Source organism: Paraburkholderia sp. 2C (assembly GCF_054589215.1).
Window position 1 is genome coordinate 57,118 of sequence record NZ_BAAILL010000050.1, and the last position, 57,671, is coordinate 114,788.

The following is a 57,671-nucleotide window of genomic DNA, read 5'->3' on the forward strand; positions in this document are numbered from 1 at the left end:
GCCCGCGCTCGCTTTCAACAGCACGGGGTAGCCGATCGCATCGGCTTCGCGCCTGAGCAGATCCGCGTCCTGATTGTCGCCGTGATAGCCGGGGACAAGCGGCACCGCGGCCGCATGCATCAATGCTTTGGCCGCGGCCTTCGAGCCCATCGCCGCAATCGCTTCGACCGGCGGTCCGATAAAGACCATGCCGGCCGCTTTGCAGGCCTGCGCGAAGTCTTCGTTTTCCGACAGAAAGCCGTAGCCCGGATGCACGGCCTGCGCGCCGCTTGCACGCGCCGCGTCGATAATCCGATCGATGCGCAAATAGCTTTCCGCCGCCGTCGAGCCGCCGATATGCACGGCTTCGTCGCAGGCCGCGACGTGCTTCGCGTTCGCATCCGCATCGGAATAGACCGCCACGCTTGCGATGCCGAGCCGCTTGCACGTAGCGGCGACGCGGCACGCTATTTCGCCGCGGTTCGCAATGACAATCTTGTTGAACATGAATTTGCCCTGGCGCTGTGGATTATTGTGTGCGCCACACCGGCGCGCGCTTCTCGAGAAACGATGCCACCCCCTCGCGCCCTTCGGCGCTGGCGCGCACCTGCGCGATCCGCGCGGCCGTTTCCTCGAGCAATGCACGATCGAGGTCGCGGTCCGCGATGTCCTGCACGAGCTGCTTGCAGGCGCGCACCGCGCGCGGTCCGTTCGAACAGAGAATCGCGGCGAGTTGCTGCACGGTGTCGTCAAGCTTGTCTTCGCCGACCGCTTCGCTGACGAATCCCAGACGCAGCGCGGTCGCGCAATCGAACTGCTCGGCCGTCGCGAAGTAGCGGCGCGAGGCACGTTCGCCGAGCGCGCGGATCACGTATGGGGCGATCGTCGCGGGTATCAGGCCCAACCGCGCTTCGGAGAGGCAGAAGTGCGCGGTGTCCGCGGCAATCACGATATCGCAGGCGGCGATCAGACCCATGCCGCCCGCGTAGGCGTCGCCGTTCACGCGCGCGATCACGGGCTTCGAGCAGCGATAGATCGACCACAGCATGTCGGCAAGACGCAAGGCATCGGCGCGGTTCTCGTCATCCGAATAGCCGGCCATCTTCTTCATCCAGTTCAGGTCGGCGCCCGCGCAGAACGCCTTGCCATTTGCGCGGAGCACAACGGCGCGCACATCGTCGCGCTCGCTCAGATCGCGAAACACCGCGGTGATCTCGCCGATCATCGTTTCGTTGAACGCATTGCGCACGTCCGGACGATTCAGCGTGACCGTCGCCACCTGATGCGTGAATTCGACGATCAGCGTTTCAGGCTTCAGTTCATTCACCATTCGAAACTCCTTGCGCGTGGTTGCCGCACCTTGCGCATCTACATCCGGAACACACCGAAACGCGTGTCCTCGATCGGCGCGTTCATCGCGGCTGACAATCCGAGGCCGAGCACGTCGCGCGTTTGCGCCGGATCGATCACGCCGTCGTCCCAGAGGCGTGCGCTTGCGTAGTACGGGTGGCCCTGGTGCTCGTATTGCGCGCGAATCGGCTGTTTGAACGCCTCTTCTTCGGCTGCGCTCCACGTGCCGCTCTTCGCTTCGATGCCGTCGCGCTTCACGGTGGCGAGCACCGATGCGGCCTGTTCGCCGCCCATTACCGAAATGCGCGCGTTCGGCCACATCCACAGAAAACGCGGCGAAAATGCGCGACCGCACATGCCGTAGTTGCCCGCGCCGAACGAGCCGCCGATGATGACCGTCAACTTCGGCACTTTTGCGGTCGCGACCGCGGTGACCATCTTCGCGCCATTGCGCGCGATGCCTTCGTTTTCGTATTTGCGACCGACCATAAAACCGGTGATGTTCTGCAGAAACACGAGCGGAATCTTGCGCTGGCAGCACAGTTCGATGAAGTGCGTGCCCTTCAATGCCGACTCCGAAAACAGGATGCCGTTGTTCGCAACGATGCCGACCGGATGTCCCCAGATATGCGCAAAACCGGTGACGAGCGTTGTGCCGTAGCGCATCTTGAATTCGTCGAAAGCGGAATCGTCGACGATACGCGCGATTACTTCGCGAATATCGAAAGGCTTGCGCGTATCGACCGGAATCACGCCGTAGATGCTCTTCGCGTCGTAACGCGGCGGCTGCGGTTCCCGCAGCGCGAGCGGCTGCGCCTTGCGCCGGTTCAGATTCGCGACGATGCTGCGCGCGATCGCAAGCGCGTGCGCATCGTTTTGCGCGAGATGATCGACCACGCCCGATAAACGCGTGTGCACGTCGCCGCCGCCGAGGTCTTCGGCGCTCACTTCCTCGCCGGTCGCGGCCTTCACGAGCGGCGGGCCGCCGAGAAAAATCGTGCCCTGGTTCTTCACGATGATCGACTCGTCGCTCATCGCCGGCACATAGGCGCCGCCCGCGGTGCACGACCCCATCACGACCGCAATCTGCGGAATACCGGCCGCGGACAGATTCGCCTGGTTATAGAAGATGCGGCCGAAGTGGTCGCGATCGGGAAACACGTTGTCCTGATTCGGCAGATTGGCGCCGCCGGAATCGACGAGGTACACGCAAGGCAAGCGGTTTTCCGCGGCAATCTCCTGCGCGCGCACGTGCTTCTTGACCGTGATCGGGTAGTACGTGCCGCCCTTGACGGTCGCGTCGTTGCAGACGATTACGCATTCCTGCCCGGCGATGCGCCCGATGCCGGTGATCACGCCGGCGCCCGGCGCGTCGTCGTTGTACATGCCGAATGCAGCGAGTTGCGAGAGTTCGAGAAACGGCGTGCCGGGGTCGAGCAGTTGCGCCACGCGCTCGCGCGGCAACAGTTTGCCGCGCGATACGTGCTTGTCGCGCGCGGCCGTGCCGCCCCCGAGCGCGAGCTTGCCGATCCTGTCGCGCAGGTCCGCGACGAGCGCTTCGAGTGCGGCGGCGTTCGCGCGGAAATCGTCCGAGCGCGGGTTCAACTTCGTTTCGATGACCGGCATTGCGTGCTGCTCCCTACATTGTTTCGGCAAACAGTTCGCGGCCGATCAGCATGCGGCGAATCTCGCTCGTGCCCGCGCCGATCTCGTAGAGTTTCGCGTCGCGCCACAAACGGCCGACTGGATATTCGTTGATGTAACCATTGCCGCCGAGAATCTGAATCGCCTCGCCGGCCATCCACGTTGCCTTTTCCGCGGTATAGAGAATCACGCCCGCGCAATCCTTGCGCACCTGGCGAATATGATCTTTGCCGAGCGTGTCGAGATTGCGGCCCACCGCATACAGATACGCGCGGCAGGCCTGGAACGTCGTATAGAGATCGGCGAGCTTGCCCTGGATCAGCTGGAATTCGCCGATCGGCTGGCCGAACTGCTTGCGGTCATGCACATAGGGCACCACGGCGTCCATCACGGCCGCCATGATGCCGGTCGGGCCACCTGCCAGGACGGCGCGCTCGTAGTCGAGCCCGCTCATCAAAACGTTGACGCCGCCGTTCAGTTCGCCGAGCACATTCTCCTGCGGCACCTCGACGTCCTGAAACACGAGTTCGCCAGTGTGCGAGCCGCGCATACCGAGCTTGTCGAGCTTCTGCGCCGCCGAAAAACCGCGCGCGCCCTTCTCGACGATGAACGCGGTAATGCCGCGCGCGCCAGCTTCGGTGTCCGTCTTCGCATAGACGACCAACGTATCGCAATCGGGACCGTTGGTAATCCACATCTTGGTACCGTTCAGCACGTAATGGTCGCCTTTTTTGTCCGCACGCAATTTCATGCTGACGACATCCGAGCCCGCATTCGGCTCGCTCATCGCGAGCGCGCCGACGTGTTCGCCCGACACGAGCTTCGGCAAAAACCTGCGCTTCTGCGCTTCGGTGCCGTTGCGATGGATCTGGTTCACGCACAGATTCGAATGCGCGCCATAGGACAGCCCGACCGACGCGGATGCGCGCGAGATCTCTTCCATCGCAACCATATGCGCGGTGTAGCCCATGCCCGCACCGCCGTATTCCTCGGCGACGGTCATGCCGAGCACGCCGAGATCGCCGAACTTACGCCAGAGGTCCATTGGGAATTGATCGGTACGGTCGATTTCGCCGGCACGCGGCGCGATCTCTTTCGCCGCGAATCCCGCGATGCTGTCGCGCAGCATTTCGATCTCTTCACCGAGTGGGAATTGCAGGCCGGGCAAGTTGCTCATTCGAATCTCCCAGATAAGCGGCCGAACGTGCGGTCGGATGGGCGGCTCGTTGTGAGCCCTGTCGTAAGCCCTGTCGTGAGGCCCATGGTGAGGCTCTGCTGTGAGGCCTATGGTGAGGCCGGACTGCCCGCCATTCGCCGTGCCGCTGATGCGCAACGCGTATGCCGCACTGCGGCAGCCACGGATTTTCTGAGCATGGCTCAGGATTTTCCTCGACTGCCGAATACGATCCGCCGTAGCGATGTACCATCGCAAACGCCGTTACAGTGCGCATTTCACGCCAGATTTACGTAAGCGTCAATAGGTATTTCTGAGCGAAGCTCATAAATCGGCAAGCGTACTGAAGCCTTACGTGCCATGCTAGTATCGACAGGTGCCGGGCCCATCCGGCACTGAAATCTGAATTGGGCTCATATGATGCGCGTAACAAGGGACGAGACACCGGCTTCCCGCCGGCAGCCGGCGGGACGCAAGTCGCAGCAGCGTGTGAAGGAAATTCTCGAAGCCGGCCGCGACGTGTTCTCCGAAAAGGGATACGAGCGAGCGACCACGGCCGAGATTGCGCATCGTCTCGGTATTTCGGAGGCCACCGTATTCAGCTATTTCCGCGGCAAGCGCGAGTTGTGCGCACGCGTGATCGGCGACTGGTACGACGAAATCATCGAAGCGATCGAAGCGGGCTTGCCGCGTGACGGCGGTGTGCGTCAGCAGTTCGCGTTTATCGTTCGTACACATTTACGGCTCATGCTCGTGAACGGCACCGGGTTGTGCTCGCTCGTGCTCTCGGAAGGACGTACGCAGCAGCACGAATTGAGCGAGGCCCTGACGGGACTGCACCGTCGCTATACCGCGCCGCTGATGCGCGTGCTCGCGCAAGGACAGGCCACGGGGCAAGTGCGCGCCGACATGCCGCTGCGCCTCTTGCGCTCGCTCGTATTCGGGCCGATGGAGCATGTGCTGTGGGAAGCGACGCTCGCCAATCGCCGCTCCGATATCGACGCGACCGCGGACCGGCTCATCGACGTGCTGTGGTCCGCACTGCAGCCACCCGACGTCGCGCGCACCGCGCTTGCGCAATTCCGCCATGACGTGAGCGAAGCAACGCGCCGGCTCGAGCAGGCGGAAGCCGCGCTGCGGGACACGCCGCCCGTGCGCGAGACGCGGCGTTCGCGCAGAGAGAACAACAACGGCGGCGCATAAACGCCATGCTTCCACGCATTTCGTGGCGCGGCCCAGGGCACGCGCGCTCCGCGAAAGCAATTGACACGCTTTCTGGCTCGTATATCCTGAATACGTAAGGTCCGTTTAATTTCAACGCGCCAAATCGAGTGTCATCGTGAAAGTCCGAGGCCCTTTGGTAAGGTGGAACCGCAGCCAGCCCGCGAGGTGTCTTCGCGCCGACTGTACCAACGTCGACGGTATCGATAGCGGCATGCAGGCAATACTTGTATTGCGCCGCTTTCTATCCGTCTTTGCCGTCATTTCCCGCCGTTCGGTCAGACGTCACAATATCGTCTGCGCACGCGCCTTCGTCGCCATTCATTCCGACGGCGTCGCGTCCCTGCTGCCCTAGCGCCTCTTCCGGCGTCTCCCTTTTCGCTATCGCTCCATTTCGCCTTGTTGGCGCACGCATTCACGTTGCGCAACGGCGGGTTTGCGCGTGTTCCGGCATAGCTACTGAAGCGACGCGCGCATGCGTTGTTCGAGGTCCGCTCGGCTTGCGGCCTCGCGATGCACCGCGCGTAGCCCGGCTATTCGTATCGCGCGGCGCGATGCGCTGACCGCGGTCGCGCCACAGAACGCTATTCATATCCGTTTTCGGGTCTTTCCAAAATCTGCCGAGCCAAACCATTAGTCATGCAAACAAAGCCCCTGATCGGCATCACTGCCGATAAAACGGGCGCTACAGATACATCGCTCGCGAATCGGTGAAGCACGAGCGTATTGGCAGGCACACAGAGAGAACAATCATGTACGACATCGATGAATTTCTAAAGAAGCACCATATCACCGAGATCGAAGCCATCATCCCGGATATGGCCGGCATCGCGCGCGGCAAGATCATTCCGCGCAGCAAGTTCGAATCGGGTGAAACGATGCGCCTGCCGCAGGCCGTGATGGTGCAAACCGTCACCGGCGACTACCCGTCGGACGGCAGGCTGACCGGCGTGACCGACCCCGACATGGTATGTGTGCCCGATGCATCGACGATCCGCATGATCCCGTGGGCCGTCGATCCGACCGCGCAGGTGATTCACGATTGCGTGCATTTCGACGGCACGCCGGTCGAGATTTCGCCGCGCCGCGTATTGCGGCGCGTGCTCGATCTTTATCAGGAGAAAGGCTGGAAGCCGATCGTCGCGCCCGAACTCGAGTTCTATCTCGTCGATATGAACAGGGACCCGGACCTGCCGCTGCAGCCGCCGATCGGCCGCACCGGTCGCGCGGAGACAGGACGGCAGGCGTATTCGATCGAAGCGGTCAACGAGTTCGATCCGCTTTTCGAAGACATCTACGAGTATTGCGACATTCAGGAACTCGAAGTCGACACGCTGATTCACGAAGTGGGCGCCGCGCAGATGGAAATCAATTTTCTGCATGGCGACCCGCTCAATCTGGCAGACCGCGTATTTCTGTTCAAGCGCACGGTGCGTGAAGCGGCGCTGCGCCACCAGATGTACGCAACCTTTATGGCGAAGCCGATGGAAGGCGAACCGGGCTCGGCGATGCATGTGCACCAAAGCCTCGTCGATATCCATAGCGGCGAGAATCTGTTCACAGGCCGCGACGGCGAGCCGACCGCCCTTTTCCACGGCTATCTCGCGGGACTGCAGAAATACACGCCTGCGCTGATGCCGATCTTCGCGCCGTATATCAATTCGTATCGGCGGCTCTCGCGTTTCATGGCCGCGCCGATCAATGTTCAATGGGGCTACGACAATCGCACGGTCGGCTTTCGCATTCCGCATTCCGGACCCCACGCGCGGCGCATCGAAAATCGTATTCCAGGCGTGGACTGCAATCCGTACCTTGCGATTGCGGGCACGCTCGCGGCCGGTTACCTCGGCATGACGCAGCATCTGCGCCCCACCGAACCGCTATCGAGCGATGGTTACCAGATGCCGTATCAACTGCCGCGCAATCTCGAAGAAGGCCTCACGCTGATGGCCGCGTGCGCGCCGCTTGCCGAAACGCTCGGCGAGCGATTTGTCAAAGCGTACCTGACATTAAAGGAAACCGAATACGAAGCGTTCTTCCGTGTGATCAGCTCGTGGGAACGCCGGCATTTGCTGCTGCACGTCTAACGACAACGGAGCCAAACCATGAGCCTGACGACAGAAGAAACCGTCTTTGCGACATCGACGCCAGCGTCGACAGCAGCGACGAACGATAAACGGCCACGCGACACATCGCGGCATGCACGCAGCACCGCCGACTATCGCGCGCTCGACGCCGCACATCATATCCATCCGTTCTCCGATATGGGAACGTTGAACCGTAGCGGCAGCCGGGTGATTGTGAAGGCCGAAGGCGTCTACCTGTGGGATTCCGACGGCAACCGGATTATCGATGGAATGGCTGGCCTGTGGTGTGTGAACGTCGGCTATGGCCGCAAGGAACTCGCCGACGCCGCCTACCGCCAGATTCGGGAGCTATCGTTTTACAACACGTTCTTCAAGACTACGCATCCGCCTGTCATCGAGCTGTCGGCATTGCTTGCCGAGTTGACACCCGCGCCGTTCAATCACTTCTTCTATTGCAACAGCGGCTCGGAAGCCAACGACACGATGCTGCGTATCGCGCACCGGTATTGGGCCGTGCAGGGCAAGCCCGGCAAGAAGTATGTGATCTCGCGCAATAACGGTTACCACGGCTCGACGATCGCGGGCGGCACGCTCGGCGGCATGGACTCTATGCACGAGCAGATGCCGTCGCCGGTACCGCATATCGTGCATATCGACCAGCCGTATTTCTTCGGCGAAGCGGCGGCCGACGTCACGCCCGACGCCTTCGGCCTCGAACGTGCGCGGCAACTCGAAGCGAAAATTCTCGAGCTGGGCGCGGAGAACGTCGCGGCGTTTATCGGTGAGCCTTTCCAGGGGGCGGGCGGTGTGATTTTTCCGCCAGCGAGCTATTGGCCTGAAATTCAGCGGATTTGCCGCCAATACGATGTGCTGCTCGTCGCCGATGAAGTGATCGGCGGTTTCGGCCGCACCGGCGAATGGTTCGCGCACCAGCACTTTGGCTTCGAACCCGACCTGATGACGCTCGCGAAAGGAATGACAAGCGGGTATGTGCCGATGGGCGCGGTCGGCTTGCACGATCGCATCGCCCGCGCGCTGATTGAAAACGGCGAGTTCAATCATGGCATGACCTATTCGGGTCATCCGGTCGCGGCCGCGGTTGCCATCGCCAATCTCACGTTATTGCGCGAGCAAGGCATTGTCGAGCGCGTCAAGCACGAAACGGGGCCGTACTTTCAGCGGCTGTTGCGCGAGACCTTCGCGGGACATCCGATTGTCGGCGAGGTCGAGGGTGCGGGCCTGGTTGCCGGCGTCCAGTTCGCCAGCGAAGCCGCCACGCGCCGGCGCTTTGACAATGGCGCCGAGGTCGGCACGATCTGCCGCGATTTCTGCTTCAACGGCAATCTGATCATGCGCGCGACGGGAGACCGCATGTTGCTTTCGCCGCCGCTCGTTATTACGAAGAGCGAAATCGATGAAATCGTCGAGAAGGCAAAGCGTGCGATCGATGCAACCGCGCGACAGATCGAAGACCACTGAAGAAACATAAGACGCGAGCGCGCCGGCGCTTCGCGTCCGCAACATGTGCGCCACGCAATCGCGGTCCAGCCCACGTTACGGTGAATTAACTCAATGTCCACACGCATGGGGCAATCATCCGGTATGAACGACAAACACCGGTAGAATCCGGCCCGTCGCCCGACGACGTCACGCTTCGTCCCGGTACACCATCGGAACCACCCCTCAATGACTACCTCCCTCGATCACCGCGCCGACGCACTGATCCAGAACTCTTACTACGAAGCCAACGTCTCCCGCCCCGCTACCGACGACCCGGTCTTCAAAGGCACGCTCGAAGCCGACGTCTGTGTGATCGGTGCGGGGTTTTCGGGCCTGTCCGTCGCGCTCGAGTGCCGCGCGCGCGGCTTGTCCGTCATCGTGCTCGACGCACACCGGCCCGGTTGGGGAGCATCGGGTCGCAACGGCGGGCAGATGCTGGTCGGCTTTGCCAAAGATGAAGCGATCGAGCAGGCGCTCGGCACGGAAGGCGCCCGCGCCGCGTGGGCTCTGTCCGTCGATGGCGTCGCACTCGTGCGCGAGCGAATCGAGCGTTATCGAATCGACTGCGATTTCACGCAGGGCTATCTGACCGTCGCCACCCAAGAAAAGCGGATCGCGGACCTTCGCGCCTGGATGGATGCGGCCGCGACACGCTGGGGTTATCCGCACCTGCAATGGATCGACCGCGATGCAATGCGCTCGCGCATCGCATCCGGACGCTATCTGGCCGGCGTGTTCGACCCGCTCTCCGGGCATTTGCATCCGCTCAAATATTGCCTCGGCCTCGCCGATGCAGCGCGTAAGGAAGGCGCACGACTTTTCGCTCATTCGCCGGTAGTCGAGGTAATACGCGGCGCCCAACCGGTTGTGCGCACAACGAGCGGCGAAGTGCGCTGCCGTTTTGTTGCCGCATGTGGGAACGCTACGCTTGAAAACGTGCTGCCCCCGGCAATCGCCGCACGCATTGCGCCGATTGCGTCCTATATCGTTGCGACCGAACCGCTCGGCAAAGCGCGCGCGGATGCACTGATTGCCGGACGTGCCGCTGTCTGCGATAACAACTTCTTCCTCGATTACTTTCGCGTATCGGCGGACCACCGCTTGCTGTTCGGCGGCCGCGCAACGTCGACGGGCATGGCACCCGCGCGGCTCAGCGAGGCTATCCGGAAGCGCATGCTGACGGTTTTCCCGCAACTCGCCGATGCGCGCATCGAATATGCATGGGGCGGTTTCGTCGATGTCACGCGCAATCGCGCGCCCGACTTCGGCGCAATCGATCCGAATTATTTCTACGTGCAGGGCTTTTCGGGCCACGGCGTCGCGCTAACCGGCATCGCCGGCCGCGTCGTTGCACAGGCGATCGCGCAAGACCGTGCCGCGCTCGAGCTGTTTGCCGGGATCCGTCACGCGCGCTTTCCGGGAAGCCCCGTACTGCGCGGTCCCACGCTCGAACTTGGCATGCTGTATCACCGGGTTCGCGAGTTGTTTCAGGCGTGAGCGAGCCGAATGCGGAGGTCCACCGGTTAAAGCATTATTCGAACTCACGCCGGGTCGCGGTCACGACCTGCTGTTTGAGAAACGGAACAACGTTGACGACGCGCATCGTCGATCGAACAAAACCGAGCATCGCTCGTCCCGCGACCGGCCGATGAAGCAGGCTTCGCTCATCGTAACGCTCGCGTGATTTCAAAACCGCCGCGAAGCCGTATTGCCGCATCTGAAGTTCGTATGCGGCAACCGCCGTGCCCAGCGTTGCATGACCGCGCAGGACGCTACCCAACTCATGCGACAGCAACGCCGCATCGCGCAGTGCGGTATTGGCGCCCGCGCCACCGCCCGGTGTCATCAGGTGGATCGCATCGCCAAGCACCGTCACGGATCGCGTTGGCCACGGCGCGACAGGGGCGGACGTCCGAATATTGCCGATAAACAGGCTGTCGCGATCGGCGGCGGCATAAAGCGACTTCAGGTGAGCATGCCAATTGCGCGTCGCCTCGAGAACAAGCGCGAGATGATCGGTGTCCGGCACCAGCGGGTTTGCCGACCAGTTCGAAGCCGCGCCCCAAACAGCCCATGTGACGACGTCGCGCCTGTCGACGAACTGCATTCCAGGCCACCGGGCATAGATGTCTCGCGGCTCGTCGAAAGAAAGCGCATGCACGACTCCGCCAAAACCTTTCGGTGCAAGAACCAGTGTGATGCCACCCAATATTTTCGCGGGCAGTAGTGCTCGCGTACTGGCGTCTAACGGCGTTGTTCCCGCGATTCCCAGTATGCCGGTTTCCTCGATCTGCGCGTGGGGCAGCAACTGGCTGCGCACCCTCGAATTGGCGCCGTCGGCGCCGACGATAAGATCGGCTGTTACGCTGCTGCCATCGGCGAAATGTGCGGCGACCGTGCCATCGTCAAGTTCGGTGTAGCGTTCGAATCTTTTACCGAAATGAACCCTGTCTTCGAGGCCGCACATCATGACCTGTCTCAACGTAAGACGCGTCGCGGAACGCCCGACACCTACATCTCCGGCGTCCACGCTGAGCGTTTCTTTAAGCTGCTCGGTCATGTAATTCAGGTACCGCGGCGTACGCGCGCATGCGGCGTTGAAGAAATCGATGACGTCTTCCGGCAGGCATTCCTTCAACGCCCTCATGCCGATGCCGTCGATCCCAATACGATATCCGGGCGGCCCATCGACTCGCGTGCGATCGCGCTCAAATACATTGACTTCGATTCCCTGGCGATGAAGGCCATGTGCGAGGCAAAGGCCCCCGGTTCCTGCGCCTATGATCGCAACACGTAAAGGCTTTCTGTTCATATCGGCGGCTTCCGACGGGTCGGGATTGCGAGGTGTATGCCGGGCGTCTCCCCGATTGGGATCCAAACCCGACGATCGAATCCTTGCGCAAACGACTGAATCCGCCCGGGCTAAATCCGAATCCAGGCCGCATGCGGCGAACGAATCCAGTCGCGGAAATCGACATCGATATTTGAGCATTCAACTATGCGCGAATGCATGCGCGTGCAGGTACGATCCAGGGTGACTTGAATATCCAAGTTTCTTCGAGGTGTCCATGCAATACGTCTGGCCGTTTCTTGTCGGAGCGTTCTTGTGTAATTCGATCCCTCATCTGTGTGCGGGTCTGCAGGGACATCGGTTTCCCACGCCCTTTGCGCGACCACCCGGCGTGGGCGATTCATCGCCGGTCGTCAACATCGTGTGGGGATTCACGAACCTCGTTCTCGCCCTGGTTGTTGCACGGTATCGCTGGAACGTGCCCAGCACAGCACCGGATGGCGTGTCGGCCCTGGCGGGTGGACTCGTTACGGCGCTGTCCCTTGCTTTCCATTTCGGAAAGGTTCAGCGCCGCAAGGGCGCGCGAAGCTAGTCATCACGCGCGTTGCAACCCGTCGTAAAGCCGCTCCTCGAACTGGCCGTACAGATCGACGACGCGTGCGTCGTAAAAGGGTAGCGTCTGCGTAAAGAGCGATCCCGCCACGCGTTTCACGGGATCCAGCCAGAAGTGGGTGTTCAGCAACCCGGCCCAGCTGACGCTGCCCGCACTGCGGCCATGTGGGCCCGGCTGCGCATTGATATCGAACGACAGCCCCCACTTATGCGGCTGTCCAGGAAACAGATCGAAGCTGTTCGACCATGACGGCTGAGCCGACTTCATTTCGACAACCTGAATATCGCCGATGTGATTGCGCAACATCGTGGCTACGGTATCCGCGCGCAAGACGCGTTCGCCGTGGTAAGCACCATCGTTGAGCAGCATTTGCAGAAACGCCATATAGTTGCGCGGCGTGCTAAAGAGTCCGCCGCCGCCCATAAAGAACTCGGGGCGCTGGTTCATCTCGAACGGCTCCGGCGCCAGCGAGCCGTCCGGCTGGCGGCGATGCATCGTTGCAACGCGGCGCTTCTGTTCGCTTCCTATCAGGAAGCCTGTATCGCGCATATCGAGCGGCTCGAAAACGCGCTCGCGAAAATAGACCTCCAGCGACTGGTCGGTGACAGCTTCAACGAGCTTTCCAACCCAATCCATGCTGATACCGTACTGCCAGCGCTCACCCGGCTCGAATTCGAGCGGCGCGGCAAAGGCGCCATTCAGCGAGTAGCCGATGTCGGGCATGCCCGTCGCTTTTTCATACTGGCCTAGCCGCTCGCTCCAGATGCTATACGTATAGCCCGATGTGTGGGTCAGCAGATGGCGCACTGTAATCGCCTTGCGCGCCGGACGCAGTATCGGAGCGCCTGAAGCATCGAATCCTTCAAGAATGGGCGGCGATTTCAGTTGCGGCAGAATGTCGGCCGCCGGCTGATCCAGTTGCAGTTTGCCCTGTTCGACAAGCTGCATGCAGGCCGTAGCCGTGATGGCCTTGGTCATCGACGCGAGCCAGAAAACCGAATCCGGCCCGATCGGCTCGCCGGTGCGAATGTCTACCGTGCCCGCCGACCCTTCGTAGACGAGCCCGCGCTGTGTTGCGCCCATAGCGACGACGCCGGCCACCACGCCGTCGTTGACCGCGTGCTGCAGGCACGCGTCGATCGACGTGAAGCCAGTCCGCCGCACCGTTTCCGTGCGCTTAGGCAAGCGCGTCGTTGCCGCATGCGCATTGCCGTCCATCAGCGCACCCAGTGTCGCGGCGGTCACCATGCCTGCAGCCCCCTTGAGCAGGCGCCGGCGATCTATTCCGTCTGTCATCTGATTTCTCCAGAGCGTTTGTACTGTGTGACTGCATGAGGTATCGATGCGACGGAATTCTGGACAGACGGCAGCACGAACAAAATGGCCGGAACGACACTGGAAAAGTGACATCGCGTCACGAATCGCGCACACGGGCCGGAATAACGTCGATCGCATGGCTGTTCCTGTCTATAGGCCGGCACCGCGCGCGTTTCGCGATGAAGCGTGGCGTGGGGCCTGGCGCTGGTTTCCGACTGTCCGCCTCCTGGAGCCCATGCGATGCAATTCAGCGATTTCTCGAGCCCTGCGTTCTTTAACAACCCTTACCCGCTCTATGACGAAATGCGCGCCGCCGGGCCGCTTGTCAAACTCTCCCCGGGGCTCTATGTGACCGGGCGCTATTCGGTTGTGCAGGATTTGTTGTCAGACCGGCGTTTCGGCAAAGGTATCGAGGCCAGCGTGAAGGCCCGATATGGCGAAAGCGCTATCGACCAGCCCATCTTTCGCATGGCCACCCACATGCTCGCGGGACTGAACCCGCCGACCCATACGCGGCTGCGCGCCTTGCAGATGAAGGCGTTCACGGCTCGTCAAATCGAACGTTTTCGCGTGGCGTCGCAAGACATTTCCCGTCATCTTGCCGACGCGTTAATCGCCAACGATCAGCCGGATGTGATTCGCGACTTTGCATTTCCGCTGCCTGCGCAGATCATTTGCACGATCATGAACGTGCCGCTGGAAGATGCGCCGATGTTAAAGCGGCTAAGCGACGATGTATCCCGCGTGCTCGATGTCAACCTCATGAGCCCGGAGCAGCTTCAGAAAGGCAACGATTCGGTTCTTGAACTCCAGCGGTATTTCACCGCGCTGTTCGAATTGCGCAGACGAAGCCCAGGCGACGACCTCATATCGCAAATGGTTGCGGCCGAGGAAAACGGCGATGTGATGACTAACGAGGAACTTGTCGCGAACGTTCTTCTTCTGTTTGTAGCCGGTCATGAAACCACGACTAATATTATCGGCAACTCACTGGTTTCGTTGCACCGGCATCCGGAGCAGTTGATCCTCGCCCGGTCCAATCCGGCCATGCTGCCGAATGTCATCACGGAATGCATGCGCCACGAAACGTCGGTTCAATCGACCATGCGCGTTGCGCTCGAAGATGCGGAAGTCGAAGGCGTACAGATGACTCGCGGCGACGTGGTGTTCGTTTGGCTCGGCGCGGCACATCGCGATCCCGAGAAGTTCGTCGAGCCCAACAGATTAAAGGTCGACCGATCGTTCAAGGATGTCAAAATACTGAGCTTCGGCGGCGGCCTGCATTTTTGCCTTGGCGCGCGGCTTGCCTCGATGGAGATCGAAGCCGCGCTGGGCACGCTGTTTTCCCGACTGCCGGACATGCGCATTACGAACCTCGACGATCTGCACTGGCACAAGCGTTCGCAACTTCGCGGCGTCGAGTCTTTGCAGATAGCCCGTTCCTGACGACGCTCTTATGACGACCCAGCTCACTGCCGCCATCGCATCGAAATTTGCCAGTCTCGTGCTCAGTCACCTGACGCGCGAGTACCCGAACCAGTTGAGTCATCGGCTCGCCGGGCCGCAAGATGTACAAAGTCCGCGTTCGCTGCATCCGCTCTTTTACGGCAGCTTCGACTGGCATTCGTGCGTGCACGGCTACTGGCTCGTGCTGCGTCTGATCGACCGCTTTCCCGATTTGCCGGAAGCCGCGCGCATCATTCAGGTAGTCGACACACATTTCACCGACGCGAACGTCGCCGGCGAACGCGCCTATCTGGACTTGCCGCATAACCGCGGCTTCGAGCGTCCGTATGGCTGGGCGTGGCTGCTTGCGCTCGCCGCGCAGGTCGATGCGCTGCAGCTTCCGCACGCCGCGCGTTGGGCAACAACGATCGCGCCGCTTGCCGATGCTTTTGTCGAACGCTTCGAGGAATTTCTTCCGAAGTGCACCTACCCGCTTCGTGTCGGCACGCACTTCAATACCGCGTTTGCGCTCACGCTCGCGCTTGATTTCGCGCGTGCGTCTGCTTCGCGCAGATGGCTTGAAACGCTGATCGTCGATTCCGCAAGACGCTGGTATCTGAACGATGCGGGCTGCCAGGCATGGGAGCCGTCGGGCGACGAATTCCTGTCGCCGGCGTTGATGGAAGCGGAATTGATGCGCCGCGTGCTCGCGCCTGCCGAGTTCGACATCTGGTTTGCGCGTTTTCTGCCCGGGCTCGCGTCACGGCAGCCCGCCACGCTATTCGTGCCTGCGGCAGTGTCCGATCGCAGCGACGGCAAGATCGCGCATCTCGACGGGCTCAATCTCAGCCGCGCGTGGTGTCAACGCTCGCTTGCGCGCGCGTTGCCCGACAGCGATGTGCGGCGCGCGCTGCTACTCGATGCCGCCGAACATCATCTGCAAAGTGCGCTTAAGCATGTCGCCGGCGATTATATGGGCGAGCATTGGCTCGCAACATTTGCAATGCTCGCACTCGAAGCGTGATCAACCGGCGTGCGCCCTGTGCGGGTCTTCGAGTTGGCTCTCAGGCTGGACTTCGCCCTCGCCTTTAGCCTTGCCTGAAGCGATGCGGCGAAGCATGGCGTGGAACGCATATTTGATTCGCTCAACGCTTGCCGTCTTATAGGGAAACGACCCGTTGTCGCCGTGCGCAAGCATGCACGCGTTGACCTCGAACACAACGACCGCGCCATTTTCATCGAGCGCGCAATCGATGCCGAAGTAGTCGAGCCCGATGGTCGCGCCGATCGTACGCAGCGCGGCGTACTGCGCTTCACCGAATACGCCCTTCGGATTCTCGAGGAACCGCTGTTCCTCTTCCTGCATCCACGGCGTACGTGCCATCGCGGTCGTCGCGTGGTGCACTTTCCACTGATCGCCGATTGCGAGGTGATACGGCAGGATCTCGCCATCGACATAGAAAAAGCGGTACTTGCGGTAGTGTCCGTCCTGCGATTTGTACTCGACAAACGGCGTCAGATAGTAGTCGCAACTGTCGCCGTGCCGCTCGACGAACGCACGCACTTGCCACATCAGATGCACCAGTTCGAAGTCGTTTCCGCCGTGCGTGCCGGCCCGCCGCAACAGCAACGGAAACGGCCATGGAAACGCCGCTTCGTCGGCAATCAGCGCGCGCAACGCATCGGTCGTGTACAGGCGCGCTTGCGGCACGATACATCCGGGCGTATCGGCAATCAGCTTCGCAATCGATTCGCGTCCGGTGTACGCAATCCGTTTCGGATGATTGACGATCGGCTTGCCGATCTGATCGACGAATTCTTCCGCCAGCGCAAGCATCGGTCCGCACTGATCGACATCGGCGATCAGGTTCACCACCACATCGCCGCTGTTGCGCAAGACTTCGTTGTCGTATTTGAAGTCCTGCAGCAGGTTCAGCACATTGCTGTCGAACGGCGCGCCTTCGACGAGATACGAGAACGGCGTATTGCCGCGCCCGGGCGCAAACACGAACAGCGCGCTAAAGGGCGACGGCTTGACAGCTGACGGCACGTTGACGAACAGCTTATGTTCGAGCGCGCGACGGTAATGTGCGTCGGCCTCCTCGTTCAGATACAGCGACTGCTCGAAGTTCGCAACGAGGTGCAGTGTTTCAGGGTCGTTCGGCTGCTTTTCGAGGATGCTCCTGAAATGCTCGAGCGCGCGCCGAGGGCGCCCGGCGCTCGCGTGCGCAAACCCGATCTCGCGGTGCACAGGCACACATTCGTCGGGATCTTCGGCAAGCATCGGCGTCAGCCAGCCGATCGCCGCGTCATGCCGGTTCGTCCGGTTCAATACCTCGGCCAGTCCGAAACGCGCACTCCAATGCGTGGGGGCGTTCTTGATTACTTCGAGGTACAGATTTTCGGCAAGATCGAGACGACCTTCGCGATGATGGCTAAACGCGCTTTGCAGCAGATTGTTGATGGACATGGCGGATAGCGCGTGAGGAAGTCATGCGGCAGAGGGGTCGCGCCGCGCGCACGAAACATAGCAGAACATCGGTACGTATGGGGGTGTTTGAATGCCATGCGTAAGCTTCTATTTTTTACGCAGCAACAATTGAAAGCTTGAGAGACGGCGCCAAGGCGTCCGAATGCCCTAAAGGAATTTTCACGTGCAGCGATTGTTATATCGATGAAACCCGTCGATGAAACCCGCGCACACGGAACGCTATGCCGAATCGTATATGCGCTAGCGATCGGACAACCCCCAATACGCAACCTGCACGGTACGCTGATCCATCACATGCTCACCGATAAACCTTCGTTTCTGCTTGTTCACGGCGCCTGGCACGGCGCTTCCACGTGGCGTCATCTGGCGCCTCTGCTCGAAGCGCGAGGCCATATCGTGCGCGCGTACGACCTGCCCGGCGCTGGCGCACAGGCGAAGCAACCGGCGTCATATCTTCGCCTGCCACGCGACAACGAAACCTTCGCGGCCGAACCGACATTGAATGCCGGGATTACGCAGGACGACCGCACGCGGGCAGCCATTGGATGGATCGAGGACATGCATCGGCAAACCGGTTTGCCCGTGATTCCGGTCGGCCATTCGCTCGGGGGCGTGACGGTTACCGGCGTTGCGCAAGCGCGTCCCGAGCTCGTGCATGCGGCTGTCTATCTGGCCGCGTATCTGGTGCCGCCCGGCCAGGTGCCAGCAAAGATTCGCGCGCTGCCATCGATGAGCGGCTCGCTGATCGGCTTGCCGAGCAGAGGCGATCCATTGAAGACCGGCGCGTCCCGTATCGATCCGCGCAACCCCGACCCCGCATATCGCGAGTTGCTCAGGCGTGCGTTTTATGGCGACATCGACGAGGCCGCGCTCGACGACGAGCTCTCGCTACTGCATTGCGACGAGCCAGTGGCCGCGCTTACCGCGCCGTCCGAGATGACGCGCGAGCGCTTCGGCAGCGTACCCCGGCACTACATTCGCACGGCTGGCGATGCGTCGATGATGCCCGGCGCACAGGACCATCTGATCTCCGCGGTTGACGCGACAATGGGCAATGCGACGACCCTTCATACGCTACCGTCCGGTCATTCGCCACATGTGACGCAGCCTGCGTCGCTCGCCGAACTGCTTTGCGCGATCGCCGCGAACGTTTAGGCGGCCTTCGTGATCGGCTGTGCGGCGAGGGGCTGTGCGGCAGGGCTGTGCGGCACCGCACCAACACCTACAAAGAAAAAACTTTACATTACGTTTTACTTTCAACTATAAAGGTAACGCATGTCGCGAACCCGCTTTGTCTCGCCGCATGTCCTGGCCCGCCGGCTCTTGTACGGCGGGCTTTTTTTTGGCCTGAGCCTGCCATTTATGCATCACCTTCATTTCCCTTTCGTTCGACGAAATGCCTGGTGAAAACCCCGTCAATCCTTTCTCTTGACTTACTTGATATATCACATACTGTATCGACTTATGACCGGCCCTAAAACTGCCCTTTACCAGGCTTGACCAGGTTTGAGTCAGGTTGGCGACGACCCAGCCCAGTCGTCCCCTTCCCCACAAACATAAATCAAGGCAGTCATACATCGGAGACATCATGAGAGCGGATCGAGAGGAACAGGCGGGACAAGCGTCGTCGTGGATGGCGTCGCCGTGGGTACAGCTTGCATTCGGCGTGATATGCATGGCGATGATCGCCAATATGCAGTACGGCTGGACGTTATTCGTCAACCCGATCAACGAGAAGTACCAGTGGGGACGCGCCGCGATTCAGGTGGCGTTCACGATCTTCGTGGTCACGGAAACGTGGCTCGTGCCCGTTGAAGGATATCTCGTCGACCGCTTCGGACCGAGACCGGTCGTGGTCGGCGGCGGCATTCTGTGCGCGCTCGCGTGGGCATTGAACTCGGTTGCGTCGTCGCTGCCGGTGCTCTACTTCGCTGCGGCGATCGGCGGTATCGGCGCGGGCGCGGTGTACGGCACCTGCGTTGGCAATGCGCTCAAATGGTTTCCCAATCGCCGCGGCCTTGCGGCAGGGATCACCGCGGCTGGCTTCGGCATGGGCTCCGCTGCAACGGTCGTGCCGATCGCCAATATGATCAAGAGCAGCGGCTATGAAGCGACGTTCCTGTGGTTCGGCCTGGGCCAGGGGATTATCGTGTTCTTTCTCGGCCTCGCCTTGCTGGCGCCGCCGAAGAGCCTGCTCGAAAGCGCTAAAACCGCGGCGACGAACACGGCCAACGCGGTCAAGCGGACCATCTACAACGCAACGCCTCGCGAAGTGGTGAGCTCGCCGGTGTTCTGGGTCATGTACCTGATGTTCGTGATGATGGCCGCGGGCGGCCTTATGGCAACGGCTCAGCTCGGTCCGATCGCAAAAGATTTCGGTTTGCAGGACTCGCCGGTTTCCCTGGTTGGCCTTACGTTGCCGGCGCTGACCTTCGCACTGACCATCGACCGCGTGCTCAACGGCCTGACGCGGCCGTTCTTCGGCTGGGTATCGGACCGTATCGGCCGCGAGAACACGATGTTCGTCGCGTTCGCGATCGAAGCGGTTGGTATCGTTGCGCTGTCGCGGTATGGTCATAGCCCGACTGCGTTCGTTATCCTGACGGGTATCGTGTTCTTTGCATGGGGCGAAATCTATAGTCTCTTCCCTGCTACTTGCGGCGACACGTACGGCCCCAAGTTCGCCGCGACGAATGCGGGTTTGCTCTATACCGCGAAGGGCACCGCTGCGCTGCTCGTGCCGTTCACGAGCGTCATTACCGCGGCGACGGGCAGCTGGCATGCGGTGTTTATGCTTGCGGCCGGCATGGCGGCGCTTGCCGCACTGCTCGCGATCTTTGTGTTGAAGCCGATGCGCCGCGCGCATGCAGAACGACACTCATCGCCCGCCATCGATCTTCCGTATGGCGCGGGGTCGCTCGTTAGCGAGTCGGCGCGCATCTCGGGCGTCGAGCGATAAGCACCTGAGCACGCCATGCGCCGGCATGTGCCTTAGCGCTTAAGCAATAAAAACGGGTCGCCTTTGCTGGCGACCCGTTTTTGTCATTTGCCACCGCTTGCGCGTTTTCTTACCAGCGCTGATGCACGTGCGGCGCGATCAGTTGATCGTAGATGCGGTGCGCGTGAGTCATGGTCTCTTCGGTCAAGGCGCCAAGCGCGCTCGCCTCGGCATTCGCCTTAGCCTGCGCCGCGCTTCTGGCGCCCGGAATCACGACCGATACGGCTTTCTCCATCAGAATCCAGCGCAGCGCGAACTGGGCCATCGTCGCGCCTTGCGGCACGTCGGCGCGCAGCGCTTCGACCGCTTCCAACGCGACCTCGTACGGCACGCCCGAAAAAGTCTCGCCCACGTCGAACGCTTCGCCATGACGATTGAAGTTGCGATGGTCGTCCGCCGCAAACGTGGATTGCGCATTGAGCTTGCCCGTCAGCATGCCGCTTGCAAGCGGCACGCGAACGATCACCGCGACGTTCTTCGCCTGCGCCTCGCGGAAGAACAATTGCGCGGGCCGCTGCCGGAAAATGTTGTAGATGATCTGCACCGATACGACGTTCGGATACTCGATCGCCTTCAGCGCTTCTTCGACGCGCTCGACCGACACCCCATAGTGGCGCAGCTTGCCCGCGGCGACGAGTTCGTCAAGCCCCTCGAACAATTGCGGGCGGAAGTAAACGTCAGTGGGCGGGCAATGCAGTTGCACGAGGTCGAGCGTGTCGACGCCGAGGTTCTCGCGGCTGCGATCGATAAACGCTTCGATATTGGCCTTTGTATAACCGTCGGCGACATGCGGGCTCAGTCTGCGCCCCGCTTTGGTCGCGACCACGGGCCGCTTGCCGCCGCGCTCGCGCAGCACGTCGCGAATGATCCGCTCCGAGCGGCCATCGCCGTATACGTCCGCCGTGTCGATAAACGTGACGCCGGCGTCGAGCGCCGCATGCAGTGCCTGGCGCGCATCCGCGTCGGACACGTCGCCCCACGATCCACCGATCGCCCACGCACCGAAGCCGATTTCCGAAACGTCCCAGCCGGTGCGGCCGAAACGGCGATGATGAATCTGCATGAATGTCTCCTGGAAGTTCACGATTTGGGATCGGTTTGCGCCCGCAAGACCGCTAGTGTGCCAGCAAGTTGCCACATCTGCCGATATGCGCGGTTGTATCGGTTTGTCTGTGTCTGCGGCGTTGTTCGCTATGCATCATGCCTTTGCCTACGCAGCGCCGAACATGCCGACCAGTTGCTCGCGCAACCATCGGTGCGCCGGCACCGTTTCGTTACGCTGATGCCAGAACAGGCTGATCATGCGCTCGGGCGCCTCGAGCGGCGCCCGCACGCCGATGAGTTCGCCGCTCATGCCGAAGCGTTCGCACAAATCGCGCGGCATGACTGCAATCAGATCGCTTGCGCGGATCATTTCACACGCGACCGTATAGTGATTGACGGTTGTGACAAGATTGCGTTTGAGGCCGCGTGAAGCGAGAAAAATATCGAACGACGGTTGCGTTTGCCCCGCAAGACTGATGTCGACATGCCGCGCACCCAGAAAGCGTCGCGTGGTCAAACGGCCGGCACTTGCAAGCGGATGATCGCGCCGCATCAGGCAGGCATAGTCGACGCTCCACAACGAGCGCGAACGGATATAGGCAGGCGGCAAGGTTTCGTTCACGTACACGCCGATCAGGCAATCGACGCGATTGTCTTCGAGCAGCGTCGGCGCATCGAGCAGCATGTTCGGCATCGAATGAAAGCGCAGCCCCGGCGAGGTTGCACCAAACCGCGCCACGAGCCGCGGCATCACGATGCTCGCGACGTAGTCGGACATCGAGAGACTAAAGCTCGCTTGGGCGCTCTCCGGCAGAAATGTCTCTTCGTCGAGCGCGGCGCGAATGCGCGACAACGATTCGCCGACCGGCCCCCAAAGCGCAATCGCGCGCTGCGTCGGCGTGACGCCGGCGCCGTTGCGCACGAAAAGCGGATCGTCGAATGCCTCGCGCAAGCGGCTTAGCGCATTGCTTACCGCCGGCTGCGTGAGCGACAGCTTCGACGCCGCGCGTGTGACCGCCCCCTCCGACATCAGCGCTTCGAATACTTTGAGCAGGTTCAGATCGAGCGTCCTGAAGTTCATCGCGTCTCCATTCACCGTCTTTATATGGCGGATCACGATTATAAATATTTATGACGTTAAGCATGGCCCTAAAATCGGCCGTGCAGGTACGACGTCCGCTTCGCTAAGCGCCGCTCAGGACAATGGGAGAGACAACACGTGTCGACGATTTCCGGCCGCATCGAGCGTCTGCCGTTCGGGCGTTTCCACAAGCGCCTGCTGTTGATGGGCGGTCTCGGCTATACGTTCGATGCGATGGACGCCGCTGCCGTCGCGTTCGTGCTGCCGGTGCTGCGTCACGACTGGGCGCTGACCAGCGTGCAGACCGGTGTGCTCGGCAGCGGCAATTTCATCGGCTACTTCTTCGGCGCCTTGTCCGCGGGCACGCTCGGCGATCTGATCGGCCGGCGCAAGGTGATGATGTGGGCGTTGTTGCTGTACAGCGTCGCGACCGTCGTCAGCGCCACCACTCATTCATGGCCCGCCTTTCTCGCATCGCGGATCGTTTCGGGCATCGGCACCGGCGCCGAAAGCGCGATCATCGCGCCGTATCTCGCGGAGTTCGTCGCGCGACGCTATCGCGGGCTCTTTACGGGTTCGCTCGCGGGCTTCTTTTCGTTCGGCTTCGTCGGCGCGGCGCTGCTCGGCTATTTCATCGTGCCGGCGTTTCCCGCAGGCTGGCGCGCGGTGCTGTACATCACCGCGGTGCCGGTGGTGATGCTGCTATGGTGGCGGCGCGCGTTGCCGGAATCGCCGCGCTGGCTCGAAAGCCGCGGCCGCAGCGCGGAAGCGGACCGCGTGCTGACGAAAATCGAAAACGAATTCACCACGGCCGGCGTCGCATTGCCCGAGCCCGAATCGATCGGCACGAGCGGTGCATCGCCCAGCGTTGCCGGCACGCTGCTCAAGAATTTCCGCGCACTGTGGACCGGCAGACAGGGGCGCATCACCGCGATGACCTGGCTGATGTGGCTGTCGATCACCTTCAGCTACTACGCGTTTTTCACGTGGATTCCCGGCCTGCTCGTGCAGCGCGGCATGAGCATTACGCAGAGCTTCGGCTATTCAGTCGCGATCTATCTCGCACAGGTACCCGGCTATTTCAGCGCATCGTGGTTCAACGAACGCATCGGCCGGCAAGCGACGATCGCGTCGTACATGGTACTAGGCGGCGCGTGCGCACTCGGCATGGCATTCGCGTCGACCGGAGGCGAAATCATGCTGTCAGGCATCTGCCTGTCGTTCTTTATGAACGGCACGTATGCCGGCGTTTACGCGTATACCGCCGAAGTGTTTCCGACCGCCGTGCGTACCACCGGCACCGGACTTGCCTCGGCAATCGGACGCATCGGCGCGATTGTGTCGCCGATACTCGTCGGCTATCTGTTTCCGACATTCGGCTTTGGCGGTGTATTCGGCACAACCACCGTCGTGCTGCTGCTCGGCGCCATTTCGGTGCTCGTGATGGGCATCCCGACGCGCGGCCGCTCGCTCGAAGACATCGCCTCAAGCGAAGCGGTATAACGCTGTCAGGCAGCCGCTTTTCCGCTTGTTTTGCCGGTTTTCCGGCTGATTTGCACGGCATCGATCGATCACGATCGAACGAGGAGAAAAACGTGGAATCTACATTGTTCACGAATGCCGCCCTGCTCGACCCGCTGCGCGGCGAATTGCTCGACACACGCGACGTGCTGGTCGAAAACGGTCTGGTGAAGGAAGTGTCCGATCGGCCGTTGCAAAGCGCGGCCGCGCGCGTGATCGACCTCAAGGGCAAGACGCTGATGCCTGGCCTGATCGATCTGCACGTGCATGTGGTGGCGGTGCAATTGAATCTGTCGCAACTCGTGCATATGCCGAATGTGCTCGTCACGTTACGCTCGGTGCCGCTGATGCGCGGCATGCTGCGGCGCGGCTTTACGACAGTGCGCGATGCGGGCGGCGCAAACGCGCCGCATAAACAGGCCGTCGAAAGCGGGCTCGCGGTCGGGCCACGCATGTTCGTCGCGGGCCGCGCACTGAGCCCCACCGCCGGTCACGGCGATATGCGCTCACGCTCCGACTATATCGGCACAAGCGCGCCGTGCGGCTGCTGCGTGCGCGTCGGTGCGTTGTCGCGCGTCGCGGACGGCGTCGACGAAGTGCGCAAGGCCGCACGCGAAGAACTGCAGATGGGCGCCGACCACCTGAAGATCATGGCATCGGGCGGCGTCGCCTCGCCGACCGATCCGGTCGGCGCGTTCGGCTTCGCCGAAGACGAAGTGCGCCCCATCGTCGACGAAGCGCGCGCACGGCACACCTATGTGATGGCGCACGCGTACACGGCCGAGTCGATCGCGCGCGTCGTGCGCTGGGGTGTGCGCACGATCGAACACGGCAACCTGATCGATATGCCAACCGCGAAGCTGATGGCCGAAGCCGGCACCTATGTCGTGCCGACCCTCGTCACCTACGACGCACTCGCCAGCGAAGGCGCGCAATACGGGCTCGCCGAGGAAAGCGTGGCGAAAATCGAAGATGTACGTGAAGCCGGCAAGCGTTCGCTTGAAATCTATCGCGACGCCGGCGTCAAGATGGGTTTCGGTTCGGACCTGCTCGGCCCGTCGCAGCGGCTGCAAAGCAACGAGTTTCTGATTCGTGCCGATGTGCTGGGCGCGGCCGAGGCGATCCGCAGTGCAACGGTGATCGGCGCAGAAGTGCTGGGCTTGCCGGAGAAACTCGGTTGCATCGCACCGGGCGCGTGGGCCGATATGATCGTCGTCGATGGCAATCCGCTTAAGGATATTGCCTGTTTAACGGGGCAAGGCGAGCGTATTCCGATGGTTATGAAAGGCGGCAAGATCGAGTTCGACGAGCTGAAGCAATAGTCTCTTCGCCGCGCTGTTCCCTTCCCTATCGCCGCTCAATGCTCAGACCATTGGGTGACGCCAAAGCTTCACTCTCCTGATTTACCCGAATCCCGCGCAGGTGGCAGTGCATCGCATAACACCGCTTGCGCCTTTCTCCACTTGCGCTCCCGCGCATCGGCGGCGCTCTCCTCCCGCACTGCAAAAGATCAGTCGTTGCTTGACACCTGTCACCCGCGCTGCTGTACTAAATAAAACAAATTGATTTAGTCCCACACGCCAGCGCAGCGCAATCCAACCAGAAGCGAGGCCGGCCCACCGCGCCCCAGCCACAGCGAATTCGAATCGACTGCAGTCCATAACGTCGTTGTCAATCACTTGGAGGAGCGTTTCCATGAATCTGAAATCGAGCGTGCCGAGCGTCACACACCGGAGCGCCGCCCGACGGATCGTCGCGGTTTGCGCGGCGGCGGCGGCTGTGTTGTGCACCGGCACGACCCAGGCAGCGGACCAGCCTGTAGTCGGCCTGATCACCAAGACGGACACGAACCCGTTCTTCGTGAAGATGCGCCAGGGCGCGGAAGGCGCCGCACAGAAAGACGGTGCGAAACTGATGACCGCAGCCGGCAAGTTCGACGGCGACAACGCCAGCCAGGTCACCGCGATCGAAAACATGCTGACGGCCGGCGCGAAAGCGATTCTGATCACGCCGAGCGATACGAAGGCGATCGTGCCGAGCATCAGGAAGGCGCGCGCGGCCGGCGCAATCGTGATCGCGCTCGATACGCCGACCGACCCGCAAGATGCAACCGACGCGCTCTTTGCCACCGACAACTTCAAGGCAGGCGTGCTGATCGGCGAATACGCAAAGGCCGCGCTCGGCGGCAAGCCCGCGAAAATCGCGACGCTCGACCTTGCACCTGGCGTGACGGTCGGCGTGCTGCGGCATAACGGCTTTCTGAAGGGCTTCGGCATCAAGGAAGGCGACCCGTCGATCGTCTGCAGCCAGGATACGCGCGGCGATCAGGCCAAGGGGCAAACGGCGATGGAAAACTGCCTGCAGAAAGCGCCCGACATCAACGTGGTCTATACGATCAACGAACCGGCCGCGGCCGGCGCGTATCGCGCGCTGAAGTCCGCAGGCAAGGACAAGGGCGTGATGATCGTATCGATCGACGGCGGCTGCGAAGGCGTACGCAATGTGAAGGCCGGTGCGATCGCCGCGACCTCGCAGCAATACCCGTTGAAGATGGCTCAACTCGGCGTGGACGCCGGCGTCGATTATGCGAAGACCGGCAAGAAACCGAGCGGCTACCACGACACCGGCGTCACGCTGATTTCCGACAAGCCTCAATCGGGCGTCGCCAGCAAGGACACCGCATTCGGCCTAGAGAACTGCTGGGGCAACAAGTAACGACGCGCATTACCGTATCGACCGGCGCTGCGCACATTGCGCCCGCGCCGGTGGCATCAACGCATCGAGGAAACACATCATGTCCACGCCCACCCCCACCGCCCCCGCTCACCATCACCGTCGCTTTGCCGACCGTTTGCCCACGCTTGCCGAAGCCGGTCCGCTCATCGCATTGGTGCTCGCATGCGCATTTTTCATTTCGCAAAGCGACCGCTTTCTGTCCGCGCAAAACCTTTCGTTGATCCTGCAACAAACGATGGTGGTTGCGGTCATCGCAATCGGCCAGACGCTGATCGTGCTGACCGGCGGCATCGATCTGTCGTGCGGGATGGTGATGGCGTTCGGCTCGATCGTCATGACCAAGTTCGCGGTGGTGCTCGGCGTGCCGCCAGTCCTGGCCATTTTCTGCGGAATCGGCGCGAGCGCATTGTTCGGTCTTCTGAACGGCGCACTGATCACGCGCATCAAACTGCCGTCGTTTATCGTCACGCTGGGCACGCTCAATATCGCCTTCGCGCTCACGCAGATCTATTCGAACGCCGAAAGCGTGTCGAGTCTGCCCGACGCGATCATGTTCTTCGGCAGCACGTTCAGGCTCGGCCCGGCCGAGGTAACGTACGGCACCGTGCTGACGCTCCTGATGTATCTCGCGACATGGTTTGTCCTGCGCGATACCGTGCCCGGCCGCCATCTGTACGCGCTCGGCAATAACCCGGAAGCCGCGCGTTTGATGGGTCTTTCGTCGCAAAAGATCCTGCTCACCGTCTATACGCTTTCCGGCGCGATCTACGGCGTCGCCGCGCTGCTTGCCGTATCGCGTACCGGCGTCGGCGATCCGCAGGCCGGTCAAACCGAAAACCTCGACAGCATTACCGCGGTCGTGCTCGGCGGCACGAGTCTGTTCGGCGGACGCGGTTCGATCGCGGGCACGCTGCTCGGCGCGCTGATCGTGGGTGTATTTCGCAACGGGTTGACGCTGATCGGTGTGTCGTCCGTGTATCAGGTGCTGATTACCGGCATTCTCGTGATTCTCGCGGTCGCCGCCGACAAGCTGTCGCGACGCGGCGTGCGCTAGGCGCCTCGCATTTGCCGCCTTGCGCAGAAGCGCCTTCATCTTTAGCACCGCATTCAAGCATGGAGCCCGTCATGTCGACGACATCCGTTCCTTCTTCCGCCGCCTCTTCCGCTGTTACGCCTGTGCTCGAAGCACGCGGCCTCATCAAACGCTACGGCCAGGTCACCGCGCTCGACGGCTGCGACTTCGAAGTGCTGCCCGGCGAAATCATGGCCGTGATCGGCGACAACGGCGCCGGCAAATCGTCGTTGATCAAGGCGCTGTCCGGCGCCGCCGTGCCCGACGAAGGCGAGATCCGTCTCGACGGCAAACCGGTTCGTTTTCGCAGTCCGCTCGATGCGCGTGACCAGGGTATCGAAACCGTCTATCAGGACCTCGCCGTCGCGCCCGCAATGAGTATCGCGGAAAATCTGTTTCTCGCGCGCGAGCTGCTCAAACCGGGCTGGCGCGGCTCGCTGTTCAAGATGATCGACAAGCGCCGCATGCTCGAAGAAGCGACCGCGCATATGAAAGACCTGCAAATCGGCATCCGTTCGATGCGTCAGGCCGTCGAGACGCTATCGGGCGGCCAGCGCCAGGGCGTGGCCGTCGCGCGCAGCGCGGCGTTTGCGCGGCACGTCGTGATTCTCGACGAACCAACCGCCGCGCTCGGCGTGAAGGAAGGCAACATGGTGCTCGAACTGATTCGCCGCGTGCGCGATCGCGGGCTGCCCGTCATTCTGATCAGCCACAACATGCCGCACGTGTTCGAGATCGCGGATCGCATCCATATCCAGCGTCTCGGCCGGCGCGCCGCGCTCGTGAATCGCAAAGACATCCATATGTCCGAAGCGGTTGCGATCATGACCGGCGCAAAGGAAGCGGATGTGAAGGCGATCGCGTAATGCCGGCGATCACCGCCGTGCACGCAAACGCGAAAAACCTTTGCGCGTAAAGCCAACGCTAAAGCCCACCACAACAATGGATACCGGCACCCGTTCGCCGCTCAAACGCACGGTCGGCTCGAACCAGGTCGGCATGCGCCAGTTCAACGAGCGCATCGTGCTGCAGGCGATCCGCTTGCATGGGCCGCTGCCGAAGGCCGACGTCGGGCGGTTGACGCGGCTTTCGATGCAGACCGTTTCGACGATCATCGACCGGCTGATCGACGACGGCCTGCTCGTCAAGCAGGCGCGCGTGCGCGGCCGCATCGGTCAGCCCTCCGTACCGATCGCGCTGCGGCCTGAAGGCGCATACACGATCGGCGTGAAGGTCGGGCGCCGCAGTCTCGATGTGCTTGCATTGGATTTCGTAGGCCGCGTCTGCTGCCGCGAGCTGCTCGAGTACGCGTATCCGGATCCGCGCACGCTGTTTCCCGCGCTCGAAAACAAGCTCGCGCGCATCAACGACGCACTGGGTGCGGCGAGAAAACGCAACGTGGTCGGCGTCGGCGTGGCGGCTCCGTTGTGGTTAGGCGGCTGGCGCGAGTTTCTTGGCGCACCGCGCGATGCGCTCGATGCATGGAGCGACATCGATATCCGTGCGCGCATCGCGGCGATGACCGGCTTGCCGGTCGAGTTCGCCAAAGACACGACCGCGGCTTGCGCGGCCGAACTCGTGATGGGCCAGGGACGCGGCATCCACCATTTTCTCTATCTGTTCGTCGGCACCTTTATCGGCGGCGGCCTCGTAATCGACGGGCGCCTGCATGGCGGCCCGCACGACAATGCGGGCGCAGTCGGTTCGATTCCGCTTGCCGGCCGCGTGCGCGATCCCGCGAGGCAGTTGCTGCATGCGGCATCGGGCTTCGTGCTCGAACGGCTCTTTACGGAGGCCGGCGTGCCCCCCGCCGCCGCACACGATCATCGCGCGTTATCCGCGGACCTGTGGCGGCTGACCGAACAATGGCTCGACACCGCATGCCCCGCCATCGCAAGCGCATTGACCAACGCGGCGGCATTGCTCGATCTGGAAGCCGTGGTGATAGACGGCGAGCTGGATCGTCAGTTGCTGCGCGAAATCATTCGGCGTACGGAGCGAGTGCTCGACCGCTACGAATGGGAAGGCATCGTGCGCCCGCAATTGCTCGAAGGAACGATCGGCTCCGATGCACGCGCGATGGGCGGAGCGATTCTGCCGCTCTATGCGCATTTCGCGCCCATGCATGAGCTGTTTCTGAAGCCCGCGGCCGAGGTCGGTATCTAGCTATTTCGTTGCCGGCTGCCCGCTTGCCGCCGCGACGCGCCTCGCCGCCCGCTCGGAGGGCGTATCGAGCAGCGGCTGCAGCGCAGCTGCCATCGACTTCAGCAACTGCACCGACAGCGCGCTCGTGAAGTCGAAACGGCCCGCATAGGGCTCGTGCACGACGGCCGTCATGGTGCCGAAGTACCGGTCGCCGATTTCGAACACGAAAGTTGCCGTGCGATTGACCTTGCGCGATTCGATCAGCCGCCCGCCCTTTGCATAGACATTGAAGCGCTGATCGCCGGTGCCGGTTTTGCCCGACACGGGCAGCACCTGACCATTCGGGAACCGGATGCCGTCCGCCAGACGGCGCGCGGTACCACCGGCGACCACGTCGCGCACGAGCGATTGCACGACTCGTGCGATATCGGGCGACAGCACCTGATTCGGCTCCGTTTGCGCGCGTGCGAAGCGTGTTTCATACGGCGTGCCCTTTGCAAATTCGAGGTCCGTAATACTATGCGTCGGCACCTGTTTTCCGCCGTTCGAAATGATGCCGATCAGTTGCGCAAGCGCGGCCGGCCGATCGCCCGACGCGCCGATCGCCGCGCCATACGACGGCGTGAGCTTCGCGAACGGATAGCCGAGCGCGCGCCACGACTTGCCGATCTCCTCATACGCGCGCTGCTCGACCATGCGCTTGATGCGGCGATCCTGCGTCGCGTGATAACGCGTCTTGAAGAGCCATTTATAGGCATCGGTGCGGGCGTCGCGGCTCGCTTCCTGCACCTCGTTCAGGCTCGCGTCGGGATGCGTACGCAGATAGTTGACGGTCCACAGTTCGAGTGGATGCACGCTCGAAATGTAGCCACGGTCGTTCAGGTTGAATTTCTCGATACCGTACTTCGTATAAAGCTTCGCGAGGTCTTCGTTGTCGAGAATGACGGCGGCCGGTGTGCCTTTCAGCGCCGCGCGCATCTGCGCATTGAACCATTCCTGCGAGCCGTCGGGCGCGACGCTGCGCAAGACGGTCGCGACCTTCGGCGGCGATTTGCGCACCGTATGCAGTAATGCAGCAAGCGCCGCGTCGGGCGTCTTGCCGTGATACTTCGTGTAGAAGCGGTTCATATAAACGCGGCTTTCCTGATCCGCGAAGCGCGTCAGATACATCTTGCGCGTCGCCGGGTCGTCGAGCCATTGCGTGCTCGGGCCCGAGGTCTGGATCATTTCGTAGTGGACGATGTCGCGCATCATCCGCACGAAAACCAGATTCACCGAATGCTGGAAGGCGCGATGCACGGTCAGAATGCGGCCGTTATCGCTCGATTCGAAATTGCTGAATACCTGCCCGCCGCCGCCCGTGAAAAACATCTCGCCCGCGCTTGCGGAATACTTGCGCTCGGTCGCCGCATCGAGCATGGCGGGCAGCGAATGATCCTTCGTATGCAGCAGATAATCGATCGCCCAGCGCGTCAACCCGTCGGATGGGTCGGGCTTGACCGCGCGCAATTCGTCGTCGCTCATCGACGCGTAGCGTCCGTGCAGTTCTTCGACGATCTGCAGATACGTGACGATGGTACGCAGTTTCGCGGTCGAACCGAGATTCAAACGCGCGCCCTGATTGATATCGAACGGCTGGTCGACGCTATCAGTCTGCACGCGCATCAGATTCTGGCCGCCGTGTTTTTCGAACAACGTGAAGCTATACGAAATTTTCGACGGGTCGTCTTGCGGGCGCAGCATGTCCTTGCCATACAGACCTGCGGCGCGCGCGCCGTCTTTGGTCGCCGCGGCCGCCAGCCGGTCGCTGACCGCCTGCTGCACTTCGTTGTCGAGCGTCGCGGTCGCGGTCAGATCGAGGCGGTCGAGATCGTACAGGTTGCTTACGCCCAATGCCGTCATCAGATGCGAACGCAGCGACGTCACGGCCTTGCGTGCGACGAACGATTCCGTCGCCGGCGGCAATGACGAACGATGCAATTCGACCGGCGCCGATAGCGCCGCGTCGCGCAGCGCGGTGGAAATCGCGCCGCCGCTTGCGAGCAGCCGCAAATAGCTGTCGGTCAGCGAGGCGAGATCCGCGTTTCTGCGCAGCAGGAAATGCGATGGACCGCGCTGCGCGATCATCAGCGACAACACCTGACGGAATGCGAGGCCTTGCGCAGGCAAATTCTGTTCGGTCTGCGGCGCGGCGAGAATACGGTTCACCTCGTCGAAATCGCGGCCATACCATGCGGCGAGCCCATCGCCGATTCCGTTGATTTCACCGATACCCGGTTGCGCCGCGAGCGGAACCGAATTCAGATAACGCACGACGATCTGCTCGCGCGCCTCCATGGTGCGCGGTCCGTCCAGATAGGCGCGCACCGAGGCCGATGCGATTTGCCGCAGCTTTTCCTGCGGCGTCGCCGTGCGGCCGCCCGGCGAATGGCGGAATTTCTCGATCTGCGTGGCGAGCGTGCTGCCGCCCGGCTGCGGCTGGCTATGGTTGAAAAACCGTAAGCCCTGGTCGGCGAGCGCGCGGCCGAATCGCGTCCAGTCGATCGCCGGATTGCGGTTCGGTTGATCTGCGTCAAGCAAATGACGGTCTTCGATAAAAAGCAGCGCGTTGACGATAAGCGGCGGAATCGCGTCGAAGCCGCCGTAAATCCGCTTTGGATAATCGTCGCCGAACAGTTGAATGCCGGTCGAATCGTAAAGGCGCAAGCCGGCCTGATCTTTCTCTTCGAAGGGAAGGAAAAGGCCGTCGTCGGCAAGCGACAACATGCGGTCCGAATCGCGCGCCTGCGATGCGATCGTGAAACCGCGCTCGCGCAGGCGCCGTTCGATCGACGGCAGCAGCGAGTATCCGAGCCGGATGTCGTAAGGTCCGTCTTTCGGAAAACGAATATTGTCGCTAGGGCCCGTCGCAACGGTAAAGCCGACTTCGCTTGTGAGTTCCGACAGATACCGCGCCTGCAGCCGCGATGTGTCCATTTCGATCTGCACGACGCGCACGCCGGCCGCGACCGCCACCAGAAAAGCTAAAAAGATGCCCCACTTCAGCCACTTCCAGGTGGACGTAGTGCCGGAGGTACGCAGCGGCGGAACGCGAAGCAGCGGCCGATTCATGGTGGCGTCTCCTTGCAGATGCCGAACCACAAAAAATGCGACTCATATCAGTCTAGCGCGTAACCGAGGTTTGCGAATAACCGCGACGCAAAGAGGCGCCTGCAATGAGTACGCCACGCAACACTCGTGCCCCCGGCGCGCGCTGCAATGCCGCGTGGCGCGGGCTTTTCCGGCTTGGCGCGTGCGTGCCAGGCGGTGGCCAGCGCGCCCGTCCCCTATGGAAAGCCCGATAGGAGCGCCGCGGATTTTTCAGTACCATAGCCGCCCAATTCGAGCGGAACCGCTTATGCAAAGTTTCTACGAAGCGACGGTCAGCCGGCCTGAACGTCCGCAATTGACCGGCCGCCAGAGCGCTCGCGTGTGCATTGTGGGCGGCGGGCTGGCCGGCCTGTCGACTGCGCTCGGGCTGGCCGAGCGCGGTGTGCGCGACGTCGTCGTGCTCGAAGCGGAACAGGTGGGCTTCGGCGCATCGGGACGCAACGGCGGCTTCGTGTTCGGCGGCTATAGCCTCGACTGCGCGGACCTGCTGAGCATGCTTGGGCCGTCACGCGCGCGCGAGCTGTACGCGCTGACCACGGATGCGGTCGACCTGATGCGCGAGCGCATCCGTCGTTATCGCATCGATTGCGACGCCACCGATGCGGGCGTCATTCTCGCGAACTGGTTCGACGAGCCCGCACGGCTCGATGCTCAACGCCGATTGATGAAGGAATCGTTCGGCGTGGACTGGGAACCGCTCGATCGGCGCGAACTCGCCGCAAAGCTCAAAACCGCGCGTTATCACGGCGGTCTTTTCGAGCGCCATGCATTCCACTTTCATCCTTTGAAGTACGTCGCCGGCGTCGCTGCCGTAGCGGCCGACACCGGTGTGCGCATTTACGAGCATTCGCCGGTACACGCGCTTCGCGCGCAGCGCGGCGGGTTCGTCGTCGAAACCGCGAGCGGCGTCGTCGATGCCGAGCACGTCGTGATGGCGGGCGGCGGCTATGCACGCAACGTCTATCGGCGCGTCGAACGCGCGGTCCTGCCGATCGCCACCTACGTGATCGCGACCGAGCCGCTCGGCGAGCGGCTTAAAGAGGCGATCGACTGCGCGTCGGCCGTCTACGACACGCGCTTTGCGTTCGACTATTACCGGCCGCTGCCTGACACGCGGATTTTGTGGGGCGGCCGGATTTCGATCGTCGAGCGCACGCCACAGGCGATCACGCGGCTGCTGCGCGGCGATGTGCTGAAGGTCTATCCGCAACTGCACGACGTGCGCATCGACTACGCATGGAGCGGCCTGATGAGCTATGCGCGGCACAAGATGCCGCAGATCGGCAAAAGCGCGGATGGCGTCTGGTACGCGGTCGGCTTCGGCGGTCATGGGATGGCGCCGACTACCGTTTGCGGCGAACTGCTCGCCGCGGCTATCAGCGGTGAAAGGCCGGTGCCCGACGCGTTCGCGCAGTTCGGGCTGACGCACACATTCGGTGCTTTGGGTCTTGCGGCCGCGCAACTGACTTACTCGGTCATGCAAACACGCGATGCGCTTGCTACGAGATCCGCTGCGAGGTCGGCCGCCAGACTCGATGCGAAGCGGCGCACATCATCACGCTAAGCGATCCGAAACAAACCCTTGCGCGTTGCGCGGAACCGCATGTTCTCCCACGCCAGGCAGGTGCGCTGCTCGCGCCATTGGCTGGGCACGTCCCTTGCGCCGATATAATTTCATCCTGTGTCACTACTGTTTGCTGTTTCATACCAAGGAGCGTCATGAGGAACCCGTTCAAAGCATCGTTATACGCCGCCGCCCTGCTCGTGCCTTTCGCGCTTGGCGCGTGCGCGCAGTTCCAGCACAACCCCGATGCGGGCGATCCGGAAAACGACCAGATGACCAATCGCCCGGTGGCGGATGTCGTTCAATGCCTCGAACAGGAAGCGAAAAAGCACGATACGAAGGTCACCACATCACCGATTCCTCAAGGCACGATGCTCGACTTCGGCGATTCGAATATCGTCAAGGTCCGCACCGACAACGGCGGCACCACCTATCGCTATTACGCGGGTAAGCGCCACATGTCGAACATGTGGATCGAAGCGGCCAGCAAGACCTGCGCGCCGTGACGTAAGCGTAAGCAAACGGCAATCGATTCGACATGCGAAGGCGGCATCGCCAAAGCGAACGCGCGAGCGGCGTGCGACGGGCTGTCGCATCTCTGTCTTAAGTATCGTTTAAGTTTGGCTCATCAAGATGCGTTGCACTCGAATCGAACCGTGATCCGTATGAGGTGCCCGATGCACAACAATGACGATAACAACACGCGCGACACTCAGACGAGCCCGTCGGTTTCGCCCGCGCCGACAGCTGCCAGGCGGCCTACGATGCTGCGGCGTCTGCTGAGCCACCACGAGCTCGCGACGCTGCTGTTGCTGCTGCACGCGCCTGTCGATGCGCATGCGAAACCTGAAATTCCCCTGCTTCAGGAAGCCGGTCTCGTGGAAAGCATTGCGTCGGATGCCGGAGCGCCGCGTATTCGTCTGACCGATGAAGGCAACGCCGTTCTGCGCGGCCTGGGCCTCGGCGTCTGATCGCCCCGTTTCTTTCATCAGGCTTGCCACACCGCATAGCCTGCCTCGCGTAGCCCGATTGCAAGTTCCACTTCCATATCGCGCGCGCCGTCATACGGCATCGGATTGTAAAAGTCATACAGTTCAGGCATAAGCCGCAAACCATAATCGCGCACGTAGCGATTCGCCTGAATGTCCGCCTTGTGCCTGTCGAAGCGCAGGTCCGGATCGAGTCCTGTCATCCCCACATACACGCAAGGCTTGGCGAAGCGATAGTCCGGGTTCGCGCGCCTGAAGCGCGCTTCGTTCCATACGGTATCGTCGAGCGCGACGACGTACACGTAGTAGCGCAGCGCGGCGCCTCGCTTCTTCATGTTCCTGTGCGGCGCGCGCTTTTCGGGCAGCGAGTCATGCCGCCATCATGCGGCCGCACGCTGGCGGCCGTTGCCGAGCAGCAGTAACCGGTATTCGGTTGGCGTAACGCCGACGGTCGCCTTGAATTGCCGCGTAAACGCGCTGTGATCGGTATAGCCGCACAACGCGGCGACGTCGGTGACCTTGTCGTGCGAGACAAGCAGCGCGGTCGCCGCATCAAGGCGCGTTTTCAGCAGCACCTGGCGCGGCGTCAGATGGAACACCTTGTGGAAATAGCGTTCGAGCTGCGCAACGGACATGTCCGCCATCGACGCAAGCTGCTTCAGATTCAGCGGCTGCACAAAGTTTTGCTGGATGTACTGGACGACGATCGCGAGACGGCTGTACGCCGGGTGGCTGCTCTCATCGGCCTTCAGATCGCGCGACGTGCCCGCGAGGCCGACGATGCGCCCTGCCGCATCGCGCAGCGGCTGCTTGCAGGTCAGACACCAGCCCGGCTGGCGACCCGGATACAGATGCAGTTCGAGCTGATCGAGCATCTGGTTGCCGACGTGGATGACCGCCTGGTCCTGCGCGGTATAGATGCGGCCGAAACGGCTCGGGAAGACCTCCTCGGCGGTCTTGCCGAGCAGCGCTTCCTTCTCCTTATAGCCGCAGCGCGATACCAGCGTGCGGTTGACGAGCGCGTAGCGCGCTTCGGCATCCTTCACAAAGAACACGGTGTCCGGCATCGCGTCGAAGACCGGCTCGAGCAGGGCGAAATGCGCAAGCATCGCGGTGAGCGGCGCTACCACCGCACCGTGTTCCTGCGTCGCATCGGAGTTTCCTTCAGGCATCCCATAGGGACTTCCTTCGGGCGCTTCCAGCGGATGAGCCAGCGTGGTCATTGTTTGCGGATTCCTGGTTCGCTGTGCGCAGCGGTTGTCGCCGGGCAGGACGTTGCTTAGGGCGTCCCGGTCGCCCCATGAGGACTTCCTGCGGGCGTGCGGACGATTATAGGGCGGCGCGGCGCGGTTCAAAATTCGGGGCGCGCCCGAGTATGTGCGACCTTCTTGCCCGTTACCGCGCCACCGACGCGCTATCCCGCTCTGCTTCGAGCAGCGTGTCGATCTGCATCGGGCTGAACGGCGGCCGCGCCTGCGCGGTGTTCCAGCCGAAATAGACTTCGGCTGCGCATCCGCAGATACGCCCCTGGCAGGGCCCCATTCCGCAGCGCGTTTGCAGCTTCGCATCGCGCCAGGTCGTGTGTTCGCGCACTTGCGCACAAGTGACGTCTTCGCAACGGCAAAATACCGTGCCGTCCGACGGCAGCGCGCGCGCTGCCTCGCCGAGCCCGAACGCCATCTCCACGCGCCGCGCGAAGCGGCGCCAGCGGTCGCGCTGCGTCCGCAGTCGCGCCGCTTCGCGCTGCGCGCCGACCGCCTCGAGCCCCGCGATTTCCCCTTCGACGCTCGCGAGTTCCATCCCGCCAATGCCCGTGCACTCGCCCGCGGCAAACACATGCGCGAGCGAGGTGCGCTGCGCTTCGTCGACGATCAGCGCACTGCCCGCACGATCGCGACGGATTGCGCAGCCGAGCGCCTCGCCGACCGTGACGTTCGGCACAAGCCCATAACCGCACGCAATACGCTCGCAGTCGAGAACGACGTCGCCAGCGGTTCCGGCATCGGCCGCGTCGGCCGGGTCGACATCGCGGCCTCGCCGGATTCTGACCCGCTCGACGCGGTCGTCGCCGATCGCTTCGCGCACGACACTACCGGTCCAGTAGCGCAGCCCTGCAAAACCGCGCGTAAGCTGCGCGGCCTGCCACAGCTTCGATGGCGTCGCGACGAGGCCGGCGCCGAAACGCGCGAGCGCCGTCCACGGCGCCTGCTCGATCACCGCGATCACGTTGGCGCCCGCTTGCCGAGCGGTTGCAAGCGATGCGATCAGCAGCGGACCGCTGCCGGCTATCACCGTCCGCTCGCCGCGCACGGCTACGCCGCCTTTGATCAAAGCCTGCAACCCACCGGCGCCGGTTACGCCGGGCAAGGTCCAGCCGTCGAACGGCAGCAATCGCTCGCGTGCGCCGGTGGCAAGAATCAGCCGCTCATAGCCGAGTGCAAGCGCGCCATGTTCTGCCGATTCGACAAGCAGGCTGCGCTCGTCGAGCGCCGCAACGACGCGCGCCGACGAGAAAAGGTCGACGTTATCGGCGCCGCGCAATGCGTCGAGGCGTTCGTTCAACGCGGCAGCCGGCGGATGCGCCGGGCCGTGACGCCATACCTGGCCGCCTGCGCGCGGGTTGTCGTCCAGTACGGCGATGCGCGCGTGCGCCTGCGTCCGCGCGGCGGCGCGCGCGGCGCTCAGGCCTGCGGGTCCCGCGCCTACGATGACGACGTCATAGTGTTGTCGGTTCATTGCGCCCCGGCCGTCCCGGCGTCCTGGCGTGGGCCTGTCGTTTCGATCGTCTGACCTTCGCGGCACAGCGTCTGGCATGCGAGCACATGCCCGATGCCGTCGACCGTCACGCGGCACTCCTGGCAAACGCCCATTCCGCACAGTGCCGTGCGCGGCATGCCGCTCACCGAGGCTCGAGTGCCTGCGATGCCGGCATGGGCCGCGAGCGCCGCCGCCACGGTCGAGCCCGAGGGTACGGTGACAACATGTCCATTAACGGTTACACGCACGCGTGCATTGGCCGCATTCGCGTCGCTCGTGTCATGCATGGCTGACTCCGCGTGCAAAACGCGCGGGCAAATAAGGCGCGATCGGGATCGCCGTTGCGCCGCCGGCAATTTGCGCGGCAAGCAATTGTGCGGTGGCGAGCGATGTCGTCACGCCGAGCCCTTCATGGCCGACCGCCAGCCAGACTTCCTTGCTTGAGCCCGTCACCGGACCAATCAGCGGCAAACCATCGGGTGTCGCCGCGCGAAACCCGGTCCATGCGCGAATGCCGTTCAGCTTCGGCAACTGCGGCAAATAACGCGCGGCGCGCCGCAGCATCTGCGCGAGCACGGGCATTTCAACGACAGGGTCGGTGGTATCGAACTGGCGCGACGAGCCGAGCAGCAGTTGCCCGGTCGGTCGAGGCTGCGCGTTGAAGGCGACCGATGTGCCCGTCGCGTGATGCGCGCTCTTAATATAGCCGAGTTCCAGCAGCTCATGCCGGATCAGTCCCGGATAGCGATCGGTGATCAGCAGATGGCCTTTCTTTGGTTGCAGAGGCAACGATCGCACGAGCCCGCTCGCGCCGATGCCGTTCGCCACAATCACATGAGCGGCCTCGATGCGCTCGCCATTCGCGAGCGTCACCGAATCCGTGTCGACTGCGACGGCGCGTGCGCCGAGCCGCACGTCGATTCGCGCGGCGGCCGGCGACATCTTCAATAGCCACTGCGTGACCGACGGCGCGTAGACAATGCTGTCCTGTTCGATCAGCAGACCACCGGCCATGCCATGCACCAATGCCGGCTCGCACGCCCGCAACGCGGCCGCATCGAGCATCTGCGATGAAACACCTTGAGCGGCGAACGCATCGTGCATGGCACGCGCCGCCTGCCATTCCTGGTCGTCCTCTGCGACCCAGAGCGTGCCGCAACGCGAGAACGCATCGCGTTCGCGCAGTTGCGGTGCGAGTTCGAGCCACAGGTCGCGCGAATAACGGCTCAGCGCAAATTCGGCCGGCGAATCGTGCATGACCACGATATGCCCCATACCCGCCGCGGTCGCGCCGCCGCCGATACCGTGCTCGTCGAGCACCAGTACGCGCAGACCGCGCGCAGCCAGTTCCGCCGCACATGCCGCGCCCACGATACCGGCACCGACGATCAGGGCATCCGCTTTCATCTACCGCCTCGCGCCCCTGCTGCTCCGCGCATCGCGTGCGCCGTGGTTGCGCACGCAACCGCTACGCGCGCTGCTGGCTCTGCCATCGCTAGCCTCATTGCGTCGGAATGCCCCATGCAAACGGGTCGCGCTCATCGAAGCACAGCCGGCTCTCCGCCATGATGTGCGCGTGGCCGGTGATGGTCGGCACGATCGCCGTCACGCCGTCGACGGGCTCCGCCTGAGCATAGCTCGCTTCGAACACGCTGCCGATGATGCTTTCCTGATGCCAGACCGCGCCCGGCGCGAGCTTGCCGTCGGCCGCAAGACACGCGACCTTTGCACTCGTGCCCGTACCGCACGGCGAGCGGTCGTAAGCATTGCCTGGACACAGCACGAAGCTGCGGCTATCGATACCTGCCCGCGACCCGGGGCCGAACAGCTCGATGTGGTCGATATAGCCGTCCACTGCGCCCGTGATGCCGGATGCGCTCAGCGCATCGCGCATGGCCGACGTGAACGTGGTCAGTTCACCGATATTCGCGGGCACGAGCGTGCGTCCGTGTTCGGCGACAAGGAAAAACCAGTTGCCACCCCACGCGATATCACCCGTGAATGTGCCATGACCCGGCACATCGACCTTCACGTCCTGCCGGTAGCGATACGACGGCACATTACGCACCGATACGCTCAAATCGTCATTGAGCGTCGCTTCGACGATGCCGACCGGCGTCTCGATCCTGTGCCGCCCGGGGCCGATGCGGCCCATATGCGCGAGCGACACAACGAGCCCGATCGTGCCGTGCCCGCACATGCCGAGATAGCCGACGTTATTGAAAAAGATCACACCCGCCGCGCATTCCGCATCGTACGGTTCGCACAGCAGCGCACCGACGACGACATCCGAGCCGCGCGGCTCGGTCACGATGCCGGCTCGCCAGTCGTCGAAATGCGTGCGAAAAATATCAAGCCGCTTGGCGAGCGGGCCGCTGCCGAGTTCGGGGCCGCCGGACACGACGAGCCGCGTGGGCTCGCCGCCGGTGTGCGAATCGATGACATTCAGGGTTTTCATGGCCGACATGTTAGAAACGCGGCACGCGCGAGTCTTGACCCGGCTGCGCGTCGATTGTGACGATTTCAGCATAGCATCTGTTGCGCTGCGCCATGCTAGCGAATGGAGCGCAGCCGCTACCCGCACGGCCTTCCCCGTATGCGTGAGGCGCGTCTCGCGGCTATCCTCATTCGTATCATCGCTTTGCCGTTAAGGCCCTTAGCCGCGCGTCCGGTGACAATCCAAATTATTCCCTCACCCCTTTATTAAAGGTTCAGGATACCTACCCGACACAATCGACGCTATGCTGAAATCGTCATTCAGCACGCGCGTATCGCGCAAGACGGCCGATTTTGACGTGCTTACACTGCGATCGATTCATCAACATCAGGAGAGCAGTCGTGGCGCATATCTGGGAAGGCGTAATGCCCGCCGTCACAACCAAATTCAACGCGGATTTCAGCATAGACCGCGCATGGACGAAGAAAAACATCGAAGCGCAGATCGACGCGGGTGTCGACGGCATCATCGTATGCGGTTCGCTCGGCGAAGCTTCGACGCTTTCTCTCGACGAAAAACTCGAAGTGCTCGATATCGCCGTCGACGCGTCGCAAGGCCGCGTGCCGGTTCTGCTGACGATTGCCGAAAACAGCACGCTCGACGCCTGCCGTCAGGCACAAGCCGGTGCGAAGCACGGTGCGGCCGGCTATATGGTGCTGCCGGGTCTGCGTTATCTGTCCGATCGCCGCGAAACGATCAACCATTTCCGCATGGTTGCGAATGCAAGCAGTTTGCCGCTGATGATCTACAACAATCCGCTCGCCTACGGCGTCGATATGACGCCCGAGATGTTCGCGGAAGTCGCCGACGAAAAGAAGATCGTCGCGATCAAGGAATCGTGCGGCGATGTGCGGCGCGTGACCGATCTGATCAACGCGGTCGGCGACCGTTACGCGATTCTGTGCGGCGTCGACAACCTCGCGCTCGAAGCGATGATGATGGGCGCGCACGGTTGGGTCGCGGGGCTCGTCTGCGCGTTTCCGAAGGAGACAGTGGCGATCTACAAGCTGTTCAAGGCCGGCCGCGTCGAAGAAGCACGCGCGATCTATCGCTGGTTCGCGCCGCTGCTGGCGCTCGATGTGTCGGCGAAGCTCGTGCAAAACATCAAGCTTGCCGAAACGATCGTCGGCCTCGGCACCGAGCCGGTGCGGCCGCCGCGTCTGCCGCTGGCCGGCGACGAGCGCAAGGCGGTCGAAGCGCTGATCCGCCGTTCGATCGAAACGCGCCCGGCGCTGCCGAAGCTGTAACGGCATTCGAACGGCCGCGACCGCGCCATGCGTGCTGCGCATGCGCGCGCACACCGCGCGTCTCGTCTCAAGACATTCGCAACACCACGCTTGTCATCGATGTTGGTCCACGACGCACCGGCTGCGTGCGCTTCATGCCGCGCGTGCGTTCATTCATACACGGGGGATTCATAGTGAAGCTCAAGGTATCGCATATCGTGATCGCGTCGGCGCTCGCGTGGGCAACCGGCGCGCAGGCAGCAGACGCCGACGTCGTGAAGATCGGCTTTGCCGCGCCGTTGACCGGCCAGCAATCGAACTACGGCACCGACATGCAAAAAGGCGCGCAGCTTGCCATCGACGATTTCAATGCGACGCATCCGGTGATCGGCGGCAAGCCGGTGACGTTCTCGCTGACGTCCGAAGACGACCAGGCCGATCCGCGCACCGGCACGACCGTCGCGCAGCGGCTGATCGACGACGGCGTGCATGGCATTGTCGGCCACTTCAACTCGGGCACCAGCATTCCCGCTTCGGACCTGTACAACCGCGCAGGCCTGCCGCAGGTGTCGATGGCGACGTCGCCGGTCTATACGGCGCGCGGCTACAAGACGACGTACCGGCTGCTCACGAGCGATTCGCAAGCCGGCAGCATCATGGGCACGTATGTGGTGAACAAGCTCGAATACAAGCGCATTGCGATTATCGACGACCGCACCGCATACGGCCAGGGTATTGCCGACGAGTTCGCGGCGGCCGTGACGGCGGCGGGCGGCACGGTCGTCAAGCGCGATTACACGAACGACAAGGCGCTCGACTTCTCAGCGATCCTGACCAACATGAAAGGCCTCGATCCGGATGCGATCTTCTATGGCGGCGGCGATGCGCAATCGTCGCCGATGATCCGCAAGATGCGTCAGCTCGGCATCAAGTCGGCGTTCATCACCGGCGAGATGTCGAAGTCGCCGACATTCCTGAAAGTCGGCGGCAGCGCGGCGGAAGGCTCGATTGTCTATATGGGCGGATTGCCGAAAGAAAAGATGCCGGGCTTCTCCGGCTTCGAATCGCGCTACAAAGCGCGCTTTCACGAAGATCCGATCACGTACTCGCCGTACTCGTACGACGGCACGATCGCGCTCCTGACCGCGATGAAGGACGCGAACTCGACCGACCCGAAGGTGTACACGTCGTGGCTCGACAAGGTGAACATCAAGGGCGTGACGTCGAACGACGTTGCATACGACGCGAAAGGCGATCTGAAAGATGCGCCGGTCACGATCTACAAAGTGGAAAAAGGCGGATTCGTGCCGATGGACACGATAGGCGGAAAAAGCTGACCGAGCCGGTCGAATATTCCCGTTGATCGATGCAGCGCGCGGCTCCTGCCGCGCGCTTTGCCTTTTGACGATCAGGCCGCGGCGGCCGCGGTCGCTTCGGCCGCGGCATTTTCCTCGCGCACGCAGAGCAACCGGTAGCCGCTCTTGTACACCGGCTGCAGACGGTAGTCGTTGTGCTCTTCGATCTGCAACAGCAGACGCAAGCGCGACACGTGGCTATCGATCGTGCGCGTGACCTCGCGAAACTCGCGTCCCCACACCATCGCGAAGATATGATCGCGCGACAGCACGCGACCCACATTGGAAAAGAACAGCGCGGCAAGGCGAAACTGCGTGCCCGAAAGCTGCACTGGCGTGCCGCGCAACGTCACGATCTGACGGCGCGTATCGAAATGGTACGGTCCGACATCGAAACTCGATACGCCGAATCGCTCCGGATAGGCGCGCCGCAATAGCGCGGTGACCCGCTCGCGGAATTCCGCCGTGCGCACCGGAAACGTCACATAGTCGTCGGCGCCGGCGAGCAGCGCGCGCACAACGCTTTCTTCGGAATCGTCGGTCGACGCGAAGATGACCGGCACGCGATCGCCGTTCACCGCGCGCATCGACTTCAATACGTCGATACCCGACATTCGGACGCCATGCCAGTCGAGCACGAGCAGATCCGCGGTGGATCGCGCGAGCGCTTTGGACATGGTCAAACCATCGTCGTAGACCATGCAGCTATGGCCGGCCTGGACAAGGATGCGCTCCAGCTGCTTGCTTCGCACCGGGTCGCGTTGAAGGATTGCTATACGCATTGTAAAAATTCTCGACTGTTGCCTCGGTGGCGATTCTCTGGGCACCAAATACCTGTGCCCATAAGATCAGTCTGAATTTGCGGCGTCGCACCGATATTTCGTCAGAGCCCGAAACGTCGCGTCAACGCTTCGCCCTAACATCCGTTGCATGAAAACCCTATCCGTTTCCTCCTCGTCCCAGCCGTCGCCGCCAACCTCGTCGCCACATTTGACGCCCATGCTTGCGCGAATCGTTGCGACCGTCAGCGTCGGCTTTGTCGTCACGCAACTCGATGTCACGATCGTCAATGTGGCGCTCGCGCGCATCGGCGCCGATCTTCACGCGGACGTGACGGCGCTGCAATGGATCGTCGATGCGTACACGCTCGCGTTTGCGGTGCTGATGCTGTCGGCGGGCGCGCTCGGCGATCGTTTCGGAGCACGCAGCATGTTCGCGGCCGGCATCGCACTTTTCGCGTTTGCCTCGCTGCTATGCGGGCTCGCCGCGAACGGCGCATGGCTTGTCGCCGCGCGCGCCTGCCAGGGCATCGGCGCGGCCGCGATGCTGCCGAATTCGCTGGCACTGCTCAATCAGGCATGCGCGCACGATCCGAAGCTGCGCGCGCGGGCGGTCGGTCTCTGGACCGCGACGGGTTCGATTTCGATCGCGGCGGGTCCGGTGATCGGCGGCGTGCTGATAGACGCGTTCGGCTGGCGCAGCATCTTTCTCGTGAACCTGCCGTTGTGCGCGGCGGGCCTCGCGGCCACCTTCGCGTGGCTGCCGAAGGTTGCATCCGCAACGAAAGCAACAAAACCAACGCGCGCGACGACTGCGACGACTGCAATGACCGCCACGAACGTCTCGCCGCAAACAGCGGCGCGTGGCCTCGACCCGCTCGGTCAGCTATTGGCGGTCGTGGCGTTGACCGCCTTCACGGGCGCGGTAATCGAATGGCGGCCGCTCGGCGTCGCGCATCCGCTCGTCGCGGGCGGCCTCGGCCTTGCGCTCGCCGCCGCGCTTGCGTTCGTCGCGACCGAGCGGCGCATCGCCATGCCGATGCTGCCACTATCGCTCTTCGGCAAGCGCACGTTCAGCGCCGCGGTGCTGTTCGGCATCGGTGTGAATCTGACGTACTACGGCGTCGTGTTCGTGTTGAGCCTTTTCCTGCAGCGCGTACGCGGCAATACGCCATTGCAGGCGGGTCTTGCCTTCCTGCCGCTTACCGGCGGATTTCTGGTGTCGAACGTGATGAGCGGCTGGGTGGTCGGCAAATTCGGCGCGCGTGTGCCGATGCTGATCGGTGCGCTGATTGCGGCGCTCGGCTACGGGCTGTTGCATCGGGTCGGCGCGCAGACGCCGCTGTGGGCGCTGCTCGTGCCGTTCCTGCTGATCCCGTCGGGCATGGGGCTCGCGGTTCCCGCCATGACGACCGCCGTGCTCGCATCAGCCGACGCACGGCGCGCAGGCACGGCGTCGGCGGTGCTCAATACGGCGCGCCAGGCCGGCGGCGCGATCGGGGTGGCGGCGTTCGGCGCACTCGCGAGCGGCGCGCAAGCCGCGCATATCGTAGACGGCCTGCACGCGGCAACGGCCATTTCGACGGTCATTCTGCTGATTGCCGCGTTGCTTGCGCGCTATGTCGACCCTTATCCGCGCGCACGCGAATAAGGGTGACAGGCGAAGTTACACGCGGGGTTCCTGGCGCGTTCTACAAGCTCACTTCCTGGATCTGCCCGGAATCGAGCGCTTTTTCGATGAGCCCCTCGCTTTGCGTCTTGCGAATCGCGTTCGCGACGAGGTCTTCGGGCTCTTCGATCTCGGCCTTGATCGCGCCGATCAGGCCGGACGCATCGAGAATCACGAGCGTCTTGGCCGAATCGGCCTGACTGATGATGACGCGATGCGGTGTCGGCCCCTCGCCGAGGCTCGCGCAAAACTGCAAGACCTGGCCACCGATCAAATGGTCGAAAGCTTGAATCATTGCGTGCTCCTTGTCAGCTCAAAGTCTGCTTGACCGATACCGCGCGGCGATACCGCCCGATCACATTAGAGGCTCAGCCCGCTGCGCGGTGCCCGCGCACCATCGATGCTGATGCGCCCCGCGCCGGTCACGGTCAATAACAGGAAGCCGCCTGCAATCGCGATGTTCTTCCAGAAATGCACGACCATGTCGCGCTGCAGGGCGGCGTCCGTGACATTCCAGAAATCATGCCCGAGAATCGCGGTCGCCACCGTGTACATCGCAAGAATCAAACCGACCGCGCGAATGCGCCAACCGACCACGAGGAAAATGCCGCCAAGCAGTTCGATGGCGATGACAAGCGGCGCCGCGAATGTCACGAAAGGCACGCCCATCGCCTGCAGATAACCGACAAAGCTTGCATAGCCGAGCCCTTTCATCGCTGCGCCCCAGAGGAACAGCACCGCAAGTGCAACACGCGCAAGGAAAATCACGCCGGACTCGACGGCACGCGACATGGATAACCCCCTTCCTTTCAAATATGCAGAAGACCTTGCGAAAAAGCGTCGGTTCCCTGATTCGCGCGGCGGGTTCGCCAGCGTCGTTGTATGCCATGCGTATGGACCACGGCAAAAAAGTACGCGTGCCACGTAAAAAAGCGCTTTGAAACGCGCTTTTTAATCCACTGCCCGTCACATGGGTTGTTATAATCCTCTCATAAGCCCGAACAAAATCTAACGCCACATCCTGACGCGCCCCCAACGCGTCGCCCCAAGGATTTCCATGCTCAAAACTGAACGTCTGCGTGTGCTTGCCGATGCATTGGCAAGGCAAAGCGTGATGCGTCTGCGCGATGCGGCGTCACTGCTCGGCGTTTCGGAAATGACGGTGCGCCGCGATATCGCCGCGAGTCCAGGAAAATTCACTTATCTCGGCGGCTATATCGTCAGCGCGACCGACGTGCCCAATAATGCCGGCTATTCGCTCGAAGAGGAAAAGGACCACTTCGCGCAGGCGAAGGCTGAAGCCTCGTCGATTGCCGCGGGCCTGATCGCCAGCAACGAAACGATCTTCATCGACTGCGGCACGACGCTCACTACGCTCGCGCGCCTGATCCCGGCGGAAACCAATGTGACGGTCGTCTGCTACTCGCTGAACGTGGCGGAAATTCTGCGGCGCAAGCCGAATGTGCGGATGATTCTGCTAGGCGGCGTCTATGTGCCGTCGTCGGATTCGTTCTCCGGCGAGGAAAGCATTGAAGTGCTGCGCCGCATGGGCATCAACAAGGCGTTTATTTCGGCGGGCGGTGTCGACACGGCCCGCGGCGTCACATGCTGGAATTTTCACGAGGTCGCGCTGAAGCAGGCCGCGATGGCGAGCGCGGTCGAAAGCCATCTCGTGGTGGACAGCAGCAAGTTCGGCGTGGTGAAGGCGGTGCGTTTTTCGCAGATCGACGACTTCAACTCGATCATCACCGAGAAGGGACAGGAAGCACGCCGGCGCAAATAAAGGCCAAATCAGGCCGGCGTACTGGCATTGAAACGCTCGCGCTTACTACTTCTTGCGCTGCAGCGCGAACAGCGTGCCCGCGATCAGAATAAACGCACCGATAATCACCTTCTGCCAGGTGCTCGGCACGCCGACCAGGATCAGCACGTTATTGATCAGCGTCACGAGCACGACGCCAAGCAGCGTGCCCGCCACCGTGCCGGTGCCGCCGGTAATGCGTGCGCCGCCCAGAATCACCGCCGCGATCACATCGAGTTCCGTGCCCACCAGATCGAACGGATTCGCGAGCCGGTTGTTCGACACATGCAGAATGCCCGCGATACCGGCGAGCATCCCCGTATAGCCGAACACAAACAGGTGAATCGCACGCAGGTTGTAGCCGAGCCGTTCGGCAATCGCAAGACTGCCGCCCATTGCATAGACACCGCGTCCCATCATCGTGCGATTGAGCAGCCACCACGTCACCACCGCGGCAATCACGAGCGCGAGCACCGAAGCCGGCAGCACCGCGCGCAATCCATCCGCGGTGTGATAGAAAAACAGTGGAATGCGACCGAAGTGATCCATGCTGTGCGGGATGTTCATAAAGAACACCGTGCCGACGAAGGTCAGCAGGATCCCGCGATACAGGTATTGCGTGCCGATCGTCACGATCAGCGACGGCGCCTTGAGCCGATAGACCAGCACGCCGTTAATCAGCCCAAGCACAATGCCGCCGACCGCGCCGGTCAGCAGAATCAGCGCGAACGGTGCATCGGGCCACCACGCGAACACCGCTTTCGTGATCGCGTACATCGTCAGCGCGGCGATCGCGGTGAACGACACGTCGATGCCGCCCGACGCAAGCACGACGAGCGTGCCGAGCGCGAATAGCGACACCGTCGTCGCCGAATGCAGCAGGTCGAACAGCGTCGCGAGCTGAAAAAAGCGCGGATTGATCGCGCCGACGATCACGCACGCCACGACGATCAGCGCGAAGGTAAACCATTCCGGCTGGCGCGCAAGACGCGTGCGCCAACTCGGAGGCTTGACCTCGGGTGCGATTTTGACGACGTTGGGAGTGGCCATGGTCCGGTTCACGCTCGATGACATCGTTGACTTCCTTTAAGCTTTAAAACTTCGAAGCGCTGAATACGCCGCTGCAAACACTCAAGCCGCTTCCGACAGCAGGGCGTGGTAAAGGTCCGCTTCGTGCAACTGGTCCGCGCGGTATTCGTTCGCCACGCGGCCCTTCTTCATCATCAGAATACGGTCGCAGTTCTGCAGCAGCTCGGGCAAATCGTCGCTAATCAGAATGATGCCGATGCCCTGCTGCGACAGCCGCTGCATGATGCGATAGATGATGTCCTTCGAACCGACATCGACGCCGACCGTCGGGCCGTGCAGAATCAGCACGCGCGGGTCGATCGCCAGCCAGCGGCCGATCAGCACGCGCTGCTGGTTGCCACCCGACAGCGACTGCACGGGCTTGTCGACATCGGGGGTGGCGATCTGCAGTTCCTTCACCGTTTGCACCGCGAGCGCCTGCGCACGCGCGCGGTCGATCTGGCCGAAGCGGTCGCGCAAGCTCGAGATCATCGCGGTAATGACGTTGTCGCGAATCGGCTTGTCGAGAAAAAGGCCTTCGTTGAGGCGGTCTTCAGGCACGTAACCGATGCGGTGTTGCTTCGCATCGGACGGCGTGCGCACGGTAATCGCGTTGCCGTCGAGCGTCAGCTCGCCGCTTTCGGCCGGCGCGACGCCGGCGAGCGCTCGCGCGAGTTCGTTGCGGCCCGAATCGAGCAGCCCCGTCACGCCGAGAATTTCGCCGCGATGCAAGGGGAACGACACATCGCTGAACTGCCCCGCGCGCGTCAGATGCCTGACGTCGAGCACGACCTCGCTGCCGACGCCCACGTTGCCTTCGCGGTAACGCTCGTTCGACAGTTGCCGTCCCGTCATCAGTTCGCTGATCTGCGCTTTCGTGTACTGCTCGATCGGGCCTTGCGCCATTTTCTGGCCGTCGCGCAGCACGATCACTTCGCCGCCGATCGCATAGCATTCGTCGAGCTTGTGGCTCACAAACAGCACTGTCACGCCTTGCGCGCGCAGATTGGCGAGCACGGCGATCAGGTTGTCGACTTCCTTCTGGGTAAGCGAGGTGGTCGGTTCGTCCATGATCACGAACTTCGCCTCGCTCGCGATCGCACGCGCGATCGCGACGAGCTGGCGCGTCGCAAGCGGCAATTGCTCGATCAGCGTCGCCTGGAATTCGGGGTCGCCGGGCAAGCCGACCGCATGCAGCGCGCGCCTGGCTGTTTCAGTGAGCGCCTTGCGATCGAACGTGCGCGCAAGGCGCCCGTTGTGCTCGGCCAGTTCGGTTGTGAGCGCAACGTTTTCCGCGACGCTCATGTTCGGCAGCAACGACAGATCCTGATACACGGTCTCGATGCCGGCGGCGAGCGACTCGAGCGCCGACAGGCGCGCATGCCGCACGCCTTCGATCACGAGTTCGCCTTCGTCGGGCGGCTGCGCGCCCGAGATGATCTTGATCAGCGTGCTCTTGCCGCAACCGTTTTCGCCGAGCAGGTGATAGATCTGCCCGCGCTGGAACGACAGGCTCACGCCGCGCAGCGCATGCACGCCGGTAAAGCGCTTATGCACGCCGACCACTTCGAGAAACGGTGTCGAGGAAACGGGTGAATTCATGATACGAAGCCGTTAGTCTTCAAACGCGCATCCACGCCCGGATAAAACACACTGCACACTGCATGACGTGGCGCGGATGCGCGGTAATACAAGAGTCAGGGACAGGAACAAAGCGGGTTCGAAATATCGACCCATCCTGCTTAGAACGAGTACTGCTTGTAGTTCGATTTGTCGACGCTGACCCAGCCCTGACCGCGAACGATGATGCCCTTGCCCGGCCCTTTCGACACGGTTACCTTCTCGTAGCCCGGCAGACCGAGGTTCGCGCCGTTTTCGACCGTCTTGCCGTCGAGCAGCATCTTCGCGACCTTGTTCATCGCAATGCCCGCGAGCTTCGGATCCCAGAACGCGATGCCGTTGATCGCACCGCTTTCGAGGAACTTGCCCGCCTCGGTCGGCAGACCCGTGCCGTAGACGCAGATCTTGCCCTGCAGGCCCGATTCCTCGACCGCGCGGCCGATGCCGATCACGTCGAGCGACGACGAGCCCTGGAAGCCCTTCAGGTCCGGATGCTTGCGCAGCACTTCCTTCGCGACTTCGTACGCGCGCTCGCCGTCGTTATTGGTCTCGAGGTTCTTCTCGACGAGCTGCATCTTCGGATACTTCTTCGCCGCATTGGCGATGCCGCCGTCGGCCCATTGCACCTGCGAGCGGCTGCCGAGCGAGCCGACCAGCGTGGCCCACTTGCCTTCGCTATGCATGCACGAGGCGAGCCGCTCGTTGAGCGCGGCGCCGTACTCGCTGTTGTCGAACGCCTCGACGTCGACATTCGTGTTCTTCTCGTTGTCCGCTTCGTGCGTGACGACCTTGATGCCGCGGTCCATCGCTTTCTTGAGCGCGGGTTCGAGCGTCGGCGGATCATACGGAACGACCGCGATCGCATTCACCTTCTTCGCGATCAGGTCTTCGATAATCTTCAGTTGCTGCGCGGCGTCGGCGCGCCCCGGCCCCGTCTGGTAGACCGTCACGCCCGGGTTCTCCTTGCCGAACTCCTTGACCCCTTCGTCCATCCGGTTGAACCAGCTGATGCCCGTCACCTTGACCACCGTGACAATCGTTTCATTCGTTGCCGCATAGGCGGTGGCCGCGATACCGGCGGCGAGTGCGCATGCTGTGAGGGCAACGCTGAATCGTACGGATTTCATATGAGTTGTCTCCTGTCTTTATTCGTTGATGCCCCACGATTGACGAAGACGGACGCCCGAGGCACGTCGCCCGCCCGAATTCATTGCTGCGCGTTAGCCGCGCGCTTCACGCTCGCCGCCGGGTTGTGCCGACTTTTCGCCGATACCGAAGATCGCACGAACCCGCACGCCGCCCGCGAATGCAAGCGACAGCAGCAGCAGAAAGCCCCACGCGCAATCGCCGAAAAACTGCGAGACGCCGAGCAGATTGAACAGGCTCGACAGAAACTGCAAGACGGTTGCGGCGAAGAAAACGCAGATGATGCGTCCGTAACCGCCGGCCGGATTCACCCCGCCCATCACCGCGATCAGGATCGCGATCAGCAGATACGAATTGCCGTAGTCCCACTTCGCGCTCAGCGTGTGCGACACGCTGACCAGCCCGGCCAGCGACGCGAGCACGCCGCACATCGTGTAGGTGATGATCAGCATCCGGTCGCGCGGAATGCCCGCATAGAACGCGGCGCGCTGATTCGTGCCCATCAGATAAAGACGCAGGCCGAACGGCGTGCGCCGTAGTAACCAGCCGAGCAGGACCACGGCCGCCATGAAGATGATGAACTGGATCGGCACCTGGAAAAACGTGCCGTTGCCGATGTTGGAGAGCGGTTCGACATAATCGACGTGCACCGACGCGCCATTGCTGAGCGCCACGGCGATGCCCGTAAACAGCAGCTGCGTGCCGAGCGTACAAAGAATCGGCGTGAGCTTGAGGCGGGCGATGATGACGCCGTTCAGCAGGCCGCCGAGCAGCCCCGCAACCAGCACGATTACGCAGAACAGCGCCGTAAACAGCGCCGGCGAATCGTCGCCGCTCACGAACTTCGGCACGATCAGTGCCGCGATCATGCCCGACAGATTCGCGAGCCCGACACCGGACAGGTCGATGCCGCCGTTGCCCGACAGCATCGACAGCATGATGCCGAGCGCGAGCAACGCGATTTCGGGAAGTTGCGCACCCATCGACTGCAGATTGTCGATACCGACAAACGCGCCATGCGACAGCCCGATCGCGACCAGCACGACCACCAGATTCACGGCGAGCAGAAAGTTCAGCTGCCGGTCATGAAACCATCTTGCGAGAAGAGATCCGTTCATTCGCGCCTTCCTTACGACTGATCTGTTCGCCCGCGTTTAGCGTGCTGCCTCGGCCTCGCGGCCGAGCACTTCATCGATTTCCCGGCGCGTCGGCATCGACGGCGCGGTACCGGGACGCGTCACCGAGATTCCCGCGAGCGCGCAACCGAAGCGCATCGCCGCAACGGGATCTTCGCCGCGCGCCAGCGCTGCCGCGAAGCCGCCGGTGAAGCCGTCGCCGGCGCCCGCCGTTTCGACGACACGTCCGCAGCGATACGCGGCCACGAACACCGATTGCCTGGCCGAGTGCAGCAGCGCACCGGCTTCGCCGAGCGTGACGATCACGGTGCCGACGCCCTTTTTCAGCAGCACGTCGGCGGCGCGGCGCGCCTCGTCGACGCTATTGACGGGCATGCCGGTCAGCGCCGCGGTTTCCGTCTCGTTCGGCGTGATGTAGTCGCACAGCGGGAAGATGTCGTCGTCGAGCGGCAACGCGGGCGCGGGATTGAACACCGTCGTCACGCCATGCCTGCGCGCGACTTCGAGGCCGCGCTTCGCGGCCGGAACCGGCTGTTCGAGCTGCGTGACGAACACGCGCGCACTGGCGATATCGGCTTCGATCGCGTCGACATCGGCGGCGCTCAAGGTGCCCGCGGCGCCCGACGCGACGATGATCGCGTTCATGCCCGTCGTTTCGTCGACGAAGATATGCGCGGCGCCCGTCGATGCGCCTTCGACCACCTTGGCGCGCGACGTGATGCCTTCGGCTTTCCATGTTGCCTGCGCGATCTGGCCGAATGCGTCGTTGCCGAGGCGCGTGCAGAACACCACATCGGCGCCCGCGCGCGCGGCCGCGACCGCCTGGTTCGAGCCCTTGCCGCCGGGCCCCATGGCAAAGGCGGAGCCGGCAATCGTTTCGCCGATCAGCGGCATGCGCTCGGCGCGAAACGTCAGATCGGTCACGTAGATGCCGAGGATCACCACGCGGCCTTGCACTTGCGACTGCGTGGTCATTTGCTTTGGTCCTTTGCAGCAGAGACATCCGGCGCCAGTTGCACGCCTTTCTTGAATACGAAACAGCCATATCCGCGCTGTTCGCCGGTCGCGATCACGCAATACGCCTTGCGGGCGCGCTCGTAAAACGCGAAGCGTTCGATCGACCTGAACGCGAGCTCACGGCCTTCGGCCGCATTCACTTCCGCTTGCGCCTCGCGCTGCACGGCCGGAATCGTGTTCGGCTCGCCGACCACTTCCATGCGCAGCGCCGGATCGTCGACGAAGGTGTCGAGCGGCAGCACGGACAGGACCGCGCGGATCGCGCGCGGCGCATCGGCGCCGTCGATCCGCAGCAGCTTGCCGAGCACCGTTGCGCGCGCAACGGAGTCGGCGGGGAAATTTGCATCGCAAATGATGAGCTCGTCGCCGTGCCCCATCGCGCGCAGCGCGTACAGCACGTCGGCGTTGAGCAGCGGGTCCACATTCTTCAGCACGTTGTCTCCTCCGTTCGGTTGGCGTGCCGCGTGATTGGCGGGGCCGGTTGACGACCCCGCCAATCACGCGAATCAATCGCCGTACGGTATCCAGATGTTCTTCACCTGCACAGCCTGGCGCAGCAGCGCCTGTCCTTCAGTCGAGCGGTCGAACCAGTCGAAGCGGCGCCCGTAGTCGACGAACGTGCGCTTCAGGTTGCCGGTCGACGCGCGCTCGACCCTGGCCGATTCGCCTGCCTCGCCGAAACACCAGAGCGCGTCGACGTCGTCATGTTTTGCAAGCGCGTCGAGCAGACCGGCCCGCTCGCCGGTGACGATATTCAGCACGCCCGCCGGCACATCCGATGTTTCCACGACCTGATAAAAATCCGTTGCGGCAAGCGGGCACGTCTCGCTCGGCAAGACGACCACCCGATTGCCCATGGCCAGCGCCGGCGCAACCAGCGAGACGAACGCGAGCAGCGGCGCTTCGTCCGGACACGCAATGCCGATCACGCCGAGCGGTTCGTGCATCGCCAGCGCGACACCGCGCAGCGGCGGCGCGTGCACAGCGCCGTCATACTTGTCGGCCCACGCCGCGTAGGTAAAGAGTCGGTTGACCGACGCTTCGACTTCGCTGCGTGCTTCCGTTTCGCTTGCGCCCGTCCGTGCAATCAGTTGCGCGACAAACTCGTGCGAACGCACCGCGAGGTTTTCGGCAAGGAAATACAGCACCTGCGCGCGATTGTGCGCCGTCGTGCCCGACCATTTCTGCGCGCCGCGCGCAGCCGCCACCGCATTGCGAATGTCCTTGCGATTGCCCGCGCCGACTTCGCCCGCGAACGAGCCGTCCGCCGCATACACCGGCAGCGAATAGCCGCTGTCCGGCCGCACCTGCTTGCCGCCGACAAAGAGCTTCGCGGTGCGATCGACGTTGAACGGATCGTCCGACTGCCATGCAACCCCTGCGTCGGCCGTCAATGCTTCGCTTGCCACGCGTTGCACCGCACGCCGCTGCGGAAGATTAAGCCAGGCGTTCGGCTTCAGGTATTCGTGAATGCCCTCGCGCCCGCCTTCGCGGCCATAGCCCGACTCGCGATAGCCGCCGAAGCCGACTGCCGCGTCGAACAGATTCGTGGCGTTGACCCAGACCACGCCGCATGCAAGGCGCGGCGCGATATCGAGCGCGCGTCCGATGGTCTCGCTCCACACGCTCGCGGCGAGCCCGTAACGCGTGTTGTTGGCAAGCGCAACCGCTTCGTCGGGCGTGCGAAAGCTCATCGTCACCAGCACGGGGCCGAAGATTTCTTCCTGGGCGAGCGTCGACGCGGGCGCGACGCCGGTCACGAGCGTCGGCGGATAGAAACAGCCCTGGCTCGGCACGTCCGTTTCCGACGATTGCCAGACCTGGCAACCTTCGCGACGTCCCGCTTCGACGAGCGACTGGATCCGCTCGAGTTGCACCGGATCGACGATCGCGCCGATATCGATGCCCTTGTCGAGCGATGGGCCGACGCGCAGCGTCGCCATGCGGCGCTTCAGCTTTTCGATAAAGCGCGCTTCGATGCCTTCCTGGACGAGCAGACGCGAGCCCGCGCAGCACACCTGACCCTGATTGAACCAGATCGCGTCGACCACGCCTTCGACGGCGCCGTCGAGGTCCGCATCGTCGAATACGATAAACGGCGACTTGCCGCCGAGTTCGAGCGTCAGCGATTTGCCGGAGCCCGCCGTGGCCTCGCGAATCAGGCGGCCGACCTCGGTCGAACCCGTGAACGCGATCTTGTCGACGTCCGGATGATCGACGAGCGCCGCGCCGGTGCGGCCGTCGCCGGTCACCACATTCAGCACGCCCGGCGGCAAGCCGGCGCGCTGCGCGAGCTCGGCGAACAGCAAGGCGGTGAGCGGCGTGTACTCGGCCGGCTTCAGCACCACGCAATTGCCGGTGGCGAGCGCGGGCGCGATCTTCCACGCGAGCATCAGCAACGGGAAATTCCACGGCACGATCTGGCCGATCACGCCGAGCGGCGAATAGTCCGCGAATTCGCTGTCCTGCAGTTGCGCCCAGCCGGCGTGATGCAGAAAGTGCCGCGCGACGAGCGGAATATCGAGGTCGCGCGTTTCGCGAATCGGCTTGCCGTTATCGAGCGCCTCGAGCACCGCGAACAGACGGCTGTGCCGTTGCACCATGCGCGCCAGCGCATACAGGTGGCGCGCACGCCCCGCGCCGCCAAGCGCACGCCATGCGGGCTGCGCGGCACGCGCGGCGGCGACCGCCGCATCGACGTCGGCCGCTTCGCCCTGCGCGATCTGCGCGAGCTCGTCGCCGGTTGCCGGCTCGTGCGTCGCGAAACGCTCGCCCGAAGACGGCGTGCGCCACGCGCCGCCGATGAAATGACCGAAGGCGCCGTGATGCTGGGCAAGCCACGCGCGCGCGGGCTTGTCGTCCTCCGGTGCGGGACCGTAATCCATCGTTGAAAAATACTCGGCTACGCTCATGAGAATCGGAATGCTTGCGGATGCAACGTTATGCAACGGGGTGGCGATTGAAGGACGAGTAACGGCCGCTTGCGTGATGCTCGAGCTGACGCTCGATATCGGCAAGCAGGCTCGACGCGCCGATCCGGAACAGCTCGGGCTCGAGCCACGCGCGGCCCAGTTCTTCCTTCATCAGGATCTGATAGAGCAACGCGGTCTTCGCATCGGATACGCCGCCGGCCGGCTTGAAGCCGATCAGCACGCCGGTGCGCGCGTGATATTCGCGAATCATCCGGACCATCACGAGCGACACGTCGAGCGTGGCGTTCACGCCTTCCTTGCCCGTCGAGGTCTTGATGAAATCCGCGCCCGCCATCATGCAGACCATCGATGCGCGGGCCACGTTCGACAGCGTGCGGATATCGCCGGTCGCGAGTATCGCCTTCAGATGCGCGTGGCCGCACGCGGCGCGAAAGTCGCGCACTTCTTCATACAGTGCGCGCCAGTTGCCGGTCAGCACATACTCGCGCGTGACGACAATATCGATTTCCTCGGCGCCGTCGGCAACCGACGCCTCGATCTCTTTCAGTTTCAGCTCGTGCGGATTAAGACCCGCCGGGAAGCCCGTCGAAACGGCCGCCACCGGAATACCGCTGCCGCGCAGTGCATCGACCGCGGCAGCGACAAAACGGTGATACACGCACACCGCCCCGGTGGTGATGCCGTGCGGCGCGATGCCGAGTTCGGCGAGGATGTCCGCGCGCACCGGCTGGCGCGCTTTCGCGCACAGGCGCCG

The 57,671-nt window shown here is 62.7% G+C and carries 50 protein-coding genes (2 of these 50 only partly in view); 23 read left to right on the forward strand and 27 right to left on the reverse strand.

Annotation, left to right across the window (positions count from 1 at the left end; genetic code table 11):
* The 4 genes in view from ACYPXD_RS27175 to ACYPXD_RS27190 are tightly spaced (at most 50 nt apart) and all read right to left on the reverse strand, a layout consistent with a single transcriptional unit that may run on beyond the window.
* Positions 1–486: the 5' end (the start) of an acetyl/propionyl/methylcrotonyl-CoA carboxylase subunit alpha gene (locus ACYPXD_RS27175; RefSeq protein ID WP_459718707.1), read on the reverse strand. The gene continues 1,545 nt to the left of window position 1, outside the view; the window shows 486 of its 2,031 coding nt (coding positions 1–486); its start codon is at positions 484–486; its stop codon lies off the left edge, out of view.
* Between the two features lie 22 nt (positions 487–508).
* Entirely contained in the window at positions 509–1,297 is a 789-nt protein-coding gene (locus ACYPXD_RS27180) for an enoyl-CoA hydratase/isomerase family protein (RefSeq protein WP_459719630.1), read from the reverse strand.
* Positions 1,298–1,347: 50 nt separating this feature from the next.
* Entirely contained in the window at positions 1,348–2,955 is a 1,608-nt protein-coding gene (locus ACYPXD_RS27185; protein ID WP_459718710.1) for a carboxyl transferase domain-containing protein, read from the reverse strand.
* A 13-nt stretch (positions 2,956–2,968) separates the two neighbouring features.
* Positions 2,969–4,150: an isovaleryl-CoA dehydrogenase gene (locus ACYPXD_RS27190; protein ID WP_459718713.1), complete on the reverse strand. Its 1,182-nt coding sequence runs from the start codon at positions 4,148–4,150 to the stop codon at positions 2,969–2,971.
* A gap of 414 nt (positions 4,151–4,564) precedes the next feature.
* Here ACYPXD_RS27190 and ACYPXD_RS27195 point away from each other — a divergent pair, with 414 nt between their 5' ends.
* The 5 genes from ACYPXD_RS27195 (at position 4,565) to ACYPXD_RS27215 (ending at position 10,452) form a co-directional block, all read left to right on the forward strand.
* Positions 4,565–5,350: a TetR/AcrR family transcriptional regulator gene (locus ACYPXD_RS27195; protein ID WP_459718716.1), complete on the forward strand. Its 786-nt coding sequence runs from the start codon at positions 4,565–4,567 to the stop codon at positions 5,348–5,350.
* A gap of 154 nt (positions 5,351–5,504) precedes the next feature.
* Complete coding sequence (locus ACYPXD_RS27200) at positions 5,505–5,723, forward strand: hypothetical protein (protein WP_459719633.1); 219 nt, start codon at positions 5,505–5,507, stop codon at positions 5,721–5,723.
* A gap of 397 nt (positions 5,724–6,120) precedes the next feature.
* Positions 6,121–7,455, forward strand: a complete 1,335-nt coding sequence (locus ACYPXD_RS27205; RefSeq protein ID WP_459718719.1) for a glutamine synthetase family protein — start codon at positions 6,121–6,123, stop codon at positions 7,453–7,455.
* An 18-nt stretch (positions 7,456–7,473) separates the two neighbouring features.
* Complete coding sequence (locus ACYPXD_RS27210) at positions 7,474–8,934, forward strand: aspartate aminotransferase family protein (RefSeq protein ID WP_459718722.1); 1,461 nt, start codon at positions 7,474–7,476, stop codon at positions 8,932–8,934.
* 207 nt (positions 8,935–9,141) lie between these two features.
* Positions 9,142–10,452 (forward strand): NAD(P)/FAD-dependent oxidoreductase, encoded by a 1,311-nt coding sequence (locus ACYPXD_RS27215; protein WP_459718725.1) that lies wholly within the window; start codon positions 9,142–9,144, stop codon positions 10,450–10,452.
* A gap of 34 nt (positions 10,453–10,486) precedes the next feature.
* On the opposite strand, the gene ACYPXD_RS27220 is transcribed toward ACYPXD_RS27215, so the two are convergent.
* Positions 10,487–11,767 carry an FAD-dependent oxidoreductase gene (locus ACYPXD_RS27220; RefSeq protein ID WP_459718728.1) on the reverse strand — a complete coding sequence of 427 codons (1,281 nt, stop codon included), beginning with the start codon at positions 11,765–11,767 and terminating at the stop codon, positions 10,487–10,489.
* Between the two features lie 256 nt (positions 11,768–12,023).
* Here ACYPXD_RS27220 and ACYPXD_RS27225 point away from each other — a divergent pair, with 256 nt between their 5' ends.
* The gene (locus ACYPXD_RS27225) at positions 12,024–12,338 is read left to right on the forward strand and encodes a hypothetical protein (protein ID WP_459718731.1); all 315 of its coding nucleotides are present in this window, start codon (positions 12,024–12,026) and stop codon (positions 12,336–12,338) included.
* Between the two features lie 3 nt (positions 12,339–12,341).
* Here ACYPXD_RS27225 and ACYPXD_RS27230 read toward each other — a convergent pair whose 3' ends face one another.
* Positions 12,342–13,655: a serine hydrolase domain-containing protein gene (locus ACYPXD_RS27230; protein WP_459718734.1), complete on the reverse strand. Its 1,314-nt coding sequence runs from the start codon at positions 13,653–13,655 to the stop codon at positions 12,342–12,344.
* Positions 13,656–13,916: 261 nt separating this feature from the next.
* On the opposite strand from ACYPXD_RS27230, the gene ACYPXD_RS27235 reads away from it, so the two are divergent.
* Positions 13,917–15,122, forward strand: coding sequence for a cytochrome P450 (locus tag ACYPXD_RS27235; RefSeq protein ID WP_459718737.1), 1,206 nt, complete (start codon positions 13,917–13,919; stop codon positions 15,120–15,122).
* A gap of 10 nt (positions 15,123–15,132) precedes the next feature.
* Positions 15,133–16,146: a DUF2891 domain-containing protein gene (locus ACYPXD_RS27240; protein ID WP_459718740.1), complete on the forward strand. Its 1,014-nt coding sequence runs from the start codon at positions 15,133–15,135 to the stop codon at positions 16,144–16,146.
* Here ACYPXD_RS27240 and ACYPXD_RS27245 read toward each other — a convergent pair whose 3' ends face one another.
* Positions 16,147–17,592, reverse strand: coding sequence for a tetratricopeptide repeat protein (locus ACYPXD_RS27245; RefSeq protein WP_459718743.1), 1,446 nt, complete (start codon positions 17,590–17,592; stop codon positions 16,147–16,149).
* Between the two features lie 315 nt (positions 17,593–17,907).
* Between ACYPXD_RS27245 and ACYPXD_RS27250 the strand changes: the two genes are divergently transcribed.
* On the forward strand, positions 17,908–18,768 hold the full coding sequence (locus ACYPXD_RS27250; RefSeq protein ID WP_459718746.1) for an alpha/beta fold hydrolase: 861 nt from the start codon (positions 17,908–17,910) through the stop codon (positions 18,766–18,768).
* A 433-nt stretch (positions 18,769–19,201) separates the two neighbouring features.
* Positions 19,202–20,572, forward strand: a complete 1,371-nt coding sequence (gene oxlT, locus ACYPXD_RS27255; protein WP_459718750.1) for an oxalate/formate MFS antiporter — start codon at positions 19,202–19,204, stop codon at positions 20,570–20,572.
* A 109-nt stretch (positions 20,573–20,681) separates the two neighbouring features.
* Here the strand turns inward: oxlT and ACYPXD_RS27260 are convergent, their stop codons facing one another.
* Complete coding sequence (locus ACYPXD_RS27260; protein ID WP_459719636.1) at positions 20,682–21,668, reverse strand: aldo/keto reductase; 987 nt, start codon at positions 21,666–21,668, stop codon at positions 20,682–20,684.
* A 153-nt stretch (positions 21,669–21,821) separates the two neighbouring features.
* Positions 21,822–22,736, reverse strand: a complete 915-nt coding sequence (locus ACYPXD_RS27265) for a LysR family transcriptional regulator (RefSeq protein ID WP_459718752.1) — start codon at positions 22,734–22,736, stop codon at positions 21,822–21,824.
* Positions 22,737–22,874: 138 nt separating this feature from the next.
* On the opposite strand from ACYPXD_RS27265, the gene ACYPXD_RS27270 reads away from it, so the two are divergent.
* From ACYPXD_RS27270 to ACYPXD_RS27295, 6 genes are all read left to right on the forward strand, one after another.
* Positions 22,875–24,239, forward strand: coding sequence for an MFS transporter (locus ACYPXD_RS27270; RefSeq protein ID WP_459718755.1), 1,365 nt, complete (start codon positions 22,875–22,877; stop codon positions 24,237–24,239).
* 92 nt (positions 24,240–24,331) lie between these two features.
* The gene (locus ACYPXD_RS27275) at positions 24,332–25,579 is read left to right on the forward strand and encodes a metal-dependent hydrolase family protein (protein WP_459718757.1); all 1,248 of its coding nucleotides are present in this window, start codon (positions 24,332–24,334) and stop codon (positions 25,577–25,579) included.
* A gap of 373 nt (positions 25,580–25,952) precedes the next feature.
* A complete protein-coding gene (locus tag ACYPXD_RS27280) occupies positions 25,953–26,972 on the forward strand; it encodes a substrate-binding domain-containing protein (RefSeq protein ID WP_459718760.1) in 1,020 nt (339 codons plus the stop codon).
* A 79-nt stretch (positions 26,973–27,051) separates the two neighbouring features.
* Complete coding sequence (locus ACYPXD_RS27285; protein ID WP_459718763.1) at positions 27,052–28,047, forward strand: ABC transporter permease; 996 nt, start codon at positions 27,052–27,054, stop codon at positions 28,045–28,047.
* 71 nt (positions 28,048–28,118) lie between these two features.
* On the forward strand, positions 28,119–28,931 hold the full coding sequence (locus ACYPXD_RS27290) for an ATP-binding cassette domain-containing protein (protein WP_459718766.1): 813 nt from the start codon (positions 28,119–28,121) through the stop codon (positions 28,929–28,931).
* 76 nt (positions 28,932–29,007) lie between these two features.
* Positions 29,008–30,231: an ROK family transcriptional regulator gene (locus ACYPXD_RS27295; RefSeq protein WP_459718769.1), complete on the forward strand. Its 1,224-nt coding sequence runs from the start codon at positions 29,008–29,010 to the stop codon at positions 30,229–30,231.
* Here ACYPXD_RS27295 and ACYPXD_RS27300 read toward each other — a convergent pair whose 3' ends face one another.
* Positions 30,232–33,321, reverse strand: coding sequence for a transglycosylase domain-containing protein (locus tag ACYPXD_RS27300; protein WP_459718772.1), 3,090 nt, complete (start codon positions 33,319–33,321; stop codon positions 30,232–30,234).
* A gap of 286 nt (positions 33,322–33,607) precedes the next feature.
* Between ACYPXD_RS27300 and ACYPXD_RS27305 the strand changes: the two genes are divergently transcribed.
* From ACYPXD_RS27305 to ACYPXD_RS27315, 3 genes are all read left to right on the forward strand, one after another.
* Positions 33,608–34,924 carry an NAD(P)/FAD-dependent oxidoreductase gene (locus ACYPXD_RS27305; protein WP_459718775.1) on the forward strand — a complete coding sequence of 439 codons (1,317 nt, stop codon included), beginning with the start codon at positions 33,608–33,610 and terminating at the stop codon, positions 34,922–34,924.
* 155 nt (positions 34,925–35,079) lie between these two features.
* Positions 35,080–35,430, forward strand: coding sequence for a hypothetical protein (locus tag ACYPXD_RS27310; protein ID WP_459718778.1), 351 nt, complete (start codon positions 35,080–35,082; stop codon positions 35,428–35,430).
* 258 nt (positions 35,431–35,688) lie between these two features.
* Positions 35,689–35,895: a hypothetical protein gene (locus ACYPXD_RS27315; RefSeq protein WP_459718781.1), complete on the forward strand. Its 207-nt coding sequence runs from the start codon at positions 35,689–35,691 to the stop codon at positions 35,893–35,895.
* A gap of 17 nt (positions 35,896–35,912) precedes the next feature.
* Here ACYPXD_RS27315 and ACYPXD_RS27320 read toward each other — a convergent pair whose 3' ends face one another.
* The 6 genes from ACYPXD_RS27320 to ACYPXD_RS27345 all read right to left on the reverse strand — a co-directional run bounded on the left by ACYPXD_RS27320 (position 35,913) and on the right by ACYPXD_RS27345 (position 41,137).
* Positions 35,913–36,248, reverse strand: coding sequence for a hypothetical protein (locus ACYPXD_RS27320; RefSeq protein WP_459718784.1), 336 nt, complete (start codon positions 36,246–36,248; stop codon positions 35,913–35,915).
* A gap of 45 nt (positions 36,249–36,293) precedes the next feature.
* The gene (locus ACYPXD_RS27325) at positions 36,294–37,085 is read right to left on the reverse strand and encodes a helix-turn-helix domain-containing protein (RefSeq protein WP_459719639.1); all 792 of its coding nucleotides are present in this window, start codon (positions 37,083–37,085) and stop codon (positions 36,294–36,296) included.
* 223 nt (positions 37,086–37,308) lie between these two features.
* Positions 37,309–38,649, reverse strand: coding sequence for an FAD-dependent oxidoreductase (locus tag ACYPXD_RS27330; RefSeq protein ID WP_459718787.1), 1,341 nt, complete (start codon positions 38,647–38,649; stop codon positions 37,309–37,311).
* Positions 38,646–38,957 carry a 2Fe-2S iron-sulfur cluster-binding protein gene (locus ACYPXD_RS27335; RefSeq protein ID WP_459718790.1) on the reverse strand — a complete coding sequence of 104 codons (312 nt, stop codon included), beginning with the start codon at positions 38,955–38,957 and terminating at the stop codon, positions 38,646–38,648. Before ACYPXD_RS27335 ends, ACYPXD_RS27330 begins: the two co-directional genes overlap by 4 nt.
* Positions 38,950–40,077, reverse strand: a complete 1,128-nt coding sequence (locus ACYPXD_RS27340; RefSeq protein ID WP_459718793.1) for an NAD(P)/FAD-dependent oxidoreductase — start codon at positions 40,075–40,077, stop codon at positions 38,950–38,952. Before ACYPXD_RS27340 ends, ACYPXD_RS27335 begins: the two co-directional genes overlap by 8 nt.
* 94 nt (positions 40,078–40,171) lie before the next feature.
* The gene (locus ACYPXD_RS27345; protein WP_459718796.1) at positions 40,172–41,137 is read right to left on the reverse strand and encodes a 4-hydroxyproline epimerase; all 966 of its coding nucleotides are present in this window, start codon (positions 41,135–41,137) and stop codon (positions 40,172–40,174) included.
* Between the two features lie 371 nt (positions 41,138–41,508).
* Here ACYPXD_RS27345 and ACYPXD_RS27350 point away from each other — a divergent pair, with 371 nt between their 5' ends.
* Complete coding sequence (locus tag ACYPXD_RS27350; protein ID WP_459718800.1) at positions 41,509–42,414, forward strand: dihydrodipicolinate synthase family protein; 906 nt, start codon at positions 41,509–41,511, stop codon at positions 42,412–42,414.
* A gap of 173 nt (positions 42,415–42,587) precedes the next feature.
* A complete protein-coding gene (locus tag ACYPXD_RS27355; protein WP_459718803.1) occupies positions 42,588–43,730 on the forward strand; it encodes a branched-chain amino acid ABC transporter substrate-binding protein in 1,143 nt (380 codons plus the stop codon).
* A gap of 71 nt (positions 43,731–43,801) precedes the next feature.
* Here ACYPXD_RS27355 and ACYPXD_RS27360 read toward each other — a convergent pair whose 3' ends face one another.
* Positions 43,802–44,530, reverse strand: coding sequence for a response regulator transcription factor (locus ACYPXD_RS27360; protein ID WP_459718808.1), 729 nt, complete (start codon positions 44,528–44,530; stop codon positions 43,802–43,804).
* A gap of 217 nt (positions 44,531–44,747) precedes the next feature.
* Here ACYPXD_RS27360 and ACYPXD_RS27365 point away from each other — a divergent pair, with 217 nt between their 5' ends.
* On the forward strand, positions 44,748–46,178 hold the full coding sequence (locus ACYPXD_RS27365) for an MFS transporter (protein WP_459718811.1): 1,431 nt from the start codon (positions 44,748–44,750) through the stop codon (positions 46,176–46,178).
* A 40-nt stretch (positions 46,179–46,218) separates the two neighbouring features.
* Here ACYPXD_RS27365 and ACYPXD_RS27370 read toward each other — a convergent pair whose 3' ends face one another.
* Positions 46,219–46,491: a hypothetical protein gene (locus ACYPXD_RS27370; RefSeq protein ID WP_459718814.1), complete on the reverse strand. Its 273-nt coding sequence runs from the start codon at positions 46,489–46,491 to the stop codon at positions 46,219–46,221.
* A 65-nt stretch (positions 46,492–46,556) separates the two neighbouring features.
* Positions 46,557–46,988: a DoxX family protein gene (locus ACYPXD_RS27375; protein WP_459718817.1), complete on the reverse strand. Its 432-nt coding sequence runs from the start codon at positions 46,986–46,988 to the stop codon at positions 46,557–46,559.
* 265 nt (positions 46,989–47,253) lie between these two features.
* On the opposite strand from ACYPXD_RS27375, the gene ACYPXD_RS27380 reads away from it, so the two are divergent.
* Positions 47,254–47,979 carry a DeoR/GlpR family DNA-binding transcription regulator gene (locus tag ACYPXD_RS27380; protein WP_459718820.1) on the forward strand — a complete coding sequence of 242 codons (726 nt, stop codon included), beginning with the start codon at positions 47,254–47,256 and terminating at the stop codon, positions 47,977–47,979.
* A gap of 45 nt (positions 47,980–48,024) precedes the next feature.
* Here ACYPXD_RS27380 and ACYPXD_RS27385 read toward each other — a convergent pair whose 3' ends face one another.
* From ACYPXD_RS27385 to deoC, 8 genes are all read right to left on the reverse strand, one after another.
* On the reverse strand, positions 48,025–49,071 hold the full coding sequence (locus tag ACYPXD_RS27385) for an ABC transporter permease (protein ID WP_459718823.1): 1,047 nt from the start codon (positions 49,069–49,071) through the stop codon (positions 48,025–48,027).
* Positions 49,072–49,128: 57 nt separating this feature from the next.
* A complete protein-coding gene (locus tag ACYPXD_RS27390) occupies positions 49,129–50,667 on the reverse strand; it encodes a sugar ABC transporter ATP-binding protein (RefSeq protein WP_459718826.1) in 1,539 nt (512 codons plus the stop codon).
* Between the two features lie 140 nt (positions 50,668–50,807).
* Positions 50,808–51,812 (reverse strand): substrate-binding domain-containing protein, encoded by a 1,005-nt coding sequence (locus ACYPXD_RS27395; protein WP_459718829.1) that lies wholly within the window; start codon positions 51,810–51,812, stop codon positions 50,808–50,810.
* Between the two features lie 93 nt (positions 51,813–51,905).
* Entirely contained in the window at positions 51,906–52,949 is a 1,044-nt protein-coding gene (locus ACYPXD_RS27400; RefSeq protein ID WP_459718832.1) for an ABC transporter permease, read from the reverse strand.
* A 36-nt stretch (positions 52,950–52,985) separates the two neighbouring features.
* A complete protein-coding gene (rbsK, locus tag ACYPXD_RS27405) occupies positions 52,986–53,942 on the reverse strand; it encodes a ribokinase (RefSeq protein ID WP_459718835.1) in 957 nt (318 codons plus the stop codon).
* Positions 53,939–54,418: an RbsD/FucU family protein gene (locus ACYPXD_RS27410; protein WP_459718837.1), complete on the reverse strand. Its 480-nt coding sequence runs from the start codon at positions 54,416–54,418 to the stop codon at positions 53,939–53,941. Before ACYPXD_RS27410 ends, rbsK begins: the two co-directional genes overlap by 4 nt.
* Positions 54,419–54,490: 72 nt before the next feature.
* A complete protein-coding gene (locus tag ACYPXD_RS27415; RefSeq protein ID WP_459718840.1) occupies positions 54,491–56,896 on the reverse strand; it encodes an aldehyde dehydrogenase family protein in 2,406 nt (801 codons plus the stop codon).
* Between the two features lie 28 nt (positions 56,897–56,924).
* Positions 56,925–57,671 carry the 3' portion of a deoxyribose-phosphate aldolase gene (gene deoC / locus ACYPXD_RS27420; protein WP_459718842.1) on the reverse strand. The gene runs 264 nt beyond the window's last position, so only the last 747 of its 1,011 coding nucleotides appear in the window; the start codon falls outside the window, past its right edge — the gene reads right to left on this strand; it ends in the stop codon at positions 56,925–56,927.

What these genes read in the sequence shown, in the direction of transcription:
- ACYPXD_RS27185 (WP_459718710.1), bottom strand. Translation starts at nt 2,955, where the DNA reads ATGCCGGTCATCGAAACGAAGTTGAACCCGCGCTCGGACGATTTCCGC.
- ACYPXD_RS27190 (WP_459718713.1), bottom strand. Translation starts at nt 4,150, where the DNA reads ATGAGCAACTTGCCCGGCCTGCAATTCCCACTCGGTGAAGAGATCGAA.
- ACYPXD_RS27195 (WP_459718716.1), top strand. Translation starts at nt 4,565, where the DNA reads ATGATGCGCGTAACAAGGGACGAGACACCGGCTTCCCGCCGGCAGCCG.
- ACYPXD_RS27205 (WP_459718719.1), top strand. Translation starts at nt 6,121, where the DNA reads ATGTACGACATCGATGAATTTCTAAAGAAGCACCATATCACCGAGATC.
- ACYPXD_RS27210 (WP_459718722.1), top strand. Translation starts at nt 7,474, where the DNA reads ATGAGCCTGACGACAGAAGAAACCGTCTTTGCGACATCGACGCCAGCG.
- ACYPXD_RS27215 (WP_459718725.1), top strand. Translation starts at nt 9,142, where the DNA reads ATGACTACCTCCCTCGATCACCGCGCCGACGCACTGATCCAGAACTCT.
- ACYPXD_RS27220 (WP_459718728.1), bottom strand. Translation starts at nt 11,767, where the DNA reads ATGAACAGAAAGCCTTTACGTGTTGCGATCATAGGCGCAGGAACCGGG.
- ACYPXD_RS27225 (WP_459718731.1), top strand. Translation starts at nt 12,024, where the DNA reads ATGCAATACGTCTGGCCGTTTCTTGTCGGAGCGTTCTTGTGTAATTCG.
- ACYPXD_RS27230 (WP_459718734.1), bottom strand. Translation starts at nt 13,655, where the DNA reads ATGACAGACGGAATAGATCGCCGGCGCCTGCTCAAGGGGGCTGCAGGC.
- ACYPXD_RS27235 (WP_459718737.1), top strand. Translation starts at nt 13,917, where the DNA reads ATGCAATTCAGCGATTTCTCGAGCCCTGCGTTCTTTAACAACCCTTAC.
- ACYPXD_RS27240 (WP_459718740.1), top strand. Translation starts at nt 15,133, where the DNA reads ATGACGACCCAGCTCACTGCCGCCATCGCATCGAAATTTGCCAGTCTC.
- ACYPXD_RS27245 (WP_459718743.1), bottom strand. Translation starts at nt 17,592, where the DNA reads ATGTCCATCAACAATCTGCTGCAAAGCGCGTTTAGCCATCATCGCGAA.
- ACYPXD_RS27250 (WP_459718746.1), top strand. Translation starts at nt 17,908, where the DNA reads ATGCTCACCGATAAACCTTCGTTTCTGCTTGTTCACGGCGCCTGGCAC.
- oxlT (WP_459718750.1), top strand. Translation starts at nt 19,202, where the DNA reads ATGAGAGCGGATCGAGAGGAACAGGCGGGACAAGCGTCGTCGTGGATG.
- ACYPXD_RS27265 (WP_459718752.1), bottom strand. Translation starts at nt 22,736, where the DNA reads ATGAACTTCAGGACGCTCGATCTGAACCTGCTCAAAGTATTCGAAGCG.
- ACYPXD_RS27280 (WP_459718760.1), top strand. Translation starts at nt 25,953, where the DNA reads ATGAATCTGAAATCGAGCGTGCCGAGCGTCACACACCGGAGCGCCGCC.
- ACYPXD_RS27285 (WP_459718763.1), top strand. Translation starts at nt 27,052, where the DNA reads ATGTCCACGCCCACCCCCACCGCCCCCGCTCACCATCACCGTCGCTTT.
- ACYPXD_RS27290 (WP_459718766.1), top strand. Translation starts at nt 28,119, where the DNA reads ATGTCGACGACATCCGTTCCTTCTTCCGCCGCCTCTTCCGCTGTTACG.
- ACYPXD_RS27295 (WP_459718769.1), top strand. Translation starts at nt 29,008, where the DNA reads ATGGATACCGGCACCCGTTCGCCGCTCAAACGCACGGTCGGCTCGAAC.
- ACYPXD_RS27300 (WP_459718772.1), bottom strand. Translation starts at nt 33,321, where the DNA reads ATGAATCGGCCGCTGCTTCGCGTTCCGCCGCTGCGTACCTCCGGCACT.
- ACYPXD_RS27305 (WP_459718775.1), top strand. Translation starts at nt 33,608, where the DNA reads ATGCAAAGTTTCTACGAAGCGACGGTCAGCCGGCCTGAACGTCCGCAA.
- ACYPXD_RS27310 (WP_459718778.1), top strand. Translation starts at nt 35,080, where the DNA reads ATGAGGAACCCGTTCAAAGCATCGTTATACGCCGCCGCCCTGCTCGTG.
- ACYPXD_RS27315 (WP_459718781.1), top strand. Translation starts at nt 35,689, where the DNA reads ATGCTGCGGCGTCTGCTGAGCCACCACGAGCTCGCGACGCTGCTGTTG.
- ACYPXD_RS27320 (WP_459718784.1), bottom strand. Translation starts at nt 36,248, where the DNA reads ATGAAGAAGCGAGGCGCCGCGCTGCGCTACTACGTGTACGTCGTCGCG.
- ACYPXD_RS27325 (WP_459719639.1), bottom strand. Translation starts at nt 37,085, where the DNA reads ATGCCTGAAGGAAACTCCGATGCGACGCAGGAACACGGTGCGGTGGTA.
- ACYPXD_RS27330 (WP_459718787.1), bottom strand. Translation starts at nt 38,649, where the DNA reads ATGAACCGACAACACTATGACGTCGTCATCGTAGGCGCGGGACCCGCA.
- ACYPXD_RS27335 (WP_459718790.1), bottom strand. Translation starts at nt 38,957, where the DNA reads ATGCATGACACGAGCGACGCGAATGCGGCCAATGCACGCGTGCGTGTA.
- ACYPXD_RS27340 (WP_459718793.1), bottom strand. Translation starts at nt 40,077, where the DNA reads ATGAAAGCGGATGCCCTGATCGTCGGTGCCGGTATCGTGGGCGCGGCA.
- ACYPXD_RS27345 (WP_459718796.1), bottom strand. Translation starts at nt 41,137, where the DNA reads ATGTCGGCCATGAAAACCCTGAATGTCATCGATTCGCACACCGGCGGC.
- ACYPXD_RS27360 (WP_459718808.1), bottom strand. Translation starts at nt 44,530, where the DNA reads ATGCGTATAGCAATCCTTCAACGCGACCCGGTGCGAAGCAAGCAGCTG.
- ACYPXD_RS27365 (WP_459718811.1), top strand. Translation starts at nt 44,748, where the DNA reads ATGCTTGCGCGAATCGTTGCGACCGTCAGCGTCGGCTTTGTCGTCACG.
- ACYPXD_RS27370 (WP_459718814.1), bottom strand. Translation starts at nt 46,491, where the DNA reads ATGATTCAAGCTTTCGACCATTTGATCGGTGGCCAGGTCTTGCAGTTT.
- ACYPXD_RS27375 (WP_459718817.1), bottom strand. Translation starts at nt 46,988, where the DNA reads ATGTCGCGTGCCGTCGAGTCCGGCGTGATTTTCCTTGCGCGTGTTGCA.
- ACYPXD_RS27380 (WP_459718820.1), top strand. Translation starts at nt 47,254, where the DNA reads ATGCTCAAAACTGAACGTCTGCGTGTGCTTGCCGATGCATTGGCAAGG.
- ACYPXD_RS27385 (WP_459718823.1), bottom strand. Translation starts at nt 49,071, where the DNA reads ATGTCATCGAGCGTGAACCGGACCATGGCCACTCCCAACGTCGTCAAA.
- ACYPXD_RS27390 (WP_459718826.1), bottom strand. Translation starts at nt 50,667, where the DNA reads ATGAATTCACCCGTTTCCTCGACACCGTTTCTCGAAGTGGTCGGCGTG.
- ACYPXD_RS27395 (WP_459718829.1), bottom strand. Translation starts at nt 51,812, where the DNA reads ATGAAATCCGTACGATTCAGCGTTGCCCTCACAGCATGCGCACTCGCC.
- ACYPXD_RS27400 (WP_459718832.1), bottom strand. Translation starts at nt 52,949, where the DNA reads ATGAACGGATCTCTTCTCGCAAGATGGTTTCATGACCGGCAGCTGAAC.
- rbsK (WP_459718835.1), bottom strand. Translation starts at nt 53,942, where the DNA reads ATGACCACGCAGTCGCAAGTGCAAGGCCGCGTGGTGATCCTCGGCATC.
- ACYPXD_RS27415 (WP_459718840.1), bottom strand. Translation starts at nt 56,896, where the DNA reads ATGAGCGTAGCCGAGTATTTTTCAACGATGGATTACGGTCCCGCACCG.